General features: G+C 70.5%; 58 protein-coding genes and 1 tRNA gene (2 of these 59 cut by a window edge). 26 read left to right on the forward strand and 33 right to left on the reverse strand.

The genetic code is table 11. The annotated features are described in order from the left end of the window. Nucleotides 1–1490 carry the 5' portion of an MDR family MFS transporter gene (locus tag BGM09_RS31205; protein ID WP_188285076.1) on the reverse strand. 577 nt of this gene lie to the left of the window's left edge, so the window shows 1490 of its 2067 coding nt (coding positions 1–1490); the start codon lies at nucleotides 1488–1490; the stop codon falls past the left edge of the window. Between the two features lie 183 nt (nucleotides 1491–1673). On the opposite strand from BGM09_RS31205, the gene BGM09_RS39030 reads away from it, so the two are divergent. Further along, entirely contained in the window at nucleotides 1674–2858 is a 1185-nt protein-coding gene (locus tag BGM09_RS39030; RefSeq protein ID WP_188285077.1) for a peptidoglycan-binding protein, read from the forward strand. A gap of 517 nt (nucleotides 2859–3375) precedes the next feature. Here the strand turns inward: BGM09_RS39030 and BGM09_RS39035 are convergent. Continuing rightward, entirely contained in the window at nucleotides 3376–3690 is a 315-nt protein-coding gene (locus BGM09_RS39035; protein WP_317452967.1) for a GNAT family N-acetyltransferase, read from the reverse strand. Between the two features lie 739 nt (nucleotides 3691–4429). Between BGM09_RS39035 and BGM09_RS31220 the strand changes: the two genes are divergently transcribed. Then, entirely contained in the window at nucleotides 4430–5536 is a 1107-nt protein-coding gene (locus BGM09_RS31220) for a site-specific DNA-methyltransferase (protein WP_317452968.1), read from the forward strand. After that, nucleotides 5537–6691, forward strand: coding sequence for a NotI family restriction endonuclease (locus tag BGM09_RS31225; protein ID WP_188285078.1), 1155 nt, complete (start codon nucleotides 5537–5539; stop codon nucleotides 6689–6691). A gap of 22 nt (nucleotides 6692–6713) precedes the next feature. Here BGM09_RS31225 and BGM09_RS31230 read toward each other — a convergent pair whose 3' ends face one another. Continuing rightward, on the reverse strand, nucleotides 6714–7478 hold the full coding sequence (locus BGM09_RS31230; RefSeq protein ID WP_188285079.1) for a GntR family transcriptional regulator: 765 nt from the start codon (nucleotides 7476–7478) through the stop codon (nucleotides 6714–6716). Between the two features lie 588 nt (nucleotides 7479–8066). On the opposite strand from BGM09_RS31230, the gene BGM09_RS31235 reads away from it, so the two are divergent. The 4 genes from BGM09_RS31235 (at nucleotide 8067) to BGM09_RS31250 (ending at nucleotide 10130) form a co-directional block, all read left to right on the forward strand. After that, on the forward strand, nucleotides 8067–8276 hold the full coding sequence (locus BGM09_RS31235) for a hypothetical protein (RefSeq protein ID WP_188285080.1): 210 nt from the start codon (nucleotides 8067–8069) through the stop codon (nucleotides 8274–8276). Between the two features lie 69 nt (nucleotides 8277–8345). Beyond that, nucleotides 8346–8483: a hypothetical protein gene (locus BGM09_RS31240; protein ID WP_188285081.1), complete on the forward strand. Its 138-nt coding sequence runs from the start codon at nucleotides 8346–8348 to the stop codon at nucleotides 8481–8483. Beyond that, entirely contained in the window at nucleotides 8483–8911 is a 429-nt protein-coding gene (locus tag BGM09_RS31245) for a hypothetical protein (RefSeq protein ID WP_188285082.1), read from the forward strand. Before BGM09_RS31240 ends, BGM09_RS31245 begins: the two co-directional genes overlap by 1 nt. 289 nt (nucleotides 8912–9200) lie before the next feature. After that, nucleotides 9201–10130, forward strand: a complete 930-nt coding sequence (locus BGM09_RS31250; RefSeq protein ID WP_188285083.1) for a replication initiator — start codon at nucleotides 9201–9203, stop codon at nucleotides 10128–10130. A 74-nt stretch (nucleotides 10131–10204) separates the two neighbouring features. On the opposite strand, the gene BGM09_RS31255 is transcribed toward BGM09_RS31250, so the two are convergent. The 3 genes from BGM09_RS31255 to BGM09_RS31265 all read right to left on the reverse strand — a co-directional run bounded on the left by BGM09_RS31255 (nucleotide 10205) and on the right by BGM09_RS31265 (nucleotide 11742). After that, the gene (locus BGM09_RS31255) at nucleotides 10205–10408 is read right to left on the reverse strand and encodes a hypothetical protein (protein WP_188285084.1); all 204 of its coding nucleotides are present in this window, start codon (nucleotides 10406–10408) and stop codon (nucleotides 10205–10207) included. Nucleotides 10409–10456: 48 nt separating this feature from the next. Continuing rightward, on the reverse strand, nucleotides 10457–10885 hold the full coding sequence (locus BGM09_RS31260; RefSeq protein WP_188285085.1) for a hypothetical protein: 429 nt from the start codon (nucleotides 10883–10885) through the stop codon (nucleotides 10457–10459). Nucleotides 10886–11031: 146 nt separating this feature from the next. After that, nucleotides 11032–11742, reverse strand: a complete 711-nt coding sequence (locus tag BGM09_RS31265; RefSeq protein ID WP_188285086.1) for a recombinase family protein — start codon at nucleotides 11740–11742, stop codon at nucleotides 11032–11034. A 301-nt stretch (nucleotides 11743–12043) separates the two neighbouring features. Here BGM09_RS31265 and BGM09_RS31270 point away from each other — a divergent pair, with 301 nt between their 5' ends. Then, nucleotides 12044–12622 carry a hypothetical protein gene (locus BGM09_RS31270; protein ID WP_188285087.1) on the forward strand — a complete coding sequence of 193 codons (579 nt, stop codon included), beginning with the start codon at nucleotides 12044–12046 and terminating at the stop codon, nucleotides 12620–12622. Nucleotides 12623–12785: 163 nt separating this feature from the next. Continuing rightward, a complete protein-coding gene (locus tag BGM09_RS31275; protein WP_188285088.1) occupies nucleotides 12786–13436 on the forward strand; it encodes an HAD-IA family hydrolase in 651 nt (216 codons plus the stop codon). Between the two features lie 108 nt (nucleotides 13437–13544). Here BGM09_RS31275 and BGM09_RS31280 read toward each other — a convergent pair whose 3' ends face one another. Both BGM09_RS31280 and BGM09_RS31285 read right to left on the reverse strand, forming a co-directional pair. Then, the gene (locus tag BGM09_RS31280; protein WP_188285089.1) at nucleotides 13545–14126 is read right to left on the reverse strand and encodes a TMEM165/GDT1 family protein; all 582 of its coding nucleotides are present in this window, start codon (nucleotides 14124–14126) and stop codon (nucleotides 13545–13547) included. Nucleotides 14127–14445: 319 nt separating this feature from the next. After that, nucleotides 14446–15219: an ABC transporter permease gene (locus BGM09_RS31285; protein ID WP_223187860.1), complete on the reverse strand. Its 774-nt coding sequence runs from the start codon at nucleotides 15217–15219 to the stop codon at nucleotides 14446–14448. 401 nt (nucleotides 15220–15620) lie between these two features. On the opposite strand from BGM09_RS31285, the gene BGM09_RS31290 reads away from it, so the two are divergent. Next, nucleotides 15621–16301: a DedA family protein gene (locus BGM09_RS31290; RefSeq protein WP_188285090.1), complete on the forward strand. Its 681-nt coding sequence runs from the start codon at nucleotides 15621–15623 to the stop codon at nucleotides 16299–16301. Nucleotides 16302–16386: 85 nt separating this feature from the next. On the opposite strand, the gene BGM09_RS31295 is transcribed toward BGM09_RS31290, so the two are convergent. Then, complete coding sequence (locus BGM09_RS31295; protein ID WP_188285091.1) at nucleotides 16387–16572, reverse strand: hypothetical protein; 186 nt, start codon at nucleotides 16570–16572, stop codon at nucleotides 16387–16389. Nucleotides 16573–16838: 266 nt separating this feature from the next. Here BGM09_RS31295 and BGM09_RS31300 point away from each other — a divergent pair, with 266 nt between their 5' ends. Beyond that, nucleotides 16839–18260 carry a family 2B encapsulin nanocompartment shell protein gene (locus BGM09_RS31300; RefSeq protein WP_188285092.1) on the forward strand — a complete coding sequence of 474 codons (1422 nt, stop codon included), beginning with the start codon at nucleotides 16839–16841 and terminating at the stop codon, nucleotides 18258–18260. Nucleotides 18261–18377: 117 nt separating this feature from the next. On the opposite strand, the gene BGM09_RS31305 is transcribed toward BGM09_RS31300, so the two are convergent. The 5 genes from BGM09_RS31305 to BGM09_RS31325 all read right to left on the reverse strand — a co-directional run bounded on the left by BGM09_RS31305 (nucleotide 18378) and on the right by BGM09_RS31325 (nucleotide 21216). After that, nucleotides 18378–19136, reverse strand: a complete 759-nt coding sequence (locus BGM09_RS31305) for a DUF4239 domain-containing protein (RefSeq protein ID WP_188285093.1) — start codon at nucleotides 19134–19136, stop codon at nucleotides 18378–18380. A gap of 24 nt (nucleotides 19137–19160) precedes the next feature. Next, nucleotides 19161–19463: a hypothetical protein gene (locus BGM09_RS31310; RefSeq protein WP_188285094.1), complete on the reverse strand. Its 303-nt coding sequence runs from the start codon at nucleotides 19461–19463 to the stop codon at nucleotides 19161–19163. Nucleotides 19464–19974: 511 nt separating this feature from the next. Then, nucleotides 19975–20130: a hypothetical protein gene (locus tag BGM09_RS31315; RefSeq protein ID WP_188285095.1), complete on the reverse strand. Its 156-nt coding sequence runs from the start codon at nucleotides 20128–20130 to the stop codon at nucleotides 19975–19977. Nucleotides 20131–20426: 296 nt separating this feature from the next. Beyond that, nucleotides 20427–20978, reverse strand: coding sequence for a flavoprotein (locus BGM09_RS31320; protein WP_188285096.1), 552 nt, complete (start codon nucleotides 20976–20978; stop codon nucleotides 20427–20429). A gap of 166 nt (nucleotides 20979–21144) precedes the next feature. Next, nucleotides 21145–21216, reverse strand: a tRNA-Val gene (locus BGM09_RS31325). 149 nt (nucleotides 21217–21365) lie between these two features. Here BGM09_RS31325 and BGM09_RS31330 point away from each other — a divergent pair. Next, complete coding sequence (locus BGM09_RS31330) at nucleotides 21366–22607, forward strand: hypothetical protein (RefSeq protein WP_317452969.1); 1242 nt, start codon at nucleotides 21366–21368, stop codon at nucleotides 22605–22607. 127 nt (nucleotides 22608–22734) lie between these two features. On the opposite strand, the gene BGM09_RS31335 is transcribed toward BGM09_RS31330, so the two are convergent. Then, nucleotides 22735–22968 carry an FmdB family zinc ribbon protein gene (locus tag BGM09_RS31335; RefSeq protein WP_188285098.1) on the reverse strand — a complete coding sequence of 78 codons (234 nt, stop codon included), beginning with the start codon at nucleotides 22966–22968 and terminating at the stop codon, nucleotides 22735–22737. Nucleotides 22969–23219: 251 nt separating this feature from the next. Here BGM09_RS31335 and BGM09_RS31340 point away from each other — a divergent pair, with 251 nt between their 5' ends. Next, nucleotides 23220–23756, forward strand: coding sequence for a DUF4383 domain-containing protein (locus BGM09_RS31340; RefSeq protein ID WP_188285099.1), 537 nt, complete (start codon nucleotides 23220–23222; stop codon nucleotides 23754–23756). Between the two features lie 80 nt (nucleotides 23757–23836). Here BGM09_RS31340 and BGM09_RS31345 read toward each other — a convergent pair whose 3' ends face one another. Next, nucleotides 23837–24499, reverse strand: a complete 663-nt coding sequence (locus BGM09_RS31345; RefSeq protein WP_188285100.1) for an O-methyltransferase — start codon at nucleotides 24497–24499, stop codon at nucleotides 23837–23839. Between the two features lie 54 nt (nucleotides 24500–24553). On the opposite strand from BGM09_RS31345, the gene BGM09_RS31350 reads away from it, so the two are divergent. Beyond that, nucleotides 24554–25180: a nucleoside/nucleotide kinase family protein gene (locus BGM09_RS31350; RefSeq protein ID WP_188285101.1), complete on the forward strand. Its 627-nt coding sequence runs from the start codon at nucleotides 24554–24556 to the stop codon at nucleotides 25178–25180. 228 nt (nucleotides 25181–25408) lie between these two features. Here the strand turns inward: BGM09_RS31350 and BGM09_RS31355 are convergent, their stop codons facing one another. The 3 genes from BGM09_RS31355 to BGM09_RS31365 all read right to left on the reverse strand — a co-directional run bounded on the left by BGM09_RS31355 (nucleotide 25409) and on the right by BGM09_RS31365 (nucleotide 30018). Then, nucleotides 25409–26227 (reverse strand): HAD family hydrolase, encoded by an 819-nt coding sequence (locus BGM09_RS31355; RefSeq protein ID WP_411158386.1) that lies wholly within the window; start codon nucleotides 26225–26227, stop codon nucleotides 25409–25411. After that, nucleotides 26224–28740, reverse strand: a complete 2517-nt coding sequence (locus BGM09_RS31360; protein ID WP_188285102.1) for a phosphoribosyltransferase — start codon at nucleotides 28738–28740, stop codon at nucleotides 26224–26226. Before BGM09_RS31360 ends, BGM09_RS31355 begins: the two co-directional genes overlap by 4 nt. 111 nt (nucleotides 28741–28851) lie before the next feature. Further along, nucleotides 28852–30018 (reverse strand): HpcH/HpaI aldolase/citrate lyase family protein, encoded by a 1167-nt coding sequence (locus BGM09_RS31365; RefSeq protein ID WP_188285103.1) that lies wholly within the window; start codon nucleotides 30016–30018, stop codon nucleotides 28852–28854. Nucleotides 30019–30181: 163 nt separating this feature from the next. On the opposite strand from BGM09_RS31365, the gene BGM09_RS31370 reads away from it, so the two are divergent. Beyond that, nucleotides 30182–31102: a TerD family protein gene (locus BGM09_RS31370; protein WP_188285104.1), complete on the forward strand. Its 921-nt coding sequence runs from the start codon at nucleotides 30182–30184 to the stop codon at nucleotides 31100–31102. 79 nt (nucleotides 31103–31181) lie between these two features. Here the strand turns inward: BGM09_RS31370 and BGM09_RS31375 are convergent, their stop codons facing one another. From BGM09_RS31375 to BGM09_RS31400, 6 genes are all read right to left on the reverse strand, one after another. Continuing rightward, nucleotides 31182–31913 carry a Tellurium resistance gene (locus BGM09_RS31375; RefSeq protein WP_188285105.1) on the reverse strand — a complete coding sequence of 244 codons (732 nt, stop codon included), beginning with the start codon at nucleotides 31911–31913 and terminating at the stop codon, nucleotides 31182–31184. A 70-nt stretch (nucleotides 31914–31983) separates the two neighbouring features. Continuing rightward, nucleotides 31984–33189 (reverse strand): DUF475 domain-containing protein, encoded by a 1206-nt coding sequence (locus BGM09_RS31380; protein ID WP_188285106.1) that lies wholly within the window; start codon nucleotides 33187–33189, stop codon nucleotides 31984–31986. A gap of 57 nt (nucleotides 33190–33246) precedes the next feature. Continuing rightward, the gene (locus tag BGM09_RS31385) at nucleotides 33247–33822 is read right to left on the reverse strand and encodes a TerD family protein (protein WP_188285107.1); all 576 of its coding nucleotides are present in this window, start codon (nucleotides 33820–33822) and stop codon (nucleotides 33247–33249) included. Between the two features lie 82 nt (nucleotides 33823–33904). Continuing rightward, nucleotides 33905–34480, reverse strand: coding sequence for a TerD family protein (locus BGM09_RS31390; RefSeq protein WP_188285108.1), 576 nt, complete (start codon nucleotides 34478–34480; stop codon nucleotides 33905–33907). A 108-nt stretch (nucleotides 34481–34588) separates the two neighbouring features. Further along, nucleotides 34589–35071, reverse strand: coding sequence for a peroxiredoxin (locus tag BGM09_RS31395; RefSeq protein ID WP_188285109.1), 483 nt, complete (start codon nucleotides 35069–35071; stop codon nucleotides 34589–34591). A 199-nt stretch (nucleotides 35072–35270) separates the two neighbouring features. Further along, nucleotides 35271–35711, reverse strand: a complete 441-nt coding sequence (locus BGM09_RS31400; protein WP_188285110.1) for a DUF3052 domain-containing protein — start codon at nucleotides 35709–35711, stop codon at nucleotides 35271–35273. A 411-nt stretch (nucleotides 35712–36122) separates the two neighbouring features. Here BGM09_RS31400 and aceE point away from each other — a divergent pair, with 411 nt between their 5' ends. Next, a complete protein-coding gene (aceE, locus tag BGM09_RS31405) occupies nucleotides 36123–38870 on the forward strand; it encodes a pyruvate dehydrogenase (acetyl-transferring), homodimeric type (RefSeq protein WP_188285111.1) in 2748 nt (915 codons plus the stop codon). An 81-nt stretch (nucleotides 38871–38951) separates the two neighbouring features. On the opposite strand, the gene BGM09_RS31410 is transcribed toward aceE, so the two are convergent. Beyond that, nucleotides 38952–39221 carry a small hydrophobic protein gene (locus BGM09_RS31410; protein ID WP_188285112.1) on the reverse strand — a complete coding sequence of 90 codons (270 nt, stop codon included), beginning with the start codon at nucleotides 39219–39221 and terminating at the stop codon, nucleotides 38952–38954. Nucleotides 39222–39663: 442 nt separating this feature from the next. Between BGM09_RS31410 and BGM09_RS31415 the strand changes: the two genes are divergently transcribed. The 3 genes from BGM09_RS31415 to BGM09_RS31425 all read left to right on the forward strand — a co-directional run bounded on the left by BGM09_RS31415 (nucleotide 39664) and on the right by BGM09_RS31425 (nucleotide 42077). After that, nucleotides 39664–40830: an alpha/beta hydrolase gene (locus BGM09_RS31415; RefSeq protein ID WP_188285113.1), complete on the forward strand. Its 1167-nt coding sequence runs from the start codon at nucleotides 39664–39666 to the stop codon at nucleotides 40828–40830. A 102-nt stretch (nucleotides 40831–40932) separates the two neighbouring features. Continuing rightward, entirely contained in the window at nucleotides 40933–41286 is a 354-nt protein-coding gene (locus BGM09_RS31420) for an MmcQ/YjbR family DNA-binding protein (protein WP_188285114.1), read from the forward strand. Nucleotides 41287–41324: 38 nt separating this feature from the next. Further along, complete coding sequence (locus BGM09_RS31425; RefSeq protein ID WP_411158387.1) at nucleotides 41325–42077, forward strand: DUF4429 domain-containing protein; 753 nt, start codon at nucleotides 41325–41327, stop codon at nucleotides 42075–42077. Nucleotides 42078–42145: 68 nt separating this feature from the next. Here BGM09_RS31425 and BGM09_RS31430 read toward each other — a convergent pair whose 3' ends face one another. After that, nucleotides 42146–43168 carry an aldo/keto reductase gene (locus tag BGM09_RS31430; RefSeq protein ID WP_188285116.1) on the reverse strand — a complete coding sequence of 341 codons (1023 nt, stop codon included), beginning with the start codon at nucleotides 43166–43168 and terminating at the stop codon, nucleotides 42146–42148. Further along, complete coding sequence (locus BGM09_RS31435; RefSeq protein ID WP_188285117.1) at nucleotides 43168–43677, reverse strand: MerR family transcriptional regulator; 510 nt, start codon at nucleotides 43675–43677, stop codon at nucleotides 43168–43170. The genes BGM09_RS31430 and BGM09_RS31435 overlap by 1 nt, the downstream gene beginning before the upstream one ends. A gap of 171 nt (nucleotides 43678–43848) precedes the next feature. On the opposite strand from BGM09_RS31435, the gene BGM09_RS31440 reads away from it, so the two are divergent. Continuing rightward, nucleotides 43849–44667, forward strand: a complete 819-nt coding sequence (locus BGM09_RS31440; protein ID WP_188285118.1) for a serine hydrolase domain-containing protein — start codon at nucleotides 43849–43851, stop codon at nucleotides 44665–44667. Nucleotides 44668–44694: 27 nt separating this feature from the next. Here BGM09_RS31440 and BGM09_RS31445 read toward each other — a convergent pair whose 3' ends face one another. After that, on the reverse strand, nucleotides 44695–45381 hold the full coding sequence (locus BGM09_RS31445; protein WP_188285154.1) for a pirin family protein: 687 nt from the start codon (nucleotides 45379–45381) through the stop codon (nucleotides 44695–44697). A gap of 318 nt (nucleotides 45382–45699) precedes the next feature. On the opposite strand from BGM09_RS31445, the gene BGM09_RS31450 reads away from it, so the two are divergent. The 5 genes from BGM09_RS31450 to fabF all read left to right on the forward strand — a co-directional run bounded on the left by BGM09_RS31450 (nucleotide 45700) and on the right by fabF (nucleotide 50638). After that, complete coding sequence (locus tag BGM09_RS31450) at nucleotides 45700–46905, forward strand: PucR family transcriptional regulator (RefSeq protein WP_188285119.1); 1206 nt, start codon at nucleotides 45700–45702, stop codon at nucleotides 46903–46905. Nucleotides 46906–46994: 89 nt separating this feature from the next. Then, the gene (locus BGM09_RS31455) at nucleotides 46995–47945 is read left to right on the forward strand and encodes an ACP S-malonyltransferase (RefSeq protein ID WP_188285120.1); all 951 of its coding nucleotides are present in this window, start codon (nucleotides 46995–46997) and stop codon (nucleotides 47943–47945) included. Nucleotides 47946–47958: 13 nt separating this feature from the next. Beyond that, entirely contained in the window at nucleotides 47959–48969 is a 1011-nt protein-coding gene (locus tag BGM09_RS31460) for a ketoacyl-ACP synthase III (protein WP_188285121.1), read from the forward strand. A gap of 70 nt (nucleotides 48970–49039) precedes the next feature. After that, nucleotides 49040–49291: an acyl carrier protein gene (locus BGM09_RS31465; protein WP_188285122.1), complete on the forward strand. Its 252-nt coding sequence runs from the start codon at nucleotides 49040–49042 to the stop codon at nucleotides 49289–49291. A gap of 78 nt (nucleotides 49292–49369) precedes the next feature. Continuing rightward, a complete protein-coding gene (gene fabF / locus BGM09_RS31470; protein ID WP_188285123.1) occupies nucleotides 49370–50638 on the forward strand; it encodes a beta-ketoacyl-ACP synthase II in 1269 nt (422 codons plus the stop codon). A 75-nt stretch (nucleotides 50639–50713) separates the two neighbouring features. Here fabF and BGM09_RS31475 read toward each other — a convergent pair whose 3' ends face one another. Both BGM09_RS31475 and BGM09_RS31480 read right to left on the reverse strand, forming a co-directional pair. Beyond that, nucleotides 50714–51601 carry an NAD(P)-dependent oxidoreductase gene (locus BGM09_RS31475; RefSeq protein ID WP_188285124.1) on the reverse strand — a complete coding sequence of 296 codons (888 nt, stop codon included), beginning with the start codon at nucleotides 51599–51601 and terminating at the stop codon, nucleotides 50714–50716. Between the two features lie 83 nt (nucleotides 51602–51684). After that, entirely contained in the window at nucleotides 51685–52179 is a 495-nt protein-coding gene (locus tag BGM09_RS31480) for a DUF3145 domain-containing protein (protein ID WP_188285125.1), read from the reverse strand. A gap of 453 nt (nucleotides 52180–52632) precedes the next feature. Between BGM09_RS31480 and BGM09_RS31485 the strand changes: the two genes are divergently transcribed. After that, a complete protein-coding gene (locus BGM09_RS31485; RefSeq protein WP_411158388.1) occupies nucleotides 52633–53355 on the forward strand; it encodes an SGNH/GDSL hydrolase family protein in 723 nt (240 codons plus the stop codon). A gap of 75 nt (nucleotides 53356–53430) precedes the next feature. Here BGM09_RS31485 and BGM09_RS31490 read toward each other — a convergent pair whose 3' ends face one another. Next, nucleotides 53431–54222, reverse strand: coding sequence for an EI24 domain-containing protein (locus BGM09_RS31490; protein WP_188285126.1), 792 nt, complete (start codon nucleotides 54220–54222; stop codon nucleotides 53431–53433). A 462-nt stretch (nucleotides 54223–54684) separates the two neighbouring features. Further along, nucleotides 54685–55649: the end of a beta-glucosidase family protein gene (locus BGM09_RS31495; protein WP_188285127.1), read on the reverse strand. Its footprint extends 1594 nt past the window's final position; only the last 965 of its 2559 coding nucleotides appear in the window; the start codon falls outside the window, past its right edge; its stop codon occupies nucleotides 54685–54687.

Raw genomic sequence — 55649 nt, forward strand, 5'->3', positions numbered from 1 at the left:
ACCAGCACGATCGGCACCGCCCACAGGAAGACGGTGGTGATCGAGTTCGAATACGCGTGCAGCACGGGCCCCTTGACGGCCGCGGGCAGCTTGCCGACCGCCGTCGGGTCGGCCTGAAACTGCGCCGGATTGACCCCGGCGGGCAGCGACTTGCCCGCGAAGGCCGAAGTCAGCTCGTCAGAAAGGCGGTTGGCGAAGATCGTGCCGAACAGCGAGACGCCGAAGGACGCGCCGATGGACCGGAAGAAGGTGGCGCCCGACGTGGCCGAGCCCAGGTCCTCGTACCCGACGGCGTTCTGCACGGCCAGCACCAGCACCTGCATCACCAGGCCGAGACCGAGGCCGAAGACCAGGAAGTACAGGCTCATCACCCAGGTGCTGGTCGTCTCGTCCAGGGTGTGCAGCAGGACGAGTCCGACGGAGATGACGCCGGTGCCCGCGATCGGGAAGACCTTGTAGTGGCCGGTGCGGCTGACGATCTGCCCCGACACCGTGGACGACAGCAGCATCCCGATCACCATCGGGATCATGTGCACGCCGGACAGCGTCGGCGAGAAGCCGTGCACGACCTGGAGGAAGGTCGGCAGGAACGTCATCGCGCCGAACATCGCGAAGCCGATGATGAAGGAGATCACCGAGCAGAGCAGGAACGTACGGTTGCGGAACAGCTTCGGCGGCAGCACCGGCTCCTGCGCGCGGCGCTCGATCGCCACGAACAGCGCGATGAGGAGGGCTCCGGCGACCGCGAGGCCGATGATCCCGGCCGAGCCCCACGCCCAGGTGGTGCCGCCGAGCGAGGTCATCAGCACCAGGCAGGTCGCGGCGGCGGCGATCACCGCCATGCCGAGGTAGTCGATCCGGTGGGCCGTACGGCGGACCGGGATGTGCAGCACCGCGGCGATCACGGCGAGCGCGATGATCCCGACGGGGAGGTTGATGTAGAACACCCAGCGCCAGGAGAGCTGTTCGGTGAACACCCCGCCCAGCAGCGGCCCGAGGACGCTCGCCGCGCCGAACACCCCGCCGAACACGCCCTGGTAGCGACCGCGGTCGCGCGGCGGCACGATGTCGCCGACGATGGCCATCGACAGCACGATCAACCCGCCGCCGCCCAGGCCCTGGAGAGCCCGGAAGGCGATCAACTCGCCCATGTTCTGGGCGATTCCGCAGAGCACCGAGCCGATCAGGAAGATCACGATGACGGTCTGGAAGAGCCGCTTCCTGCCGTACATGTCGCCGAGCTTGCCCCACAGCGGGGTGGCCGCGGTCGACGCCAGCAGATAGGCCGTCACCACCCACGACAGGTGGTCGATGCCGCCCAGTTCGCTGACGATCGTGGGGAGCGCGGTGGACACGATGGTCTGGTCGAGGGCGGCCAGCAGCATGCCGAGCGCCAAGGCGCTGATCGCAATCCGTACCGCCCGCTTGTCCTGGTGCTGCCCCGGCTCTGCCGCCGCCGGACCCGCGGCGGTCGTGGTGTCCTGGGCCATGGAACGGCTCCTCGCGTCATCCCCCGACGGTCGGAACCTTATATTCCCACCATTTGTACGACTTTGGCCTCCGATACTCGCCCACTTGTGCGGTCAGCGGGCTGCGCTCGCCGCCGGAGGTCGGCATAATCGGCACGTCTTTGCGAATATGCGAAATGCGAACGACGGCCGGGAGGGGAACCAGTGGCGCCGCAGCCGGACGCTGCCCGCGAGGTGGACGCCGAGGCGTCCTCGGCGGGGATACCGGTCGTGCCCGGGGCGCCGCACGCTTCACCCGAGGTGACCGCCCCGCGGCCACCGGCGCCGGGAACACCGGCGCCGCCGCCGAGCGAGCTGGTGCCGCCGGGGGCCCTGGTCACCTGGGACGACTCGGCCGAGCCGGGCCCGCCCGGTGTCCCCGGCGAGCAGGACGAGGGCGGGGAGACGCGGGCGGCGGAGCGTTCCGCCGCGCGGGCCGCCGCGCTCGCCGCCACCGAGGGCTTCCACCCGCTGCGGATGCGCCCCTACGTCGCCGAGCCGGACGGCGAGGCGGGCGAGACGACCGTACGGCCGCTGCTGGCGCCCGCCGACGGCGGTCCTGAGACCGCCGATGTCGGGCTGTTCGCCGCGCTCTACTCCGGCGTGGAGTACGCGCCGCGGGGGGACGCGGAGGCCGGGACTCCCGCCGTGTCCGCCGGAGCGGCGGCCGGGACCGGGCTGTACCAGGACCGGGGCAGACACCGGCGCCGCAGACGGGGCCTGGTGGTGGCCGCCGCCGCGGTCGCCGCCTCCGCGCTGGCCGCGGGCGCCGTCGCCGTCACCGGTCAGGTCATGGGCGACGAGCCGCGCACCGACCGGGCACTGCCGCCGGACCGGACGTCCTCCATGCCGGACGTCGAGCTGCCGACGGAGTCCACCGCCGTCGTGGGCACCGTGGCCGTCGGCGCCCCGCGCCACACCCCCGCGCCGACCACGACCTCCGCCGCCACGCCTGTGGCGCCCGAGGCAGCCACGCCGTCCCCGTCCCCCTCCACGACGGCCCCCGCCGCCACCGGCTCCTCACCGTCCGCCCCCGCCGCGCCCGCCACCACCGGCTCCTCGCCGTCCGCCCCCGCCACGCCCGCCGGCCCGACGCCCTCCACGCCCCCCGTCACCCAGACCTCCCCCGCCGCCAAGATCCTCCAGCTCGGCGACACCGGCGCCGCCGTCTCCGACCTCCAGCAGCGGCTCCGCGACGTGTGGGTCTACCACGGCCGCGTCAACGGCTCCTACGACCAGGGGGTTCGCGAGGCCGTCGCCATGTTCCAGATCTGGTACGGCGTCCGCGGCGACCCCATCGGCGTCTACGGCCCCCAGACCCGCGCCACCCTCGAACACCAGACCAGCTAGCGCCGCTTTACAAGAGTCGGCACCCCCTCAGCACCCGCACCTCGCCCCCCCGGGGGGGTTCCCTCCGCCGTGGACGGCTCGCCGGTCTTTTCAGGGGCGCGGGACTGCATCTGATCTGCGCCTGCCGCCACGTGAGCGCGCTCAGCCACGACGGGGCTGCGCCCCGCAGGGGCGCGGGGGGACTTCACCTAAAGACAAGGTCCACTTTACAGGGGGAAAGGTGCTCTGACCAGGGAAAATGAGACATTCTCCCTGGTCAGTTGGGGTGCGGCCCCGACGGGGTGCGCGTGCGGGCTGGCGGTTGGGCGGGGCTTTGGGCGGGAGCTGCCATGGGGCGAGAGATCGGGGCCCGTAAGCTCGTGCGACTCGGGCAGGCTGTGGACCTGCCCGCAATAGCCCGAAGTGGGCCCCGATCTTCGAGGCTCGCCCCATGGTGGCTGCCTAAAGCCCCGATCAGCCGCCCATCAGCCATAGCTGCTTGAACCGGTGTGCGGTCTGTCGACGGCAACATCTAGTGCTACAGGCCGAGACGGTAGAAGACCTTCCCCGCCTTCTGCTCGATGCCCAGTGCCTCGTAGAACGCGAGGGCCGGGGGGTTGTCGGTGTCCGCCGTCCATTCGATCCGGGAGCACGCGGATTCGGCGGCGATCCTCTTCAGTTCGGCCAACAGGGCACGGCCTACGCCGCGACGCTGAGCGCTCTGCTGACGGGTCTGGGGGTTCCTGAGGAGGTGTTCCGGGTGGCGGCGGGGACGGCTGTCGAGGGTTCGGGCAGCGTGCGGTTCAAGGGGTCGCCGGAACTGGTCCGTTGGATCACGTGGGTACTGACGCACGTGGATATGGGGACGATCCCGGATTCGCCGTACTGCCCGTTGCGCGGGAAGCGGTCGTTAGATGTCCGTGACTCTGCGGTCCGCGTGGAGGCGCAGTTGACGGCGTCCTTTCCTGGGCACTCCTGAGCGGGGAGACTTGAGCGATGAGGCGGAAGACGGTCGGCGCGGCGTGGCGTACCCAGGGCGGACGCGGCAAGGTCCGGATCGAAGAGGATGAGCGCGGCGGCCATTGGGTGACATGTTCCGGCTGCAAGCTGGACGCGTTCGCTCCTGGGATCACTCCCGCGAAGTTCGCCGCGCGAGATCACGCGAAGACGTGTACGCGGTGACGTGTGCACGTGAAATGGGCCCCCTGGCCGGCGAGGCGCAGGAGGCTTTGTGCTGTTCAGGGGGCTGCGGGCTCGTGCGGGCGGGTGCCGCTCCGGACGGGACCGGCCGTCAGGTCGCATGCTCGGCCGGAGGGCGGCAGAGCCGCCCGGCGCGCCGCAGGCGCGCCCTTGAGGAAGTAAAGAAGATCTAGACCGCCATCCCTAGGCGGCGGTATGCCCCAGGGAGGCAAGCCGCCGCGGTATCGCGAGGCCTGGCAGCCGTGCATCTGCTCGGTCGGCAGGGCCAGTGCCGGGCTCTACAGCACACAGGCTGCGGGCAGGTGACTAGCTGGCGCGACCGGCGGCGACGCGGCGGACTATGACCGCGCCCTACTTCGCGTCTGTCAGATCAACCCTCTAGGCTGCACCCTGTGGTTCCACAGGTAGAAACGGTAGAGATGGCACTAAGTGCAACGCCCGAGCAGAATGAAGCCTCAACCGATAGTGATCGGGTCCAGGTGCACCACGGTGACGCCTATGACCTGATGGCGACGCTTCCACCTGAATCCATCGATCTGCTGATCACTTCGCCACCGTATTGGGGACTGCGCAGCTACGGTCAAGAGCACAACGAAAGCATCCTCAAGGATTGGCTAGCGGAAGACGCTACCAGGGACCAACTCAACGTCCCCTCTTATGAGTGGTACCGCGAGCACGGCGGCGTCCTAGGCCTGGAGCCGATGCCGGAGTGGTATATCAGTCATCTCGTTGAAATCTTGCAACGCGGAGCGCACGCTCTCAAATCGCGCGGCAGCATGTGGATCAACGTGGGAGACACGTACTTCGCGCGTTGGTCGAGCATCCGCCACGACGGGCGCCAAGGGCTAGGTGACAATCCTCGTTCTCGGCGAAGGACGCCCATGGGCGGCTACCGGCAAGAGAAGCAGCTACTGCTCATCCCGACCCGTTTCGCCATCGCCATGCAAGATCGTAGGTGGATCTTGCGCAATGACCTTATCTGGCATAAGCCAAATGTGCCGCCTCGCCCTGAGAAGGATCGACTCAGGCTCGCTCACGAGCACTTCTTTCATTTCGTTAAACGCCCCAAGGAAGGCCGCGCCAAGTATTACTATGATATTGAGCAAGCAGAACCTGGAGCACGCGACGTCGTGTACTACGACTTCGAAATGCTGGGTGACGAAGAGGAAAGCTCGTACTATGACTATCAGGAAGTCGAGGACGACGCATACGATGTGGTGATGACCCGAGTACGCTCGGGCTCAGATGGCCACTCTGCAACGTTCCCGATCGATCTCATCACACCTCGAATTCTCAGTTCATGCCCGCCTGGTGGGACTTTGCTCGATCCTTTTTGTGGTACGGGTCGCTCGCTCACCGTTGCCGCTTCGTCAGGCCGCAAGGCAATCGGTTTTGAACTTCAAAAAGAGTTCCACGCAGCGGCATCCAAGAATGCGGATGAAGCGGTGGGACAGCTCGCATTTGACCTTAACAACGAGACTGAGGGGATGGAGCCTTAAGTGCCAAGAGGCGGCGCAAAGGCAAAGAAGGAGCCGAACAATTTTATTGCAGAGTGGTTTGGTCACAGAGTCTATCCGGTGACAGCGGAGAGTCCCGAAAGCCTTAGTGACCAAGAAGCCGAACGGTGTCCCTTCCTGACCGAAGCAACGGGGAAGCACGCTAAATGCGTCAAGCGCGTTAACTCAAAGGGCGTTTGCACTATCAGCAGCACGAGCAATGGCCAGCGTCAAGATTGGCTCGCGTGCCCGTTTCGCGCTCTCGACGTCCCGATGCTGCACGACGCGGCCCACAGGCTGTTCGGCCTTGAGGTTGGCACTGACGTCAGCATCATTGCAGTGCCGGTCTTGGAGCGGAAGGAAGTAGCCGAGGATCTTCGGGCGCGCGTCGTCTGCGGTAAGCCTACGATCGTCTATTTTCAAAACAAGCTGGGCGGCGAAATCTCAATCAGAGAGACTGATCGGTCGCCGGAATTCTCGTTCGATGCAACTATGATTGAACTGGTCCCGGATGCCAGCGGTGCAGTTTCTATTGGGCGTTACGGAATCTTCGAAATCCAGACCATGGATTTTCACGGAACCTACGCCAAGGCCGTGGCGAACCTGAGGAGCGCAAGACATATGCACAAGGGAGAGTTCGGCGACTCGCTGTCCTCTCACCCGCAGTGGCTGTCAGAAAAGGTTGAAGGCCCGAATATTGCAAACGCCTTCAAACGTACGTTCTATCAGATGATGTTTAAGTTCCAGATCGGGGCGCATGACGCTTCTGCTGGTTGCATTCTTGCTATCCCCAAGGCAGTTTGGGATAGCTGGCAGAAGCATCTCGGACGTCCAGAGCTAGCAGAGTATTCCGACGGCACCTGGCGCCTGCTGCAAGCGGGGCAGGAGCCAGTAGAAAACCCGCCAGCTTGGATCTATGTTTTCGATACTGAACTATCGGCTTCGGAAACACCGAATCGCTTGAAGCTGTGGCGGGTCATTGGAACGGATGCGGCAACTTTGAGTCACTATACTCTCGATGTTGCTCCCCAAGCAGCGCTCGAAGCAGGTGGATCCGTCGATAGGCTTAGGACCTCAATAACTGTCCGGCTTTCGAAGTACCTGCCCGAACTGCGGCCTCCAAAGAAATCCGCGAAGAAGAAGCCAGTCGTTAGCTAGACCTTTCCTTGTAGCAGCGCTTTCAACGCTGAGCCGCTGACACTCTGTTCGCGGTGACGTGGTACGTCAGTTGCGTGCGTTCGGCGCTGGCGGTGAGGGTTTCGAGGAATTGCGCGCCTCCAGTGTCGGAGTGGGTTGCGCGGTGGGTTTCGAGGAGCCATGCGGTGTCGGTGATGCGGAGGGTAGAGCGGTCGTCGGGGGTGGATCGGCGGGCGGTGATGTATTCGTGCCAGGTCAGGGTGTGGCCTGCGGCGGTGAGCAGAGCGTAGATCTCGTTCGGCTCGGTGGCGGGGTTCTCCTGCAACCGAGGCTGCTGGGCGGCGAGTTCGAACGGGATGAGAGTGCGGTGCTGGGCGCGGAGTCCGGTGGTGGGGTCGACCAGTAGGTGGTGGACGGCGAAGGCTGCTTCGTCTTCGTGGCCGATGAGTTCGGCTTCGGCAGCGGTGATGTGGGTGTGGGTGGTGTGGGGGTCTTCGGCGTGGGTGAACTGGGCCTCGTAGGCGAAGAACTGCTCCCCGCGGCGGGTGATCGTCTGGTCGATGTCGGCGCGCGGGGTGGGCTGGCGGACGAGTGAGCCCTTGCCGCGCTGGCTCTCCACCAGTCCCATCGACCGGAGTTCGGCGACGGCGGCGCGGGCGGTGGGCCGACTGATGGTGAAGGCGTTCATCAGGTCGGTTTCGCTGGGGAGCATGCTGCCGGGCGGGTACTGGCCCTGGCTGATCTGCTCGGCGAGTCTGGTGGCTACGGCCTCGTAGAGGTGTACGGCTTTGGCGGTCTCGTCTGGCATGCGAACTGGCCTCCCATTATCCCCGTGTCGTCGGGCTGTCAGTGGGTCGTACTACGTGCATGTCTACCCAATCAGTTGTCAGGATAAGTGCTTGCCTCTGGTCGTAAAGCGGCGCACTCTCGCAACCTATTAGGACAAGTATCTAACCGGACAGGTGTCCGGTGCTTGTCGTGACCGACGGAGAGGGTGCGTACGCCTATGCAATCCATCCCGGTGGATAGGGCGCGGCTGAGGGCGATCTTGTGTGTGGTCCCCCCGGAGCCTCGCGTGAATCCGGAGACGGGTCAGATCCGCGTGGACCGGGACGGCAACACGATCTACGTCGTGGGGCTGGTCATCCGGCAGGCGGAAGGACGGAAAGCGGACACCGTTGAAGTGGCCGTGCCTGGTCAGCCACGCGGGCTGGACGCGGGGGCTGCGCGTGGAAGTCAGGGATCTCACGGCGGTCCAGTGGCAGATGAGCGACCGGTCCGGTATCTCGTTCAGGGCGACGGCGATCACTCCTGCGCCGGAGTCGGGGCCTTCGGTGTCGACTCCGGCCGCGCCTGCTGCGGGCAAGGCCAAGGCTGGTCCTGGGGGTGAGGGGTGATGGCGGGTACGTGGCTGGATCTGATGGACAGGCTGACGCACCTGGGGTCGATCGGTGACGTGTTGACGGTGGCGGAGCTGGACCCGGCCACGCGCCGGTTGTCGCTGCTGCGGGTGGCGCGGGGCTGCGATGAGGCGGCTTCGGCGGCGCGGCTGCTGGTGGAGACCGAAACGACCAACGCTGCGGGGACGATGGGCGGAAGTGAGTGAGGCGGGGGCTGAGTTGGCCGGCTGGGCCGTGATCTGGATGCGCTGGCCGGGGCCGGGATTTTCCTGGAAGTGGCCGGGCATGACGCGCAGTTCGTTGCAGTGATGCTGCGCCTGATCGTGCGGCATGGGGAGTTCACGGCTGAGCGGGCGCGGCTGTTGCTGGCGACGGAATACGCCCCGCCTTCGGGATCGGATGGTGGTTCGTGATGCCGTGGAAACTGATCATCTGGTTGATATCGGCGGCGTTGTGCGTGGTGCTTCTCATGCAGCCGGTGTGGGAGTGTCCGTTGCCGCGCTGGCTGGGCGGGATCACGTGGGGCTGGGCGCTGGGTGGGTTTCCGCTGACGGTCGGGCGGATGGTGACGACGTGGCGGCGGTTGTGCATTGCCACGGATCTGGCGGTGACCAACCGGCCGCGCCATGCGGTGATCGCGGGTGACCTGATGGTCAGCGGGAGTCCGTTGCGTCCTTCGGTTCCGCGTCTGGGGTTGCCACGGTTAACGTGGGCGGGTCTGCGGCTGCGTATCCGGATGCTGCCGGGTCAGACTCCGGCGCTGTATCTGGCGGCGGCCGAAGCGATGGCGCACGACTGGCGGGTCTACAGGGCTGAGGGTCGGTGTCCTGTGCCTGAGTGAGCCTCCGCGCTGCCCGATCTGTGGGCGCCAGCGGGAGTACCGGCGGCGTGGGCGTCTGGTGCGCTGCCGGTACTGCCGCCGCACCTGGCGCCGTCGTCATCCGCGTTCCCGTAAGCCGCCTCGTCGCTGAGCGTGTCGGCCGTACTGGCCGTACTGGCCGTGCTGGCCGTGCTGGCCGTGCTGGCCGGCGGGCGGATTCCGTAATCATCGCAGCTCAACCGCTACGGAAAGGAGGGCTTGTCATGCCGTTCTCGGTCCTGTCCGCACGGCACGAAAGGGCTCCGCCGTCATGGCTGTGAACCTGTACGACCGTGCCGCACGGCGTTCCGCGCTCGACCTGGCGGAGCGCCTGCGGCACTTGAGCGATACCGAAAAGGATCTGATCCGGCTTGCCAATGAGCCCGGCTACGGGCGCTGGCGTGAGCAGATCCGGGCGACAGGGGGCTGTGCCCGCCCGGTGTATCTGTCCGGGCACGCCACTACGGCAGATCCTTCTACGGGTCTGGTAGTGCGGCACTATGACACGGCTGGGGAGCCTGGCGGGCGGCTGGCGGTCCGATGCCGCAACCGCCGTACATCAGTGTGCGCGCCGTGTTCCCGTGAGCACTCCGGGGACACCTTCCACCTGGTGCGCGCCGGACTGCTGGGCGGCAAGAGCGTGCCCACTGCCGTGGTTAACCACCCTCGGCTGTTCGTCACCCTCACCGCCCCGTCGTTCGGTGCGGTGCACCGTGCGGGCCCGGAACGTTGCCGACCCCGACGTGATGGCGGCGAGTGCGAGCACGGTCGGCCGGTCCGCTGCGGGAAAGTCCATGCTGACGACGACCGCTTGATCGGTCAGCCACTGTGCAGTGGGTGCTACGACTACCACGCCCACGCGTTGTGGCACGCGCATGCCGGGGAGCTGTGGAACCGCACCTGCCGTGCCATCCGGCGTCGCCTGGCGACCGCTGCGGGGATTGGTCAGGCGGCGCTGAACGAGCATCTGCGGGTGTCGTTCGCGAAGGTGGTGGAGTACCAGCGGCGTAGCAGGTTCGAATTCTGCTCTTCACCATGGACGCTCGGACAGGTCAAACATGCCCGAGTCCACGACAGTGCCGCTGGGGTGAGTGGGCGGGACACCGGAGGGCGGTTGACCATCGAACGGGCGGAGATCCGGACACGGACGGGCATGTACGCCGTGCACCTCGTCCCGGTGCTTGTGCTGCCTGTTGGCTGAGGGGGCGGTGACCGTATGGCGGAGGACCCAGTATGAGCGCTGGGTGCTGGGATCCTACACGTTGTCTCGGCCTGTCAGGCGGCCAACGCCGCCGCGAACAGATCCACCTCCGTGACCTTGAGCCGTTCCCCCGCGCCGTCGGGATACAGGACGAAACGTACGTCGTAGGAGTCGAGAAGTTCACGCCGTGCGGCGTCGTCCGGGGCTTCGGCCCATGCCTGGGCGACGGTCTTGCCGGTGGGCACCATCCGCATGCCTGCGGGACAGTCGGGAAGCACCTGTAACTCCTTGGTATCCCGCCCGATGCGCGCGTACTGGGTCCGGTATCACTCGGCGCCGTCCTCGTCGTTGTGCAGACCCGCCAGCCTGTCCTCACGCAGACGCTTCCGGTCCGCCTTCAACTCCGCGATCCGCGAAACGTGGCCGCTACCCGCGTCCCACACCTTCTCCATGATCTCGCCCGACCCGTACCGCTCCAGGAACCAACGGGTGATCGTCTCATCAGCGGTCGTGAGCTTGATCGACGGGGCAGGCGCGCATTTCTCCGACCCCGTGAGCTTCTTCGCCCGGCCCGTGGACCGGTACGAAGCGCCCTCCCTTCCCCGGCTGCCGACCGTGATCGCGTTGCCGCAGTTCCCGCACGTGCCCAGCTTCGACCCGAGCCGCTTCCCCTTCGGCGCGCAGGGTGCCGTCGCAGGCTGCGGGTTCGTGGGCCTGCACTTCTCTCGCAGCTGTCCAGGGTCGGCCGGTCCCACGGCCCCTCACACAACCGCACGGGCTGACCGGTCTTCTCGTCCAGCACCGCGCGCCCGTTGTGCGTCAGATACCCCAGTGACGCCTCGTTGGTGAGAATGAAGATCAGCGACTTCGGCGACCACGGAGTTCCCTTCGACTCCTTGCCCTACATCACCGCCATATGATCACTCGGCGAAAGGACACCTGACCTCGTCAGCCGCGCCGCCTCCGTATACGGCGTGATCCTTCCCGTCTCATCGGCCAACAGCCGGTTGGCGACATTGCGCGCGTTCAGTGCCGCCGCCTTGTGCAGACGAACATGATCGACCTTGCCCATGGGCGTCAGACGCACGTACTCAAAACCGTACGACGGCGCGTTGTTGGGCTTCCCCATCGTCCGAGCTGTCACGGCCCCGTCCCGGTTGCGCTTCTGCATGGCGCGCAACTCCATCTGCGCACCGAACGACTCCATGCTCAACCGCATCTCGTCGACCGGATCATCCAAGTCCCACGGACCGTCGTGCCCGTCCGTCACCAACAGCTTCTTCTGCTCATGGATCGTGTGCGCCGTGTTCAGCACATCCCACTGGTTGCGGCCGATCCGGTCCACACTCGGCCCCACGATCCCCGGATACGGACCCTCCTCACCCCGCAGCCACGGCCCCAGCTCCGGCCGCGTCAACGGGTCCGTGCCCCCCGACACCTCCCAGTCGTCCGCCCCCGCAATCACGTGTCCACCCACGCCCGCCGCCGCCGCAAGGACCTGCGCGCCCTGCTTCTCCGGCGACGACGTCGCCTCTTTCTTCCGACTGAGCCTGCGCACGCCGACCAGGCACTTGCCACAGCCGTCATACTCAGTCGTCACCATGCCGCTCATGGACCGCCGCCCTCCTCCGCACGTCACGTGCGTTTTGAGGAAGTCCCCTCGGGGAATTGCGCGCTCAGCCACAGCGGTGGCGCGCCTTTGAAAACCGGCCCCAGCGGGGCAGATGCTGTTGTTCTCGGGCTAACAACCCGGCGGGGGCTGGCCGCGCAGTTCCTCCCCCAGCCTTCGGCCGTGAGGTGCCCGCAGCGCCCTAAAAGCAAGGTTCTGCGGGGCAGGCCCTGCGCAAGGTGAACGCGCTGGCCGCGCGACCTCCTGGCGGGAGGCCACCCGGTGGAGGTTCTAGGGTCGGGGGATGGTCACCCAGGCGTTCGGGATCGCGGAGTTCCAACTGGTGCTGCTGCGAAGGATGGCGGACCACCAACCGGAACTGGTGGACGAGGCGCTCCGGACGCTGGGAGCGACGCACGCGCAGGCGCGGGAGGCGCACAAGAGGTGGCAGGCGAGAGTCCACTCGCGCACCTTCCCGGCCGGGGAGCGGCGGTACAGGACGGCGCTGGGCCCTCCGGAGGCGGAGGAGGAACGGCGGATCGGCGACCTGACGTGCAGAGCCCTGCGGTGGCCGACCCCACTGTGGCCGGACCTGAGATTCGAGGTGCTGTGCGCGCCGGGCGGCGGCTCGGCGGTGTGGAACGAGTGGCTGGTACGGGCCCCGGGAGCGCCGACGCCCAGGCTGCGGGAGGTGGCCGACCTGAGGCCGTGGTCGTGCACGGTGGACGACGCGGCCAGGTCGTTCCCGCCCGCGGAACCGCTGCCGCCGGACGCGCCGAGCCGTACCCGCGTGGCGCTGACACCGCCCGGCGGCGGCGCGAGGGTGGTCGCTCACTTCACATGGGGTCTGTTGCAGTACGTGGACCAGGGGGACTGGCGCTGAGCGCCCCACTTTTGTACCGTGAGGGAACAAAGTGGTTCCGCCCGCTTCCCTGACCGGCGGGCGGAACCACGTTGCCGTAGTTGACGCAGTTGACGCAGTCGACGCAGTTGCCGTAGACGCCGTAGACGCCGTAGATCACCGATGTACCGAGGAGCCCCAGAACATGCCCGTCCTCTCCGCGAAAGCCCTGCTGCTGGACATGGACGGAACGCTGGTGAATTCGGACGCCGTCGTGGAGCGCTGCTGGCGCGCCTGGGCCGGCCGGCACGGCCTGGACGCCGACGCGGTGCTGAAGGTCGTGCACGGCCGCCAGGGCCACGCGACGATGGCCGTCCTGCTCCCCGAGCGCCCGATGGCCGAGAACTACGCGGAGAACGCGCTGATGCTCGCCGAGGAGACCGCCGACACCGACGGAGTCGTGCAGGTGCCCGGCGCCACCGCCTTCCTGGCCTCGCTCGACGGCCGCCCGCACGCGCTGGTGACCTCGGCGAGCGAGGAACTGGCGACGACCAGGATGGCCGCCGCGGGCCTTCCCCTGCCGCCCGTCATGGTGACCGCGGAGCGGGTGAGCGCGAGCAAGCCGGACCCCGAGGGCTTTCTGAAGGGCGCGGCCGAACTGGGCTTCGCACCCGAGGACTGCGTGGTGTTCGAGGACGCCGAGGTCGGCATCGCGGCGGCGCGGGCCGCCGGGATGCGGGTGATCGGCGTCGGCCCGCGCGCCGCGGTCCACGCGCCCACCGCCCACGTCGACTCGCTGGAGCGGGTACGGGTCGAGGCCGTCGCGGACGGCGGCCTCCGTATCGTCGTCGACTGAGACGCAGGGCGAGACATACGGACGAGACGTACGGGCGCGACCGACGTAACGAACGGGCCGGACCCACTTCAGGGTCCGGCCCGCCGTGTCGTACGGCCTCGCGGAGGGTCAGCCCGCGGCGGCCTCGTAGAGGCTGAACCCGGCGAGCACCACCATCACGGCTGCCGCGATCTTCGTGATCAGCGCCAGCGGCACCCGCTTCATGAGCAGCCGCCCGCCGAAGATGCCCAGGGCCGCGACCGCCCACAGGCCGAGGACGGCGCCGATGCCGACCGAGACCGGGTCGTCGTAGCGGGCGGCGAGATTGGCGGTCATGATCTGCGTGAGGTCACCGAATTCGGCGACCAGGATGAGCATGAAGCCGGTGCCCGAGACCTTCCAGAAGCTCTGGTTGGCGGGCTCGCGCACCTCCTCGTCGTCGTCGCCCTTGGAGAAGAGCAGCATGGCCGCGCCGCCGAGGAAGAGCAGTCCGACCACGCCCTGGACCCAGCGGTGCGGCAGCAAGGTGAGCAGGCTGCCCGCGGCGATGGCGAGGGCGACGTGGACGACGAAGGCGGCGGCGACGCCCACGAAGACGTACGAGGCGCGGTAGCGGGTGCCGAGCATGAGCCCGGCGAGCGCGGTCTTGTCGGGGAGTTCGGCAAGGAAGATCACGCCGAAGACGACGGCGATGACGGTCAGGCTGAGCACGGGGTCTGGTCCTCAATCGGTCGGGCGCCGTACCGAGAGATCCAGGGGAACGTCAAGCCGTATCTGAGATCGCTTCGGCACGGCAGCGTCGGAACACTGCGGCCGAAGGTCTCGCTGGCGGGCTGTACGCGCATCGCGCGGCACACCCGCCTCCGGGCGCCGGCTCAGAACAGCGAACTGCGGCTGAACTGAGCAGTATGTCGACGGTCCGGCGAAGAGCTACTCCCCTTCTGCTGCGACGAGTCTACTCGACGCCCGAACGGGGTCCCGCACCCGGGACCGGAGCGCCCGGTCCGGACCCCGGTCCGAGACCGCCCGGTCACTGGGCAGGAACGCGCGTGATGCGGCCCCGCGCGACCAGTTCGAGGACGACGGAGACCGCGACGGCCTGTACGGCCATCAGCGCGATGAGCACGAAAAGCTGCACGGCCCCGGCCGACACGGGGCTCGCGCCGCCCAGCAGCATGCCCACGAAGGCGCCGGGCAGGGTCACCAGGCCCACCGTCCTGGTCTGGTCGAGGCCGGGGACCAGCGCCCCGGACGCGGCCGGTCTGGCGATCTCCAGGCGCGCGTCACGGTCGGAGAAGCCCAGCGCCATCGCGGCCTCCACCTCGCCCGCGCGCAGCTTCAGCTCCTCCAGGGCGCGCCGCCCCCCGAGCACGGTGGCGGTGAGCGCGCCGCCGATGAGGATTCCGGCCACCGGGATGAGCGCGATCCCGTCGATCGGCACCAGGCCGGTCAGCACGAGCACGACGACCACCGGCAGCGCGCCCGCCGCGACGGGCACCGCAGCCCACCACCAGGTGCGGTTACGGGTGATCCGGCGCCCCGCGGTCCGCGACGCGACCGCGAACATCAGCGCCACGAAGCCCAGCAGCGCCGCCTGGTGCTTGACGACCCAGCCGATGAGGGCGGCGACCACCGCGAGCTGTACGGCCGCCCTGAGGCCCGCCAGGGCGATGCCGCGCGCGTAGTCGTCGTGCTCGTCCGCGAGCCTGGCGTACGCGGCGACCCCGGCGGCCACCACGAGCAGCGCGGCGAGAACGAAGCCGAGGGTCTTGTCGACCGGCAGCAGGGAGGAATTCGAGGCCAGCGACGTGGACAGCGTCTCGTGGGTGGACACTGGAGGAGCGGGTGCGGAAGCCACAGCGTCACTGTAGGCGGGCGCCCGCCCGGCGCCCCCGCCGATTCCCGCGCGGATCGTACGGATTTCCGATCAGTTCTCTGATCAGCGATGAACGGTCCCGGCGGAAAGTATTCTCGTAGTGATGTCTACTACGTCACGTGCCCTCGCCGGTTCCGGCGGCGCCCCTTGGCGTACGCTGTACGGCTGACGGTGGATGAAGATCTTCGACCACCCGGCGGCACCCCTTCAGGACCCGGTTTGACGAGGCGAAACGCCGACGGAGAGCCGGAAAGCACGGCGAGTACGAGGTGCCCGGCATCAGACGGGCGCTCCACGGGTACGAATTCGGCCAAGGACGAGGAGGCGCGGTGCTGCAAGGGCTGGGCTCCCTTTTCGACTGGCCCTGGATCTACGTTCTCGTGGCGAGTTCCGTGATCCTCGACGTCTTCGTGCCGGTCCTGCCGAGCGGTGTGCTGGTGATCAGCGCGGCCACCGCCGGGACCGCCAGCTCACGCGACGACATGCTCGACGTCTTCGCGCTCCTGGTGTGCGCCGCCGTCGCGTCCTGCCTCGGCGACCTGCTGGCGTACCGGCTGGCCTTCCGGGGCGGCGACTGGTTCGACCGGAGAGTGGCGTCCTCGCGGCGCCTGGCGGGCGCGCACGAACGGCTCGGACAGGTACTGCACCAGGGCGGCGGCGCCCTGGTGGTCCTCGCCCGCTTCGCACCGGCCGGCCGCAGTGTGGTCAGCCTGGGCGCGGGCGCCGCCCGCCGCAGCCCACGCGAATTCCTGCCCTGGTCGGCCCTGGCCGGGGTCGCCTGGGCGACGTACAGCGTCGGGCTCGGCTGGATCGGCGGGAAGTGGCTGGGCGCGAGCTGGCTCGGCACCCTGATGTCGTTCGTCGCGCTGCTGGGCGCGGGAGCCTTCGCCGCGTACGTCTTCCGCCGGGAGCGCCGCAGCGCGCTGGCCGCGGCGCTCGCCGCCGTGCCGCTCACCATCCCGCCGCAGGTGACGCCCCCGGACCGCGGCTCGGTCGTCGAGGCGCTGTAGCCGTTCCGGTCGGCGCGAGCGCGAGGGCCGCCCGCGTCGACACGGGTACGGTCCCGTACTGGTCCCGGACCGGTCCCGCACCCGGTCAGCGGCGACGACGCCGTCTGCTGGGGACCGCCCAGCCCGATCCGACGCCCGCCAGGTGCAGTGCGACGAAGACCAGTCCCGCGAGCAGCAGACTGATCGGCGTGAAGCCCGCGTCCGTGCTCGTGCTCGTGGCGTTGATGATGTACGCGATGGCGAAGATGACTGCCCCGATTGCGGCGAACATCCCGGACCTCCTGTAAGCCGGCCCTCGGGCCGGCGGTGCTCGTGCGGTGCGGCGGCGCCGGGTGGCGTCCCCACCCACCGGTTGCCCCCGAACTCCCCCCTGACGCACACGGGTTCGAGCGCGCGCCGGGTCGCGCTCCCTGTGCGCCGCGGCAAAAGCCGCGATCCGGATTTTCGGAAAGTATTCTCACTCGTTTCGGCAATAGGCAGCACTCTGCGTGACGGAAAGAATGGGGCCGTATCACCCGCTTACGGGAAGGACAGCACATGTCGGTTGATGCGGGCCAGGACACCGCACTCGGCAATCCGCACGATGACCAGGCACGTACGAGTCTGGACACGTCGGCCGCCAGGAATCTGGCGACGACCACCAAGTCCGCCCCGCAGATGCAGGGCATTTCCTCCCGGTGGCTGCTGCGCGTACTGCCCTGGGTGCAGGTCAACGCGGGCACGTACCGGGTGAACCGCCGGCTGAGCTACTCGGTCGGTGACGGGCGCGTGACCTTCGTGAAGACGGGGTCAGAGGTCCGGGTGATCCCGCAGGAACTGGGCGAGCTGGCCGCGCTGCGGTCGTTCTCCGACGTCGGCGCGCTGACCGCGCTGGCGGACCGTTTCGTCCAGCGTGAGTACGCGCCGGGCGAGGTCATCGCCGAGGCCGGAAGTCCCGCGGACACCGTCTACCTGCTGGCGCACGGCAAGGTCGAGAAGCTCGGCGAGGGGTCGTACGGCGAGCCGACCCGGCTCGGAGTCCTCGCCGACGGCGACCACTTCGGCGACCAGGCACTGCTCGGCGCGGACACCGAGTGGAACTACACGGCCCGCGCGGCCACCGTCACCACGGTGCTGGCCCTGCCCCGGCAGGCGCTCGAACCGCTGCTCGGACAGTCCGAGACGCTGCGCGCGCACCTGGAGGCGCACCGCGCGATCCCCCAGCAGCGGGTCAACAAGCGCGGTGAGGCCGCGATCGAGCTGGCGTCGGGCCACAAGGGCGAGGAAGCGCTGCCCGGCACCTACGTCGACTACGAGGTCAAGCCGCGCGAGTACGAGCTGAGCGTCGCCCAGACCGTGCTGCGCGTCCACAGCCGGGTCGCGGACCTCTACAACGAACCGATGAACCAGACCGAGCAGCAACTCAAGCTCACCGTCGAGGCGTTGCGCGAGCGCCAGGAACACGAGCTGATCAACAACCCCGAGTTCGGGCTGCTGCACAACGCGGACTACGACCAGCGCATCCAGCCGCACGCGGGGCCGCCGCTCCCCGACGACCTCGACGAACTGCTCAGCAGGCGCCGCGGCACCAAGTTCTTCCTCGCCCACCCGCGGGCCATCGCCGCCTTCGGCCGCGAGTGCACCAGGGCGGGCCTCTACCCCGACCCGGTCGAGGTGCACGGCCACACCGTTCCCGGCTGGCGCGGTGTGCCCATCCTGAGCTGCAACAAGATCCCGGTCAGCGCCGCCCGTACCAGCGCGATCATCGCGGTCCGCAGCGGCGAGGACAACCAGGGCGTCATCGGCCTCAACCAGACCGGGCTGCCCGACGAGTACGAGCCGGGGCTCAACGTCCGCTTCATGGGTATCGACGACAAGGCGATCATCAGCTACCTCGTCAGCACGTACTTCTCCGCGGCCGTCCTGGTGCCCGACGCGCTCGGCATCCTGGAGAACGTGAACGTGTCCAACTGGCGCTGACCGCACCGCGGTTCTCCTGAGAGCGGCTCCCCTGCCCGGCCTGGCAGGGGAGCCGCTTCGTTGTGTCCGCCGGTCGCGTTCCCGGCTGTTCCCGGCTTCCCGGCCGCGCCGCCCTGGTCAGCGGCGCAGTACGAGGTCCCGGAAGACGTCGGCGGAGACCGCGAGTCCGCCGCCGAAGGGATCGTCGAGGTCCCAGATCAAGAACAGCAGGAAGGCGATGAGCGCGCTGAACAGACCGGCGAGCAGCAACTCCTTCGGTGAGCGCCGGATCTGGAGGGTGAAGATCAGTCCGACCGTCACCAACGCGCCGGTGATCAGGCCGAACCACACCATCCCCGGCATCGTCGCGCCCACGCTCTGGCTGCGCGAGTTGCGGGCCTCGTCGACGGCGGCGACCTCGTCCACCAGCGGCTGGTACGCCTGCGCGCCGAGGTCGGACGTGGGCGCGTACTGCGAGACGTCCATGCGGAGCGTGTCGAGCAACGCGTTGCCCCGCGGCTCCAGTTCGCCGTGGTTCTTCATGTACGGCCACTCCTTGTCGGCCACGAACGCCGCGTAGGCGTTCACGTCCGCGCGGATCCGGTCGCGTACGTCAACGGGATACACCTGCGCCCGCGCGCTCACCTCGTGCAACGCCTGGGCCTCGGCGAGGACTTCGGCCTGCGCCCCGCTCCTCCCCTCCCAGACACCGGCGATGGCCAGACCGAGCACGATCGCGTAGACCACGCCGATCATCATGACCATGTACTCGATGACGTCGGGCGTCTCCGACGGATCGTCGTCCGCGTGGACCTTGCGCGTACGCAGGACGACCACGCCGAGGACCACAGCGCAGACCGCGGCCATCGCGATCACCAGCGCCAACCACTGCGACATGCGGAAATCCCCCTTGTTTCACGTTCAGTTGTTCCTGCTGCGACCGGAGTTGGAGCCGGAGGAGCCGGGCCGCAGGACGGCGACGGCCAGCACGGCGGGCACGGTGGTGAGCATCATCGTGATCATCAGCGACCGCCGGTGCTCCTTCGGCGCCGCGACCGGCGTCGGCGCCTTCTCCGGCCAGCGCACCGCCACCGGAGCGGCGGGCGGCGCGGGTTGGGGCCGCGGCACCGGCGCGGGAGCCGGTACGGGCGCGGCGGTGGGTACGGGCTGCGGTACGGGTGCTGGCGCCGGGGGCGTCGGCGCGGGTTGGGGACGTGGCGTCACCACCGCTTTCTGACTCGGCGTAGGAGTCGGGGTCGGCGTCGGGGTGGGCGTGGGGGTCGGAGTAGGGGTCGGTGTGGGAGTCGGCGTAGGCGTAGGCGTAGGCGTAGGCGTCGGGGTGGGTGTGGGAGTTGGCGTCGGTGTGGGAGTCGGTGTGGGGGTCGGGGTCGGGCACGGCTTCGGATGGTGGTGGTGGCGGTGGCAGAGCCACGTCCAGGGCCATTGGTCCGGCCAGTAACCGCACCAGGGGACGTACGGGTCCGGGTGGTGGTAACCGGGCCCGCGATGATCGGGCCGGTGCCGTCCGGGGTCGTGGTGCGCGGGATCGTGGTGACCCGGGTCGTGCCATACGGGCTCGTGGTGCGTCGGCTGGTGCCGTACGGGCTCGTGGCGGTCGGGCACACGGCTGGGCGCGGGCGAGGTCGTCGGCGCGGTCGTGGGTGTGGGATCGGTCCGGTGGGTGGGAACAGACGTGGGCGCGAGCCCGCGCGAGGGCGCGGCCGTCCGCGTCGGTTCAGGCGCGGGCGCGGGTGTGGTCGTGGGCGTGGGTGTTGACGTAAGGGTCGGTTCCGGAGCGGGCGACGCGCGGTACGAAGGCGCGGGCGACGCGGCCTCGGACGGTACGGGCGACGCGTGGTGCGACGGGTGGCGGGACGGCTCGGCGGGGCATGACTGCGCTCTGCCGTGGCCCGCTCCCGCCGGGCACCGCGCGCGCGGCTCGGCCGAGGCCACCGCGCCGAGTCCCCACGATCCTGCCGCCATCGTCACGACAAGCAGCGCCGTCCAGCCGCGGACGCGCCTCCCCCTAGAAGTGGTCACCCTTCATGGTCAGCATGCGCGGGGCACGTGCCGATGCTTCCCGCAGCCGTTCCCCCAAAGGAGTAACGAAGGCGTCAAACCCTCGATTTTCCGCGCGAATCGGCGCCGCCCGCATCGGCCGCCACGCGGGCATGACCAGGCCCGGCGTCAGCGCAGGTGGTCGGGGAGCGCCGCCTTCGCCGCTTCGAAGAGCAGGGGCCAGGGGAAGTCGTCCGGGGCGTCCTGGCCGGGCGGGTGGGGGACGAAGCCGCCCTCGCCGTAGAGGACCTCGACCCCGGCCACGCGCAGTTCGTCGAGCGACCGGTCGAAGGCGGGGTGCCGGGCGGAGGCGCTGTTCACGCACGGCATCGTCACCAGGGGGATGCCCTTGCCGATGGCCTCGGCCGCGACGCCGACGACGAAGTGGCCGGTGATCCCGAGCGCCCACTGGTTGACCGTGTTGAAGGTGGCCGGCGCGACGGCGATCACGTCCGCGGGCGGCCAGACGTCCGGCTCGCCGGGCTTCTTGTACCTGCTGCGCACCGGGTGGCCGGTCAGCTTCGTCAGCTTCTTCGTCTGGGAGAAGAGCCAGTTGGCGGCGGCGGGCGTCAGGCCGAGGCAGACGTCCCACCCGGCTCGTTGCGCGCTCTCGACGACCGAGGCGATGCCGAGTACCGGGGGTGCGGCGGAGCCGAACAGATAGAGCACGGGGCGCGTCATGACCCCACCCAACCCCGACCGTGACGGGCCACGCAACCGTCCCCGGCCGCCGCGGTCGCGGCACCGCGCACGGGACAGGGAAGGGGGCAGCGCACGGGACACGAACAGGACACGGAAGAGGCCCCTGTCCAAGGACGCTGGACAGGGGCCCGGGTTCTTCCGAGGGTGGGCGTGGACGGTTTCGAACCGCCGACATCCGCCTTGTAAGGGCGGCGCTCTACCACTGAGCTACACGCCCTCGGTGAGTTCGACGTCACAGGTTACCCTGCCCTGGGGCGTGATCAGCAACCACGGGGCCGCGGGGACCGGGCGGTGTGTTCGGGGCGGCCTGGTGGGAAGATGGGTCCGACGGTGGTCGGCGGCGATCTGCGGGGAGAGAGTGTCACGGTGACGACGGCACGTTCGTGGTGGCGACGCGGCGACAATCACCGTGCGGAGGCGCAGGCGGCGAAGGACGCCGCGTCACAGGCGTTCTACGAGCTGGACACGGCGCAGCGCGATCTGGAGATCTCGATAGAGACGATCTCGGCGGTGGACGACTCCCCCGAGGCGCGCCGGGCGCTGGCCGGATTCCGGTCCCTAGGCGAGCGCATCGACCAGGTGAGCGCGGCCTACATCGACACCGTGGACGCGCACGACATCGACCGGGACGAGCTGGACGCGGGCGCGGCGGCGCGGGCGCGCACCGAGCTGACGAAGGCCAAGGACGAGCTGGACAAGGCCAAGACCGAGCTGGAGCGTTTCTCCGCGGGTCTGGCGCCACTGCTCGGCAAGGCGGAGACGCAACTCGCCCGGCTGGCGCCCGCCGTGGAACGGGCCAAGCAGTCGCTGCTGGCGGCGACGAACGCGCTGGACGGGGTCCGCGCGGTCGGGCTGAAGGCGGACGGGCTCGCGGCCCGGCTGGCCGCGCTGGCACCCGAGCTGACCAGGCTGAACGAGGGTGCGAGCAAGCACGGCGTGCAGGAGACCGTCCAGCGGGCCGACGACGTACGCCGCAAGGCGGACGCGGTGCGGACCGAGGCGGAGCGGCTGCCCGAGCAGGCCAGGGAGATGGACAAGCGCCTGGTCTCGCTGCGCACGCGGGTGCAGGCGCTGGCGACCCGGGCCGAGGGCGTGGACCCGGTGCTCAGCGAATTGCGGCGGCGGTTCTCGCTGGCGTGCTGGCAGGATCTCCAGCAGGTGCCCGAGCGGGCCGCGCAGGCGGTACGGCAGGCGGAGACGGCACTGGCCGAGGCGCGCAAGGCGCGGGACGAGCAGCGCTGGCCGGACGCCACGTCACGGCTGGCGACGGTCAGGGCGCTGATGGACGACGTGGAGGGCGCGGTGTCCGCGGCCGGTGACCGGCTGCGGCAGCTCAACGAGGTGAGCAAGGATCCGAAGGGCGAGGTCGAGAAGACCCGCTTCGCGATCCGGGACGCGCAGCGCCTCGCCATGCAGGGGCGTTCGACGCCGGAGCCGCGGCACGCCCGCCCGCTGGACGAGGCGGTGGCGCGCCTCGACCGCGCGGTGGCCGCGCTGGAGGGCAGGCACCCGGACTACTGGGCGTTCCTCACCGAGACCGCCGCGGTGCGCGAGACGGCGAACCGCGTCGTGGCCAACATCCGTGAGGACCGCGCGGCCGGACGCTGAGCCCCCGGGCGGTTGCTCTCCGGACGGTCGCTCCCCGGGCGGTTGCTCTCCGGACGGCTGGTCGTACGATCCGACCGCCGCTCGTACCGACGTACCGGCCCCCGTGCCAGCCCGCAGGCCCGTCCGGTCAGCTACAGCAGCCGCCGCCGCAGCATCCGCCGCCGCCGTTGCCGCTCGCCGGGGCGGGACCGGCCGACGACGAGGACGAGGACGAGGAGGAGCCGACCGCGACCGTCGAGAGCAGCTTCACGGTGTCGTCGTGGCCCTTGGGGCAGGCGGTCGGGGCGTCCGACTGGGACATCGGGCGGCGCAGCTCGAAGGTGGAGCCACAGGTCTTGCAGCGGTACTCGTAGCGAGGCATGGGCCCAGGGTAGCGGGGACGCGGCCCGCGGAGGGCGTTCCTCCACAGGCCACCCCGGCGGCGCCGGCGCCGGGAAAGACGTGCCGGATTCCGGCCGCGCCGAACGACCACGGCACGGCGGGCGCCGCTGGAAGCCCTGCGCCACTGGTGCGTGACCCGGGGTGACCCGCGCGGAGCGCCGGATTCCGGACCCCGGCCTATCCTGGAGGAGCAGCGGCCTCGATTCCCCTTCAGCGAAGGAGGCCGGTCCTATGCGACTCGACGATCATCTGCCCGTGGACCACAAGCTGAGCCAGATGTACCGCTTCGGCGCCGGTCTCATGGGCCTGATCCTGGTCGTCTTCGGGATCCTCGGACTCCTCAACGGCGTGTCGTTCCTGTCCAAGGCGGGCAGCCGGATCGCCGGGCTGAACTCCAACGGCGCGCTCAGCACGATCTCCATCGTCATCGGCGTGCTGCTCTTCGCCGGGATGGTGAAGGGCGGCAACTTCGCCTCGACCCTCAACATCGTCGTCGGCGTCGCCTTCCTGCTCAGCGGGTTCGTCAATCTCGCCCTGCTCGACACCGGCAGCAATCTTCTGGCGTTCAAGATGTCGAACGTGCTGTTCAGCTTCGCGGTCGGCGTGATGCTGATGTTCTTCGGCATGTACGGGCGGGTGACCGGCGGGCTGCCGCACGACAATCCGTACTGGCGCAAGCGCCACCCCCAGCAGGCAGCCCGCGAGGAGGAGGCACGGGCGGCGGTGACCACCCGACGGCCGCCTCCCCGCGGACTGCCGCAGCACTGACCCGTGACGGTCCTGCCGGAGTGACTGCTTCTTACGGGTTCTTCGGGGTTCTTAGGGGTTCTTAGGGGTTCTTACGGGTGTTACGAGTTCTTACGGGCCAGCGTCAGGCCGTCCGCGACGGTGAGCAGGACGTCGTCCACCCGGTCGTCCGCGCGTACGTGGTCGTTGAACGCGCGGATGGCCGCGGCGCCACCGGTCGCGTCCTCGTCCACGACCTCGCCGTGGAAGAGGGTGTTGTCGACGACGAGCAGGCCGCCGGGGTTCATGCGCGGCACCAGCTCCTCCCAGTAGTCGGTGTAGGACCCCTTGTCGGCGTCGAGGAACACCAGGTCGATCCACTGGCCCCCGGGCAGCGCCTTGAGCGTGTCGATGGCCGGGGCGATCCGCAGGTCGACGCGGTCGGCGACGCCCGCCTTGGCCCAGGCGTCCCGGCCGACGGCGGTCCACTCCTCGGAGACGTCACAGGCGATGAGCCTGCCGTCGGCGGGCAGGGCCTGGGCCATCGACAGGGTCGAGAAGCCGGTGAAGGTGCCGACCTCCACGATCTGCTTGGCACCGGTCAGGCGGACCAGGAAGGCCAGCAGCGGGCCCTGCTCCTCCGCCGTCTGGAGCCCGGCCACATCGGCGAGGCGGGCGTGCGTGGTCTCGACCAGTTCCCGCTGGACGGCGTCCAGCGGCGGGTTGTGCGCGAGGACGTATCCGTAGAGCTCGGGTGTGAGCTGCGGGTTCTTCGTTTCGGACAAGGGTCTTCTCCCTGGTGCGGCGCTCAGGGCCCGTCCGGGCCCTAGGGTGACGGAATGCTCGTGGATGACGTGGTCGCCTTGGTGCCCAGCATTCCAGGCCGGAGGGCTCTGCTGGGGCTGGCGGGCGCGCCGGCCGCCGGGAAGTCGACTCTGGCGCGGCGGCTGGTGTCCGGGGTGAACGACCGGGTGGGCGCGGGGACGGCCGCGTATGTGCCGATGGACGGGTTCCATCTGTCCAACGCGCAGTTGGACCGGCTGGGGCTGCGGGACCGCAAGGGCGCGCCCGAGACGTTCGACGTGGACGGCTACGTCCACCTGCTGCGGCGGCTGCGCGGTGACCGTCACCACCCGGTCTACGCGCCCGACTTCGACCGGCGTCTGGACGAGCCGGTGGCCGCCGGTCTGGTCGTCGCGCCCGGCGTCCGGCTCGTCGTCACCGAGGGCAATTACCTCGCCGACGACGGTGCCGGTTGGGAGCAGGTCCGTGACCTGCTGGACGAGCTCTGGTACGTCGACGCGCCTCGTCAGCTGCGTGAGCGGCGGCTGCTGCGACGGCACGTGCGCGGGGGCCGCAGCGAGCTTGAGGCCCGAGCCTTTATCGCTGCGAGCGAGCGGCCCAACGCGCGACGCATAGAGCGCTCCCGCGCCTTTTGCACTCGCGTGGTGGCCCCGGGGCACTGACCCCGGCCCCCCGGGGCGGTCCCTCCGCCGGGGCGCCGGCCACGTGCTTTTAGGGGCGCGGGGAACTGCGCGGCTCGCCCCCACCGGGCTGTGAGCCCGAAAACAAACAGCGTCTGCCCCGCCGGGGCCGGTTTTCAAAGGCGCGCCACCGTCGTGGCTGAGCCCGCAGTTCCCCGCGCCCCTAAAAAACCTGGTCCTGCGCCAGCGCAGCCCGCCGCGGGGGCGCCGTCAGAGGGCGTTGCGCATCCGGAGGATGATCTCTTCGCCGGCGGCGACGCCGGCTGTGGTGAGGCCGGTGACGTGGGGGGCGGTCCAGCCGGAGTCGGCCAGCTCGCCGTGGCCGGGGCGCCAGCCCTCATCGGCGGCGAGGAGCAGATCGGCGTCGAGGAGGGAGTCGCCGGCGGCGAGGACGCGGTCGGCGCCGGTGCGGCGGACGACCTCGGCGAGGGCGGCGGACTTGCTGAGCGGCAGCGGCACGGCGTAGATCTTGCGGCCCTGGAGCGAGACGGTCCAGCCGCGGGGTTCGGCCCAGGCGGCGAGTTCCTTGACCCAGCCGGCGGGGAGGCGTTCGCGGTCGACCACGAGGTAGGCGAAGAGCTCTTCCGCGATGCGCTCCTTGCGCAGCCACGCGGGGTCGGCGGTGGCGGCGAGGTGGGCGCGTACCTCGTCCAGCGGCGCGGAGCCGTCGGCGAGACGGCGGCGGATCTCGGCGTTCCAGTCGTGGTCGGTGCGGCCGTCGACCAGCAGGTGGCCGCCGTTGGCGCAGATGGCGTACTGCGGCTGGGGTCCCGGCAGGCTGATCCGGCGGTACTGCTTGCGGGTGCGGGTGGTGGAGGGCACGAACTGCCCGGCCTCCGCGGCGAGTCGGACCAGCATTCCGGCCGCGGTCTCGGTCATGTAGGACAGCGGCTTGGCCTCGTGCACCTCGACGCAGAGCAGGCGGGGCGCGTGTTCGTCGGCCATGGTGAGGGCGAGCGCCGCGGTGGAGTAGATCAGCGTGCGGTCGAGGTCGCTGGCGACCAGCGTGCGGTTCTGACGGATACTCACTTCGCCTCCACCGCCTTGCCGTCGGTCCCGGTGGCCCCTCGGGTGTAGCGGGGGTGGATGAGACCCACGCAGGAGTACGGCAGCCCGTCCACCTCCTCGACCGGTACGCCGCGCTGCGCGGCCAGCAGGCGGACGTGGTCGAGGTCGGCGCCCACACCGCGCTGCGCGAGGATCCTCCAGGGCACCCGGCGCAGCAGCACGCGGGTGGTCTCGCCGACGCCGGGCTTGACGAGATTCACGTCGCCGATGCCGTACTCCTCGCTGATCCGCTCGACCGCGGCCCAGCCCGCCCAGGTGGGTGAACGGTCCGTTGAACGCAGCGACTTGACGTCCTCGGCGACGGCGTCGCCGACCCGGTCGAAGGCGGCGGTGACGGTATCGAGGAAGAGCCCGGAGACGTCGGCGCCCGCCAGCTCGCGGTAGAACTTCGCGCCGTGGAAGTCGTCGGGCCCGGTCAGGTCGGCGCGCAGCACGGTGCGCGAAATGAGCCCGGAGACCGTGGAGTTGAGGCACGCGGAGGGGATCAGGAAGTCGTCACGGGTGCCGTAGGTGGACACGCAGCCGCCGGGGTCGGCGAGCACCGCGATGCCCGGGTCGAAGACGCCTTCGCCGTCGAAGTCCCTGACGGCTTCGGCCAGTTCGCGGGTGATGGCGCCCTTGCCCGTCCAGCCGTCGACGAACACGGCGTTCGCCGCGTCGTGGTGGGCGGCCAGCCAGCTCAGCGCGTTGCGGTCGATGCCGCGGCCTCGGACGATGGAGACGGCGTAGTGCGGCAGGTCCAGGCCGTGCGCGTGCCGGGCCCAGCGGCGCATCAGCACGCCGACCGGGGTGCCCGCGCGGGCCAGCGAGACCAGGACGGCGTCCGGGCCGCGCTCGGCGAGCACGAGTTCGGTGACGGCGCCGACCGCGCGCGCGATGCGTTCGGCGGAGCCGTCGAGGGCCGCCTTGAACAGGTTCTGGTAGTCGGCGCTCGGCTGGTACTCGACGGGCAGCGACTCCGCGTAGTGCGCGCCGCCGCTCTGGATGGCCTCCTCGCGCTCCTCGGTCGGCGCTTCCAGCTCGACCTCCGACAGGTCCTTGAGCAGCCAGCCGACCTCGTCCGCCGCGTACGACGAGAAGGCGGGGCCGCGCAGGGGCTCGGGCAGCGGTCGGGCGGCGGCGCTCACAGGGGCGGGGCTCATCGGGGCGGCGTGTCCGTTCGGTCGGGGACGGGACTCGGTTCCGGCGGCGAGCCGGGACCGCAACCGGGCGTGCAGCCGGGGCCGCGGCCGGTAGGTGGGGACGACGGCGACCAGCACGCCGCCGGTGTGCGCGGCGAGCTGCGCGATCAGGCCGCCGGGCCCGTACAGCTCGGGGGTCTCGCCCGCGGAGTCGATGACGCAGACGACCGCGTCGAAGCCCGCGCCCGCCACGTTGTACGCGTACCGGTCGCCGGGGCCGTCGCTGGGCTCGTCGTGGGCGGGGAAGACGATCCGGCTGCGGATGGCGTAGCCGGGGTCGTCGACGGCCAGCACCGGCGAGCGGGTGGTGGTGGAGTAGCGGACGTCCACGCCGTCGGTGTGCTGCCGCAGCGCCTCCGCCAGCCGCAGCGGGGCGTACATCAGCTCCTCGTTGCCGAGGACCAGGACGCGGCGGGCGCCGGGCGGGAGAGCGGCGGCCAGCCGCCGGCCCATCGCGGGCAGCGCGGCCTCCAGGGCGGCGCGGTGCTCGGGCAGGAAGCCGTGCCTGCCGCCGTCCGGCACCCCGGCCGGCCAGTCCAGCTCGACGTGCGTGAGGTCGTAAAAGTCGGCGGGCGCGGGCGGCGGCGTCTCGTGGGCGGCCACCAGGGCCTGGCCGCGCTCCAGCACGCCCTCGGGGAGGGTGACGGCGCCCGCGACCAGGGCGACGACGTCCACGCGGGCGCCGAGGCCGGCGGCGAAGTCGTCCATCCTGGCCCGGTCGGCGGCGGACCGCATGTCGGTCAGCGCGACCACCACGTACCGCTCGCGCGGGTGCCGTCCGTGCAGGTCACGGATAGTGTTGAGGATGGTCTGGCCGGTGGAGAACTCGTCGTCGACCAGGACCAGCGGGCCGCTGCCCGCCAGCAGCGCCGGGTCCTCGGGGAGCAGCAGGTGTCCGGTGGCGTGGCTGTGCTCCTCCTGGAAGCCGCCGCCCGCCGCGACGCCCGCGACCTCGCGCCGGGTGGAGTGCAGGTACGGCACACCGCCGATGCCGTCGGCGACGCAGTGGCCGAGCCCTGTCGCGGTCTCGGCGTAGCCGAGGACCACGGCGTCGGCGACCGCGTCCGGGCCGAGCAGGCCGCGGACCCGCTCGCCGAGCGCGTACGCGGAGCCGTAGACCGCGCGCGGGTCCTGCGGGACGTGCTTGCCGAGGATGTTGGAGACCAGCAGGTGGGCGCGCTTGGGGTTGCGGCGCAGCGCGAGGCCGAGCACTGCGTGCAGGCCCTCGCCCACCAGGCCGATGCCCAGCCGGTCCGCGACCCACTGACCCGGCCAGGGCGTGTGCGTTGCCATGCGGTGCTTCTCTTCCGTTCGGTGCGAGCGCGGCGCGGGGGCCGTGCTCAGGGCTGGGCGCGGCTCCTGGCCGTGCTCAGGACTGCGCTGAAGGCTGTTCCGGGACCGCGCTCAGGACTGCGGCAGGCTCGCCGCGAGCAGTTCCACGAAGCCGATGTCCTCCTGGGCGACGCCGAAAACCTCGGCGCGGCGCATGGTGCGCTCCGCCCAGGCGCGGTGCGGCTTCACCTCGTTCATCTTGTTGGTGTACGCGGAGCGCATGACGCCGCCGCCGGAGCGGTCCTCGTCGAGTATGTCGGCCGCGTCGCAGAACTCCTCGTGAGTGACGACGCTCAGCGCGTGCACGACGGGCACGTGGGTGGGGTGGATGCAGGTCTTGCCCTGGAGGCCGTTGGCGCGGTCCAGCTCGATCTCGCGGAGCAGTCCGTCCATGTCGCGCTCGATGAGGGTGTCGCGCAGGTCCTCGGCCTCGGGGGTGAAGGGGCTGCGGCGCAGTTGCGGCTTGAACATCCGCTCGTGGTGCCTGAAATATTCCCAGACCGGTCCCGTCACGGTGAAGCCGCTGCCGTCGGCGCGGCCGAGGACGTTGACCACGTCGGCGATCACCGAGGCGACGATCTGTACGTCGTAGGCGGTCATCGCGGGGGCGCGGCGCAGGCCGTAGGAGGAGCAGAAGTCGGTGACGCCCAGGCGCAGGGCGAGCACCCGCTCGCGGTATTTGTCGACCGTCCTGGATATCCCGTAGAGCGTCTCGACCCGGCTCTCCAGGTGCAGGAGCTGCGGGGACTCCAGTACGGGCATGGCGAAAAGCCGCTGTCCGCTGGCGGCCTCCGCGTGGGCCATGGCCTCCAGGAACGGGACGCCGGTCTCCTCGGTGAACTTGGGCAGCACGAATCCGGACAGCAGTTCCACGGTGCCGCCGAGCCGGGTCACCAGGTCGGTGATCTGCGCGGGCGTGCGGACCCGGACGAACAGCAGCGGAAGCGCCGCCTCCGGCCGGGTCGCGAGATCGGCGAACTGCCGGACGAGATTGGCCTCACCTGCGACGACGTCGCGGTCGTCGATGGAGTCCTCCAGGCACAGGACCATCGACACCACACCCCGGGCGGCCTGCTTCACCACGTCGTCCGCGAGCTGCGGGCGGGTGGCGGGGCTGTAGAGGGTGGCGCCGAGGGCGACCGCGAGCATGCGTGCGGGCGAGTCGGCAGTGAACTCCTGCGGCTCGCGGTGAAACAGTTCGCTCCTGGCTTCAGGAGCGAGGTGCCCGAAGTGTCGCATACGCCCCATTTCGAGGTAGTGAGCCCGATGATATCTGGCCGATTATCGTACGTGCGAGCATGGGGTAGAGGTTCCCTCCACACGTGAAAAACAGGTAACCGCGGCGGGTCCGCCGCGTGACCGTCACGCCCGGCGTTGTGGCGCACGCCACGGGGAGGGCAGGATGACCGGTATGACGCACGTGATGGTGAAGGGCTCGAACACCCCACTGGACGCCCCCGGAATCCGGGCGGTACTGCGCTGGACCCCGGCGTCCGGTTCCCCCGACGTTGACGCCTCCGTGCTGCTGCTCGGTTCCCACGGCAAGGTCCGTTCCGACGCCGACTTCGTCTTCTACAACGAACCGCGCCACCCCTCGGGGCTCGCCCGTCACCTGCCCAAGAAGCGCGTCTCCGGCAGCCTGACCGACACCGTCGAGGTCGACCTGGCCGCGCTCGGCCCCGACGTGGACCGCGTCGTGATCGTCGCCTCCTGCGACGGCGGCCCCTTCCGCCAGGTCCAGGACCTGTGCGTGCTCCTCTACGACACCACGGGGCCGCAGCACGCCCCGGTCATCACCTTCGAGGTGCGCCCCGACACCGGCTACGAGACCGCCCTGAACTGCGGCGAGATCTACCGCAAGGACGGCGGCTGGAAATTCCGCGCCCTGGGCCAGGGGTACGACACCGGTCTGGTCGGCGTGGCCACCGAATTCGGCATCGCGGTGGACGACGTCGAGGGCGGCGACTCCGACCGTACCGCCGTACCGGCCACGACCGCGCCGCCCACCGTCTCCCCGGCGGCGCCGCCCACGGCCGGGCCGGTGTCCCAGCAGACCGCGCCGTACGCCCAGGAGCCGGAGCCGGCGCCCACCAGTGCGTACGGATACCCGCTCCAGGCGCCCTCGCCCGGCCACGTGCCCGCACAGCCCGCCTACGGCTACCCGCAGCCCGTGGCGGCCACCACGGCCCCGCCGGTCCACCAGCAGCCCCAGCAGGGCTACCCGGCGTACGGCTACCCGCAGCCGGTGGCCGCCGCTGCCGCCGCCAACGACGGCAGCTTCCAACTGCCGCCGCAGGGACCCCAGTTCCAGTCGGGCGGCTGACCCGGCCCGGCGGCCCGCCGGACGGAGTCCGGCGCAGCCGTCCGAAGCCCGCGAAGCGGCGCGAGGGCGGCAGAGAAGACTAGACCTTGGACTTGTAGCCGCGGCCCCACTGGAGGCCCCAGCCGTAGAGCCGGTCGATCTCGGCCTGGAAGCCGTAGACGTACCTGACCTCGCGGCGCACCACCAGCTCGCCCTTGCGGTTCTCGATCAGCACGACGGCGCACGAACGGGCCTGCGGCTCCCGCTCGTTGAGCGGGATCTCGATGCGCGGGCCCGAGGTCGGGAAGATCTCGACCTTCGCGTGCGTGCGGTCGAAGGCGGGCGTGCCGTCGTAGATGTAGACGAAGACCAGCAGCCGCCGGAATTCGTCCCGCTTGTCGAAGTTGATGTACAGCGTCTCGCCCGAGGTGCCGCCGAACCGGTCGTCGCCGCTCATCTGGATGTACGGCGGCGCGTCCAGGTCGCCCAGCAGATTGCCGAGCGGCTGGACAACTCCCTTGCTCCCGTCGGCCAGTTCGTACATGCAGGCCAGGTCGAGGTCGACATTGACCATGGCGGGTCCGGCCGCCTGCACCACGCGCGGTTTGAAGACATCGATCTGGCGGCGGAAGAACCCGCCGTTGGAGGTGGCCCAGCCACCGGTGTCGGATGTCCGCATCGACCAGGAGAGGTTGACCCGGAGGTTGCCGACGGCCGCTCCCTGCTTGGTCAGCGACACCATCGGGTGCCGCTTGGTGAGTTCCACGGTGTGCGCGTTCGCGACGTCGAACTGCTGCCCGCCGCTCGGCCGCAGAAAACTCCACCAGGCCATCTGCCCTCGCCCTCCCCTGACATGAGGCTGCCCCCGCCGGGCGGCGGGGGCAGCACTGGCGCGACCGGGGTCAGACCCCGCTCGCGACTTCCGCCTTGTCGCCGTCCTTGTCACCGTCCGGTTGCTCGGAGTCTTCCCCGAGTCGGCGGTTGCGTACCACCGAGGACCAGTACGAAGCGGCGATCAGCACCACACCGACCAGACCGGTGATGACCTCACTGACGTCGTACTTGATCGTGACGAGCAGGATGACGGCCAGCGCGCCGATCGCGTAGTGCGCGCCGTGCTCCAGGTAGACGTAGTCGTCCAGGGTGCCCTTGCGGACCAGGAAGACGGTCAGCGACCTGATGTACATCGCGCCGATGCCGAGACCCAGCGCGATCTCGAAGATGTCGTTGCTGACCGCGAAGGCGCCGACGACACCGTCGAAGGAGAAGGAGGCGTCGATGACTTCGAGGTAGAGGAACATGAAGAACGCGGCCTTGCCCGCCAGGCCCACGACCTGTCCGGTGCTGACGCCGTTGCCGTTCTTCGCCGCGACGGGCACCGCTGCGCCCGCTTCCGCGCCGGCGGCGCCCGCAGCGCCTTCGTCGTCCTCGCCGTCCTCGTCATCCTCCAGCCGCTCCTCGAAGAAGCTGGAGACACCGCCGACGACGAGATACGTGAGCAGGCCGCCGACACCCGCCAGCAGCACCGTCTCGCCCTTGTCGATGGTGCCGTGACCGCCGTGCAGCGGGACGCCGGTGGCGACGGTGGTGGCGGCGACGAGCAGCACGACCAGCGCGACCACGACGGAGAGCATGTCCAGCTTGCCGACCTTGGCCAGCGGCTTCTCCAGCCAGCCCAGCCAGGTGATCTCCCGCTCCTCGAAGATGAAGTCGAGGAAAATCATCAGCAGGAACATGCCGCCGAAGGCGGCGATCGCCGGGTGCGCGCCGGTGACCAGCGCCTCGTAGCGGTCGTGGTCGTTGATCGCGACCTTGACCGCTTCCCACGGACTGAGCTTGGCCGTGATCGCGACGATGACGATCGGGAAGACGAGCCTCATACCGAAGACGGCGATCAGCACGCCGATGGTGAGGAACATCTTCTGCCAGAAGGCGTTCATTTTGCGGAGAATGCCCGCGTTGATCACCGCGTTGTCGAACGAGAGTGAGATCTCCAGGACGGACAGGATCGCGACGATCGCCAGGCCCTTCCAGTCCCAGAGGATGAAGGCCAGGACCAGTCCGGCGATGGTGACGCCGAACGACCAGCCGAATGTTCTGAGGAGCACTGGCGCTACCTACCTATTTCCCTGATGATCACGAGGACCCCCGCGAGGTACGCGGCTTTACGAAACGTTGACCCCGAAGTCTAGGGCGATGCCGCGCAGTCCGGAGGCGTACCCCTGACCTACCGCACGGAACTTCCACTCGCCGCTGTAGCGGTAGAGCTCGCCGAAGATCATCGCGGTCTCGGTGGAGGCGTCCTCGGTCAGGTCGTAGCGGGCCAGTTCGGCGCCGTCGGCCTGGTTGAGCACCCGGATGTAGGCGTCGCTGACCTGGCCGAAGGTCTGCGAACGGGCGTCGGCGTCGTAGATCGAGACCGGGAAGACGATCTTGTCGACGCGCTCGGGGACCAGGCTCAGGTCCACCAGGATCGTCTCGTCGTCACCGCCGGTGCCGCCGACCAGTTCGTCGCCGGTGTGCTCGACGGAGCCCTCCGGGCTCTTGAGGTTGTTGTAGAAGACGAAGAACTCGTCTCCCAGGACCCGGCCGTTGCCGCAGAGCAACGCGCTGGCGTCCAGGTCGAAGTCGGCTCCGGTGGTCGAGCGGGAACTCCAGCCGAGACCGATCTGCACCTTGGTGAGATTCGGCGCGGCCTTGGAGAGGGAGACATTGCCCCCCTTGGCGAGCGTGACGCCCATCGTGTTTCGTTCCTCCCCGTTGTCTGGGTGTGCTCCGTGGGTCAGAAAGGTGCGGCGCCCGCGGCCGGGCGCCGCACCGCGGTCAGACGTTGACGCCGAAGTCCTGGGCGATGCCGCGCAGTCCCGAGGCGTAGCCCTGGCCGATGGCGCGGAACTTCCACTCCGCGCCGTGCCGGTACAGCTCGCCGAAGACCATGGCGGTCTCGGTCGAGGCGTCCTCGGTCAGGTCGTAGCGGGCCAGCTCGCGCTGGTCCGCCGCGTTGAGCACCCGGATGTAGGCGTTGCGCACCTGGCCGAAGCTCTGCTGGCGGCTCTCGGCCTCGTAGATGGAGACGGGGAAGACGATCTTCGCGACGTCGGCCGGGACCCCGGCCAGATTCACGTTGATGACCTCGTCGTCGCCCTCGCCCTCACCGGTGAGATTGTCACCGGTGTGCACCACGGAGCCGTCGGGGCTGGTGAGGTTGTTGAAGAAGACGAAGTGCGCGTCGGAGAGCACCTTGCCCTGGTCGCTGGTGAGCAGCGCGCTCGCGTCGAGGTCGAAGTCGTTGCCGGTGGTGGTGCGGGCGTCCCAGCCCAGACCGACGACGACGGCCGTGAGATTCGGCGCCTCCTTGGTCAGCGAGACGTTGCCACCCTTGCTGAGGCTGACTCCCACGAGTCCTCCCAAATCGGTTCGTGCGTGCTGTGTGCGTGGCGTACGCGTGCACAGATCCTGCGCTGGTGCCGGATCAACGTGCCGAGCTTAGTGACGGGTTCCCGAGGTCTACAGCGATTCGAGAGCCTTTGTGTAGTCGTGAAGATCGCGGGCGTCCGGCAGCCCGTTGAGGACGGTCCAGCGCACGGTGCCCTGCTTGTCGATGACGAAGGTGCCGCGCAGGGCGCAGCCCTTGTCCTCGGCGAAGACGCCGTAGGCGCGGGAGGCGGCGCCGTGCGGCCAGAAGTCGGACAGCAGCGGGTAGTCCAGGCCCTCCTGGTCGGCGAAGACCCGCAGCGAGTGCATCGAGTCGCAGGAGACGGCGAGCAGGTGGACGTCCGCGTTCTGGAACGCGGGCAGTTCGTCGCGCAGCGCGCACAGCTCGCCGGTGCAGACGCCGGTGAAGGCGAAGGGGTAGAAGAGCAGCACGACGTTCTTCCGGCCGCGGAAGTCGGCCAGGCGCACGGTACGGCCGTGCTGGTCGGGCAGGGCGAAGTCGGGTGCCGGGGCGCCGACCGCGGGGATCTCGTGATGTGCGCTGATATCGCTCATCGCGCGGGCGTCCCTTCTCGGGGAGGCGCGGGACCCGGCGCGGCCGTCGCGACCGCCGCAGGGCCGCGACACATGGTGGGCCTAGCGCGCGGTTCCCCGCTCCCCCGAGGGGGTGCGGGGAACCGCGCGGCCAGCGTGTGACGGGCGGCGGACGGCCGCGGGGCGCAACCCCTGCGGCGGGCCGCCGGTGCCGGGAAAGCTAGCGCTTCCCCGCGCGGGCCGTCTTGGGTGTCACGAGACGGCTGCCGGTCCAGTCCTTGGCGGCGTTGACGCTGCTGGTCTGGGCGAGGCCCGCGGTCTGCGCGGCCTCTCCGATCTCGCTGGGCTCGACGTGGCCGTCACGGCCGGTCTTCGGGGTCATGAGCCAGATCGGGGCGCCGGGGTCGACCGTCGACGTGGCGTCGACGAGTGCGTCGGTGAGGTCGCCGTCGTCCTCGCGGAACCACAGCAGGACGGCGTCGGGCACGTCGTCGTACTCCTCATCGGCGAGCTCCTCGCCCGTGAGCTCCTCGATACCCTCTCGAAGCTCCTGGTCGCAATCCTCGTCGTACCCGAGCTCCTGGACCACCTGTCCGGGCTCGAAACCAAGCCGGCTCGCCGGGTTGGTCCGCTCCTCCGCGTGGTCCGCGGTCGCGCTCACGCTTTGCCTCCTGTCATGGGGAAAATCTGCCCGCGCCTGTGCGGGTTATTGGCGGTAGTCCACACGGGCTGGGCGGATCGCGCAAGTACCCGGCGTACGAGACCGTCGAAACGGTGACGATTCGACCGTGTCACCGCAACCCGCACACTCAATGGTGACGCACATCACGGCGGTTTGCCGGTGTTGTGCGTGATTGGAGCCGCGAGTCGGTCGTACGAGCGACTGGGCGTAGAGTTCAGGTTTGGCCTCCCCCAACCTCAGGCCGGGAGGCTCCCGGCCGACCACCGGCCCTGGGGCCGCGCGGCTCATGAGCTGCGGTTACCGCTCGGTAGAGATGACGTTTCGAACGACGCGGTACACGATGGAGGCGGCGCGACCCAGCAGAGCTCCACCTAGCAGCGAAGGAACAGCGTGGCTTCCGGATCCGATCGCAACCCGATCATCATTGGCGGCCTTCCCAGCCAGGTCCCGGATTTCGATCCCGAGGAGACGGCGGAATGGCTCGACTCGCTCGATGCGGCCATCGACGAGCGCGGCCGTGAGCGGGCCCGCTATCTGATGCTCCGCCTCATCGAGCGCGCGCGCGAGAAGCGCGTCGCGGTGCCCGAGATGCGCAGCACCGACTACGTGAACACCATCGCCACCAAGGACGAGCCGTTCTTCCCGGGCAACGAGGAGATCGAGCGCAAGATCCTCAACGCCACCCGGTGGAACGCGGCGGTCATGGTCTCCCGCGCCCAGCGTCCCGGGATCGGCGTCGGCGGCCACATCGCCACCTTCGCCTCCTCCGCCTCGCTCTACGACGTGGGCTTCAACCACTTCTTCCGCGGCAAGGACGACGGCCTCGGCGGCGACCAGATCTTCTTCCAGGGCCACGCCTCCCCCGGCATCTACGCCCGCGCCTTCCTGCTCGACCGGTTGAGCGAGGCGCAGCTCGACGCCTTCCGCCAGGAGAAGTCGAAGGCGCCGAACGGCCTTTCCAGCTACCCGCACCCGCGGCTGATGCCGGACTTCTGGGAGTTCCCGACCGTCTCGATGGGCCTCGGCCCGCTGGGCGCGATCTACCAGGCCCGGATGAACCGCTACATGGAGGCGCGCGGCATCGCCGACACCTCCGCCTCGCACGTGTGGGCGTTCCTCGGCGACGGCGAGATGGACGAGCCGGAGTCGCTCGGCCAGCTCTCGATCGCCGCCCGTGAGGGCCTGGACAACCTGACCTTCGTGGTCAACTGCAACCTCCAGCGCCTCGACGGCCCGGTCCGCGGCAACGGCAAGATCATCCAGGAGCTGGAGTCGCAGTTCCGGGGCGCCGGCTGGAACGTCATCAAGCTGGTCTGGGACCGTTCCTGGGACCCGCTGCTGGCCCAGGACCGCGACGGTCTGCTGGTCAACAAGATGAACACCACCCCGGACGGCCAGTTCCAGACGTACGCGACCGAGACCGGTTCGTACATCCGTGAGCACTTCTTCGGTGACGACCAGCGGCTGCGCAAGATGGTCGAAGGCATGTCCGACGAGCAGATCCTGCACCTCGGGCGTGGCGGCCACGACCACCGCAAGGTCTTCGCGGCCTACACGGCGGCCAAGGAGCACAAGGGCCAGCCGACGGTGATCCTCGCGCAGACCATCAAGGGCTGGACGCTGGGTCCGAACTTCGAGGGCCGCAACGCGACGCACCAGATGAAGAAGCTGACGGTCGACGACCTCAAGCGCTTCCGCGACCGGCTGCACCTGCCGATCACCGACCAGCGGCTCGACGAGGGCTACCCGCCGTACTACCACCCCGGCCGGGACTCCGAAGAGATCCAGTACATGCACGACCACCGCAAGGCGTGCGGCGGTTACGTGCCCACGCGTGTGGTGCGGGCCAAGCCGCTGCCGCTGCCGCCGGAGAAGACGTACGCGACCGCGAAGAAGGGCTCGGGCCAGCAGTCGATCGCCACCACCATGGCGTTCGTCCGCGTCCTGAAGGACCTCATGCGGGACAAGGAGATCGGCAAGCGCTTCGTGCTGATCGCGCCCGACGAATACCGCACCTTCGGCATGGACGCGTTCTTCCCGAGCGCGAAGATCTACAACCCGATGGGTCAGCAGTACGAGTCGGTCGACCGCGAGCTGCTGCTGGCGTACAAGGAGTCGCCGACCGGGCAGATGCTGCACGACGGCATCTCCGAGGCGGGCTGTACGGCGTCGCTGATCGCGGCGGGCTCGGCGTACGCCACGCACGGCGAGCCGCTGATCCCGGTGTACGTCTTCTACTCGATGTTCGGTTTCCAGCGCACCGGCGACCAGTTCTGGCAGATGGCCGACCAGCTCTCGCGCGGCTTCGTGCTGGGCGCGACCGCGGGCCGCACCACGCTGACCGGTGAGGGCCTCCAGCACGCGGACGGCCACTCGCAGCTCCTGGCCTCCACCAACCCCGGCTGCGTCGCGTACGACCCCGCCTTCGGCTACGAGATCGCGCACATCGTGCAGGACGGTCTGCGCCGGATGTACGGCGAGACCGCGGACGGCAAGCCGGGCGAGGACGTCTTCTACTACCTCACCGTCTACAACGAGCCGATCCAGCACCCGGCGGAGCCCGCGGACGTCGACGTGGACGGCATCCTCAAGGGCATCCACCGCTTCAAGGCCGGCGAGGCCGGTACGATCCCCGCGCAGATCATGGCGTCGGGTGTCGCGGTGCCGTGGGCGGTCGAGGCGCAGCGCATCCTCGCCGAGGACTGGAACGTACGGGCCGACGTATGGTCCGCGACGTCCTGGAACGAGCTGCGGCGCGAGGCCGTCGCGGTCGAGGAGCACAATCTGCTGCACCCGGAGGAGGAGCAGCGCGTGCCGTACGTGACGCGCAAGCTGTCCGGGGCCGAGGGGCCCTTCGTGGCCGTCTCGGACTGGATGCGGGCGGTGCCCGACCAGATCTCGCGCTGGGTGCCCGGCACGTACTCCTCGCTGGGCGCGGACGGCTTCGGCTTCGCCGACACCCGTGGCGCGGCCCGTCGCTTCTTCCACATCGACGCGCAGTCGGTGGTCCTGGCGGTCCTCACCGAGCTGGCCCGCGACGGCAAGGTCGACCGGTCCCTGCTGAAGCAGGCCGTCGACCGCTACCAGCTCCTGGACGTGGCCTCGGCCGACCCGGGCGCGGCGGGCGGCGACGCCTGACAGGCTCCGCCCGGGGTTCGCACGACAACGGCCTGCGGGGCCAGGAGGTCTCCTCCTGGCCCCGCAGGCCGTTCTACTGGGCTACTGGGCTACGTAGAGCACCGCGATGATGGTGTCGAGGGCGCCGAGGAACAGCGCGATCAGGGCCAGCAGGGGTTTGCGGCCGCTCCAGCGGCGGCCCATCGCGAGCCAGCCGCAGACGACCGCCACGGGGCCGAACACGATGCCCAGGACGAAGAAGCCCACGACCGAGCTGATGACTCCGATGATGCCGAGCCTGCCGCCGGTCCGCTCCACTTCGACTCGGGTGCCGCGCCGGGAGCGTTCGGTCGTGGCGAAACGTCGAGCCATGGTTCCCTCCTCAGGAGCCCGTCCCACGGCGACACGGCCTGGGACCCTGCCGTTTCCCTTGCCCGCTGCGGGCGCCGCTATGCCGCGCGGAGGCCGCGTACCGGCCGCGTACCGCCTTCTGCGGGCCTTCCGGCGGCCTTGCTACAGCCTTCCCGCAGGAGGCGGGCAGCGGCGGGGTGCGTCCGACTGGCGGCAGCCGCGTAACCTCCGGTCAGATCATTCCGTTTCCAAACGTGATCTGACTCACCCTTGACCCGGCCACCCGTCCGGGTCTTCTACGCTGGAGCGCGGAGCCGCGCCCAGGGACGCCGTTGTCCGACACGTACCGCCCACAGCACCTGACGCCCCATCTCCCGCCCCCATATCCCCGCCGCCCGGTTGAACCCGGGACGAATCCGCGAGGCATCTGCGAGTGAGCCTTCTCGAAGCGCGACTGAGCCCCATGTCGATCCGCGCCCTGCTGGCCCTGTCGGTCGTCTTCATCATGCTGGCGACCACCGGCTGGACGGCGCTGCGCCCCGGCGGGGCGGGCGACCCCCGGGCCGCCGCCCTGTCGTCCTGGCGGCACGGCACCATCGCCTCGCACAAGCTGCCGGACCCCGACAGCGGCGCCCGGACGATCGCGCGCTTCTTCGCGTCGCTCACCGGCGGCCAGCGGCTCAAGCTCACCGAGCGGTACCCGCTGATCGTCGGCAATCTCAACGGGGCGCCGCTCACCCTGCGCTACCGGGCCAACCACGCGGCCATCGAGCAGGCCCGCACCGCCGAGACCGCGCGCTCGCACAGCGACCAGTTCACGGTGGCGGGCCGGATCGACGCGGCGCGACGGGCCGCGCGCTACACCTCGCTGCTCAGCGACCACCGGCAGATCCTCTCCTTCGACCCGACGGGCGCCGGCCGGGTCGCGGAGGTCTTCGGCGACCTGAAGGCCGCCGAGCGGGTCTCCGTCGTCGTCCCCGGCGTCGACACCAACCTGCTTACGTTCGAGCGCGCCACGAAGTCGTACGCGGCCCCGGTCGGCATGGCGACGGCGCTGTACGACGCGGAGCGCGCCGCCGACCCCGGCGTACGGACGGCCGTGATCGCGTGGGCGGACTACACCACGCCGACGGGGCTCGGCCTGGACGCCTCGACGGGCAACATGGCCGAGCGCGGCGCCACCCGGCTGAACGCGCTGCTCAGCGCCTTGCCGCAGCACGCCGAGGTGTCGCTCTTCTGCCACTCCTACGGCTCGGTGCTGTGCGGGGTGGCCGCTCCCGACCTGCCGGGCCGCTCGGTCTCCGACATCACGGTCTTCGGCAGTCCCGGCATGCGCGTGCAGCGCGCCTCGCAGCTCCACACGTCGGCGCACGTATGGGCGGCGCGGGACAGCTCCGACTGGATCAGCGATGTGCCGCACCTGGAGATCGCCGGGCTCGGCCACGGCGCCGACCCGGTCAACGACTCCTTCGGCGCCCGGGTGATCAGCGCCGCCGGAGCCAGCGGGCACCCCGGCTACTTCGCGCCCGGCACCACCAGCCTCGCCAACTTCACGCAGATCGCCCTGGGCAACTACGCGGCGGTCGCCTGCCAGGACGCGGACAGAACCTGCACCTCGGGGCTCGCCTGAGGGCTGGGCCGAGCCTCGGTCCCTCCGGGCTGGCTTCGGGGACGGGCTTTCGGGAGTCGGCTTCGGGAGCGGGCTGTCACAGGGCCGTTCTACGCTGGCCGCATGGCCACCTTCGAGGAGTTCGCGGACAGCGCCCTGTCGCTGCCGCGGGCGCACCGGCAGATCACCTGGGGCAGCGAGCACACCTTCCGGGTCGGCGAGAAGATCTTCGCCATGGGCAACCCCGACGGCGCCCATGTGTCGCTGAAGGCGTCCAAGGAGGATCAGGCCGAGCTGATCGCCGCCGACCCCGGCGCCTTCTCGCCCGCCCCCTACGTCGGCCGCTTCGGCTGGGTGCGCGCCGCCCTGGACTCCGTCGACCCGGACGAGCTCGCGGAACTCCTCACCGATGCCTGGCGCCGCACGGCTCCGCGCCGCCTGGTCAAGGAGTTCGACGAGGCCGCGGGACGCGCGTAGTTCCTGACGGGGTACCGCCAAGCGGGAGGCCGCTTACGATGGCCCGTATGGGTGATGTGCTGGCCGGAAACAACGCTGAATGGGAGTTCGAACCAGAAGCGGTGGTGATCCGGTACAGCAGAGGCGTACGGGGCGTGAGGTTTCTCCAGGCACTCGGGGAACGCCGGATTCCGCATGACGCGCTGGACGGGATCGAACTGCTGGACGGGCGGCGCGGCACCGTCGTCCTGCGGGCGCTGCCCCGGCCCGGCGCCGATCCGGTGATCGAGGCGGCCGGCGGCCAGCTCAAGGAGAGCGCGGACCCGTACCGTCTGGTGCTGCCCGCGCAGTCGCGCACGCTCGCGGAGTACTACCGGGACGAGCTGCGCCCCCTGCTCGGCCCCCAGACGCGGCACAGCCTCGACGACGGCCCGGCGGAACGTTTCCTCGTGGCCCCGCCTGCGGCGCCGCGCTCCTTCAAGGCGTACGACGCGAAGGCGCTGTTCGACGGCCGCACCGTCAGTTTCCGCTGGTTCTGGACGGGCGCGTCGTCCGCGAAGTGGAAAGCGGGCGACCAGAGCTTCCCGGTGGAGCAGCTCAGCGGCCTCGACTGGCGCTCGCCCGAACTCCTCCACGGCCATCTGCGGCTGCTGCGCCGCGACGCGGACGGGCAGGAGCAGCCCGGCGAGGCCGACCAGGACCCGGCCGCCGTCGTCTTCGGCCTCGGCTACGGGCCCGTGCACGAGTCGCTGCCCTTCGCGGCGGCGGTGCTCGCCGCGATCAAGTCCGCCCGCGTACGGCCGCAGCCGTAGGGCACGGTCGTACGCGGGCGGGAGGGGCCGGGGGCGTCGTGCGGCGTCGTGCGGCTGAATCCGTGACGCTACTCGCGCGCCGCCGACGTACTGCTCATGTCCGGGTAGCGGTCGCCCGCCACCTGCGCGGCGATGGGTTCGAGCAGCTCCAGTTCGGCCGGGGTGAGCGTGATCCGAGTGGCCGCGGTGTTCTCCAGCACGCGGGCGGACTTGCGGGTGCCGGGGATCGGCACCACCGGCAGGCCGTGCACGGCCGCGCGCTGCTGCACCCAGGCCAGCGCGATCTGGCCGAGGGTCGCGCCGTGCGCCTCGGCGACGGAGCGGACCGGCGCCAGCAGGTCCGCGTTGCGCCGGGCGTTCTCGCCGGTGAAGCGCGGCTGGCTCTGCCGGAAGTCGCCGCTGCCCAGCTCGGTGGCCGCGTCGGTGAACGAGCCGGTCAGGAAGCCGCGGCCGAGCGGTGAGTACGGCACGAAGGCGATGCCCAGTTCGGCCGCCGCGCCGACCGCGGACTGCTCCACGTCCCGGCTGAACAGCGACCACTCCGACTGGATCGCGCTGATCGGGTGCACCGCGTGCGCCTCGCGCAACTCCGCTCCGGTCACCTCGGACAGCCCCAGCCAGCGGACCTTGCCCTCCGTGACCAGCTCGCCCATCGCGCCGACCGACTCGCTCAGCGGGACCCCCGGGTCCCGCCGGTGCATGTAGTACAGGTCGATGACGTCCGTGCCGAGGCGGCGCAGGCTGCCCTCGACGGCCTGCCGGATGTACGGCGGGTCGTTGCGGATCGCCCGGTACGAGGAGTCGTCGCGCTTGCGTTCGTTGGCGAACTTCGTCGCCAGGACGATCTCGTCGCGGTGCGCCTTGACGAAGGGGGCCAGGAACTCCTCGTTGTCGCCGATCCCGTACATGTCGGCGGTGTCGTAGAGGGTGACGCCGACGCCCAGCGCCGTCTCCAGCGTCTCGCGGGCCGCGGCCTCGTCGGTGTCGCCGTAGAACTCGCTCATGCCCATGCAGCCAAGACCCTGGACACCGACCGCGGGTCCCGCGCTGCCGAGGGTCGTGGTGGCGATACGTGAGGTGTCGTCGCTCATCAGGCGCCTGTCCTTTCCTGCACTGCGGGGTGCCGCACGGCGGGGGTCCGCGGTGCGGGGTCCTGCACGGTGGGGCACGCGTACGTGCTGATCTTGAAGTCGAGGACCGTCAGGGTGTCCTGGAGCTCGGCGATCCGCTGGAGCACGTCCAGCCGGGTGGACTCCAGCAACGCCTGCCGGTCGGGGAACGTGTGGTCGCCGCTGCGCACCAGTTCGGCGTACCGGACCATGTCGGCGACCGGCATCCCGGTCAGCCGCAGCTTGCCGACGAAGCCCAGCCAGTCCAGATCGCGGTTGGTGAACCGGCGCTGGCCGGTGTGCGAGCGGTCCACATGCGGCATCAGGCCGATCCGCTCGTACCAGCGCAGGGTGTGCGCGCTGAGGCCGGTGAAGGCGACGACCTCGCTGATCGTGTACTGGTCCTGCCCGGTGGGCCGCGGGTGCCCGCTCTCGTCCGAGCAGCTCGTCGTATTACTGGGTTTGCTCTTCGCCACCTGCACGACCGTCATACCCTCCACGCTAAGACCTTGGAGTGCACTCCAAGCAAGTGGTCCTGCGGACAGCTCCGGTCCAGAGGACCGCCTGGCGGCGCGGCGGCGCTCCCGAAAGGGGTTCGGAGAATGCGCCAGGAGCCGAGGGAGCCGTCCGTGACCCGCCGGGCAGGCTCTAGGCTCGCACGCATGGAGAGCTTGCGCCTGATCGAGCAGTGGCCGGTGACGAACGCGGCGGCGGCCGTGGTGCGGCAGGACGGGACGGTGGCCGGGTCGCACGGGCCCACGGGACAGCGGTTCCGGCTCGCCTCGGTCACCAAGCCGCTGACCGCGTACGCGGCGCTGGTGGCGTACGAGGAGGGCGTCTTCGAACTGGACGACCCGGCGGGCCCCGAGGGCTCCACCGTGCGGCACCTGCTAGCGCACGCGTCCGGGCTCGCCTTCGACGAGGACCGGGTGACGGCGCCGCCCGGCACCCGGCGGCTGTACTCCAACGCGGGCTTCGACGTGCTCGGCGAGCGCCTGGCCAAGGCCACGGGCATCCCCTTCGCGGAGTATCTGCGGCAGGCCGTGCTCGAACCGCTGGGCATGACCGCCACCGGCCTGTCCGGCGCGGGCTCCCCCGCCGCCGACGGCGTCTCCACGGTCGACGACCTCGTCCGTTTCGCCGCCGAGCTCCAGGCCCCGCGGCTCCTGCACCCCTCCACCGTGGCCACCGCCACCTCGGTGGTCTTCCCCGGCCTCAAGGGCGTCCTTCCGGGTTACGGCCACCAGAATCCCAACGACTGGGGCCTGGGCTACGAGATCCGCGCCGCCAAGTCCCCGCACTGGACCGGCGCCCTCTCCTCCCCCGCGACCTTCGGCCACTTCGGCCAGTCCGGCACCTTCCTGTGGGTCGACCCGGTCGCCGGAGCCGCCTGCGTCGCGCTCACCGACCGCGACTTCGGGGAGTGGGCGGTGCCGCTGTGGCCGCGCTTCACCGACGCCGTCCTCACGGAGCTGCGCTAGCGCTTCCGGGTGCGCTTTCGGGGGCCATCAGCCGTACGACGGCTCGGCGTGCATCTCCCACACCAGGTACTCCGCCGGGCCCTCGCACCGCGCCGTGAGCGCGTCCGCGCCGGTGATCCGGGCCGCGTCCCCCGCCGTCAGCAGCTCGTCGCCGAGCCGCACACCGCCGCGGACGACGTGCACATAGCGGTACGGGGCCGGCGGCAACGGTGCGCTGTCCGCCGTCACCGGGCGGCCAACGTACAGCGCGGCGGCGCGCTGCCGCAGCCGCAGCGCCCCCGGCGGCGCGTCCGGGGCGCCCGTGGCCAGCAACGTCAGACCGGGGCCCGGCGGGGCCGGGTCGCTCACGCTCGCGTAGTCCGGGGCATCCCCGAACGTGTCGGGGTGCAGCCACATCTGAAGGAACGTCAGCCGCGTCCCGCCCGCATTGCGCTCGACATGGCGTACGCCGCCGCCCGCGCTCAGCCGCTGGAGCCCGCCGGGGCCGAGGCGGTGGGGCGCGCCTCCCGCGTCCCGGTGCTCCAGTTCGCCTTCCACCACCCAGGTGACGATCTCCGTGTCGCGGTGCGGGTGTTCCCCGAACCCCGCGCCCGGCTCCAGGCTCTCCTCATTGCACGCCAGCAGCAGTCCGAACCGGACGTTCTCGGGGTCGTAGTGACCCCCGAACGAGAACGCGTGCCGCGTCACGATGCCTGCCTCGGGCACCGATCGCATCCTGCTCGCGGCCCGCCGCACGTCGATCACCGGCCCACGATACCGAGAGCTCGCCCCGTCAGGGGCGCGGGGAACTGCGCGGCCAGCCACCGCGCTCCCGCAGGTCACCACCCGCCCCGGCGGGGCAGTTCGGTTGTCTCCGGACCACCGGGCCGGTGGGGGCTTGTCGCGCAGTTCCCCGCGCCCCTAAAAACGAGGCCCTGCGCAAGGTGAACCCCACCGGGGGGCGGGCCCGCGGCGGGGCCGGGGGGAGGACGGTGGGGGTGATCGACGTACCCCTGGAGCGCGCCCCGCAGGGGATAAGGCAGGCTTGTCCTCGTGCCCGAGCCCTCGCAAAGCCCGCAACCTCCCGCAGAGACAGGCCGCGGCAGCCATGCCGCCACGCTCCGGCGGCTGGAGAAATCCGCCGGAAGGCTCGCCGCGAACGCCATCGCGCGGATGGACGCGCAGTTGCCGTGGTACCGGGCGATGCCTCCGGAGAACCGGTCGTGGATCGGCCTGGTCGCGCAGGCAGGCATCGCCGCGTTCACGGAGTGGTTCCGGCACCCGGAGGCGCCGCAGGCGATCAGCACCGACGTGTTCGGCACGGCGCCGCGCGAGCTGACCCGGGCGATCTCGCTGCGGCAGACCGTGGAGATGGTGCGGACCACCATCGAGGTGATGGAGGCGGCGATCGACGAGGTCGCCGCACCGGGCGACGAGGGCGTACTGCGCGAGGCGCTGCTGGTGTACGCGCGGGAGATCGCCTTCGCGACGGCGCAGGTGTACGCGCAGGCCGCGGAGGCGCGCGGCGCGTGGGACGCGCGGCTGGAGTCGCTGGTGGTCAACGCGGTGCTGTCGGGCGAGGCGGACGAGGGCGTGCTGTCCAGGGCCGCCGCGCTGGGCTGGAGTTCGCCGGACAAGATCGTGGTGGTGCTGGGCACCGCGCCCACCGGGGACAGCGAGCTGACGGTCGAGGCGATCCGGCGCGCCTCCCGGCACGCGAAGCTCCAGGTGCTGACCGGTGTGCTCGGCGAGCGCCTGGTCGTGGTCGCCGGCGGCGACGACGACCCGATCCGGGTGGCGAAGGCGCTGATCGGTCCGTTCGCGGCGGGCCCGGTCGTCGCGGGCCCGGTCGTCGGCGACCTGCTGACGGCGACGCGTTCCGCGCAGGCGGCGGCGGCCGGACTCAAGGCGTGCGCGGCGTGGCCGGACGCGCCGCGCCCGGTGCTCTCGGACGATCTGCTGCCGGAGCGGGCGATGGCGGGCGACCGCTACGCTCGTGAACAGTTGGTGGAGGAGATCTACAGACCGCTGGAGGAAGCGGGCTCGGCGCTGCTGGAGACGCTGAGTGTCTATCTGGAGCAGGCGTCGTCCCTCGAAGGTGCGGCCCGCATGCTCTTCGTTCACCCCAATACCGTTCGCTACCGGCTCCGACGTGTGACCGATGTCACCGGCTGGTCACCCTCCGATGTACGCTCCGCGTTCACCCTGCGCATCGCGCTCATCCTGGGGCGACTGTCCGACGCCGACCGGCCGCACTGAGTTTTTGTTGGACACATACAAATCACCTGACAGTTCTTGGTCCCTGTCCCCACGGGCGGTCATCCCCGTCCGCGAGAGAGAGTGTGAAGGTGCTCGTACTCGTCGCTCCCGGCCAGGGCGCGCAGACGCCCGGCTTCCTGGCCCCCTGGCTCGAACTCCCCGGTGCCGCCGACCGCCTGTCCGGCTGGTCCGCGGCGGCGAACCTCGACCTCGCCCACTACGGCACGAAGGCGGACGCGGACGAGATCCGCGACACCAAGGTGGCACAGCCGCTGCTGGTCGCCGCGGGTCTGCTGTCCGCGGGCGAACTGACCGGCGGGGCCTGCCCGCTGACCCCGGACGCGGTGGCGGGTCACAGCGTCGGTGAGATCACCGCGGCCGTACTGGCCGGGGTGCTGTCCGCGCAGGACGCGATGACCTTCGTCGCGGCCCGCGGCCGGGCCATGGCGGACGCCGCCGCGGTCACCGAGACGGGCATGGCCGCGGTGCTCGGCGGCGACCCGGACACGGTCCTCGCCCACCTCGCCGGTCTCGGTCTGACCCCGGCGAACATCAACGGCGCCGGCCAGATCGTGGCGGCCGGCACCATGCCGCAGCTCGCGGCGCTGGCCGCGGACAAGCCGGAGAAGGCCCGCGTCATCGCGCTGAAGGTGGCGGGCGCCTTCCACACCGAGCACATGGCCCCGGCCGTGGCGGCCCTGGAGGCGCTCGCGCCCTCGCTGACCGTCGCGGACCCGACGCTGCCCTATGTGTCGAACGCGGACGGCCAGGTCGTGGCGGCCGGCGCGGACATCGTACGGCGGCTCGTCGCGCAGGTGTCCAACCCGGTTCGGTGGGATCTGTGCATGGAGACCTTCAAGGAACGCGGCGTCACTGCGATGATCGAGGTATCGCCCGGTGGCACGCTCGTCGGCCTCGCCAAGCGGGCGCTGCCCGGGGTGCGGACCCTCGCGCTGAAGACGCCGGACGATCTGGAAGCGGCCCGCGCCCTCGTCGCCGAATACGGCACCCCCGCCGAAGCCGTAGACGCAGCCGAATAGGAGCCGTGCAGAGATGACAGCGAAGATCAGGCCGAGCAAGGGCGCGCCGTACGCGCGGATCCTCGGTGTCGGCGGCTACCGGCCGACCCGGGTGGTGCCCAACGAGGTCATTCTGGAGCACATCGACTCGACGGACGAGTGGATCAGGTCCCGGTCCGGGATCGCCACCCGGCACTGGGCGGGTCCGGACGAGACCGTCGCCGAGATGTCGCTGGCCGCGGGCGGCAAGGCCATCGCGGACGCCGGGATCAGCGCGTCCGACATCGACGGCGTGATCGTCGCCACCGTCTCGCACTTCAAGCAGACCCCCGCCATCGCGACCGAGATCGCCCACCGGATCGGCGCGGGCATGCCGCCCGCCTTCGACATCTCGGCGGGCTGCGCGGGCTTCACGTACGGCCTGACGCTGGCCAAGAGCATGATCACCGACGGCACCGCCAAGCACGTCCTGGTGATCGGCGTGGAGCGGCTCAGCGACCTCACCGACAAGGAGGACCGCGCGACGGCCTTCCTGTTCGGCGACGGCGCGGGCGCGGTCATCGTCGGCCCGTCGGACGTACCCGCCATCGGCCCCACGGTGTGGGGTTCCGACGGCGAGAAGTCCGAGACGATCAAGCAGACCGTCTCCTGGGAGGTCTACCGGGACACGCCCGCCGGGGAAGTCCGTTTCCCGGCGCTCACGCAGGAGGGCCAGTCGGTCTTCCGCTGGGCCGTGTTCGAGATGGCCAAGGTCGCCCAGGAGGCGCTGGACGCCGCCGGGATCACCGCCGACGAGCTCGACGCGTTCATCCCGCACCAGGCGAACATGCGGATCATCGACTCGATGATCAAGGCTCTGAAGCTGCCGGACCACGTCGCGGTCGCCCGTGACGTGGAGACCACGGGCAACACCTCGGCGGCCTCGATCCCGCTCGCGATGGAGCGGCTGCTCGCCACGGGCAAGTCCAAGAGCGGCGACACAGCGCTGGTCATCGGCTTCGGGGCGGGTCTGGTCTACGCGGCAACTGTGGTTACTCTCCCTTAGTCACACACACCCTCGCGGCGCCGCAGTCCCGCACGCCGCTCACCCAGCAACACATCAAGGAGCGCCGTCAATGGCAGCCACCAAGGAAGAGATCGTCAGCGGTCTCGCCGACATCGTCAACGAGATCGCCGGTATCCCGCAGGAGGACGTCCAGCTCGACAAGTCCTTCACCGACGACCTGGACGTCGACTCGCTGTCCATGGTCGAGGTCGTCGTGGCGGCCGAGGAGCAGTTCGGTGTGAAGATCCCGGACGACGACGTCAAGAACCTCAAGACCGTCGGCAACGCCGTCGACTACATCCTGGCCGCCCAGCCCGCCTGACGGGTTCGGCACCGCCTGACGCCCCACCGGGACGACGCGACTGTCGCCCGCCCTTCTAGACGTGGAGAGACAATTCCTGTGAGTCCGACCAATCGCACCGTGGTCGTCACCGGTATCGGAGCAACCACACCGCTGGGTGGCGACAGCGCGTCGACCTGGGAGGCGTTGCTGGCCGGCCGGTCCGGCGTACGCACGCTCGACCAGGACTGGGCGGCGGATCTGCCGGTGCGGATCGCCGCGCAGATCGCCGTCGAACCGGGTGAGGTGCTGCCCCGCCCGCTGGCCCGCAAGCTGGACCGCAGCGCGCAGTTCGCGCTGATCGCGGCCCGTGAGGCGTGGGCGGACGCGGGCTTCACCGCGAAGGCGGGCGAGGACCCGGCGGTCGACCCCGACCGGCTCGGTACGGTCGTCGCCTCCGGCATCGGCGGCGTGACCACGCTGCTCGGCCAGTACGACGTGCTCAAGGAGCAGGGCGTCCGCAAGGTCTCCCCGCACACCGTGCCGATGCTGATGCCGAACAGCCCGTCGGCGAACGTCGGCATCGAGGTCAACGCGCGGGCCGGTGTGCACACCCCGGTCAGCGCCTGCGCCTCGGGCGCGGAGGCCATCGGTTACGCCATCGAGATGATCCGCACCGGCCGCGCCGACGTGGTCGTCGCGGGCGGTACCGAGGCGGCCATCCACCCGCTGCCCATCGTCGCCTTCGGCAACATGATGGCGATGTCCAAGAACAACGACGACCCGCAGGGCGCGTCGCGGCCGTACGACTCCGGGCGGGACGGCTTCGTCCTCGGTGAGGGCGCGGGCGTGGTCATCCTGGAGTCCGAGGAGCACGCCACCGCGCGCGGCGCCCGGGTGTACTGCGAGGCGGTCGGCCAGGGCATCTCGGCCGACGCGCACCACATCACCCAGCCGGAGCCGTCGGGCCGCGGCATCGCCGCCGCGCTGACCAATCTGCTGCACAACTCCGACCTGAAGCCGGCCGAGATCGTGCACGTCAACGCGCACGCGACCTCGACCCCGCAGGGTGACGTCGCGGAGATCAAGGCGCTGCGCCAGGTGTTCGGCGACGACGTCGACCACATGGCGATCTCCGCCACCAAGTCCATGACCGGTCACCTGCTGGGCGGCGCGGGCGGTATCGAGACGGTCGCGACCGTTCTCGCGCTGTACCACCGCATCGCCCCGCCGACGATCAACCTCAACGACCCGGACCCGGAGGCCGACGCCGACATCGTCCGCGCCGAGGCCCGCCGGCTGCCCGAGGGCGCCATCGCCGCCCTCAACGACTCCTTCGGCTTCGGCGGCCACAACGTGGTGCTGGCGCTCCGCTCCTGGACCCGCTGAGGCCCTGCCCGCCGAGCTGTGACGCCTGTGCCCCTGCCGGTCGGTCCGGCAGGGGCACAGGCGTGTCTCCGGGCGCTATTCCTCGGCGGGGTCGGGGAAGCTCGCGAAGTACGAGGCGGCCATGTCCTCGTCGCCGTGGCCCTGGGCGGAGGCGCGGTGGAAGCGGTCGGCGCCGGCGGCGGTGAGGTCGAGGCGGATGCCGTGCCGGTCGGCGGCGCCGAGGATGAGCCCGGCGTCCTTGGCGGCGGCGTCCACGGTGAAGTTGGGGGCGAAGTCGCCGCTGAGGATGGCGGCGGACTTAGCGCGGAGGTAGGGCAGGTCGAGGGGGCCGCCCCCGATGGCTTCGAGGATGTGGTCGCGGTCGACGCCGAGCCCCTTGGCGAGCGCCATGACTTCGGCGGCGCCGTGGGTGACGGCCAGCACCCAGGTGTTGAGGACGAGCTTGAGGCTGCTGGCGGCCCCGGCCGTACCGTCGTCGCCGAGCCAGATGGTGGTGCGGCCGACCGCGTCGAAGACCCGTTCCGCGACCGGACGGGCGGCGGCGGGGCCCGCGGCCAGTACGGTCAGCTCCCCGGCTTCGGCGACCGGCCGGGTGCCCAGGACGGGCGCGTCGAGGAAGTGCGCCCCGGCCCCGGCCGCCAGCGCGCCCAGTTCGGCCAGCGCGTCGGGTCCCACGGTGCTGCTCTGCGCCCATACGACGCCCTCGCGCAGGGCGGGCGCGGCGGCGCGCATCACGTCGAGGACGGAGGGCCCGTCGAAGAGCATGGTGATCACGGCGTCGGCGTCGCGTACGGCGTCGGCCGGGTCGTCGGTGACCAGGACGCCGTCTGCGGCGAGCGGCTGGGCGCGGGAGCGGGTGCGGTTCCAGGCACGGACCTCGTGCCCGGCGGCGGACAGATTGCGGGCCATCCCGGCGCCCATGATTCCGGTGCCGAGGACCGCGACGGTGAGAGTGTCGGACATACCGGCAGGCTATGCCGCGCGGCCCCGCTCGGGGGCGACGGCGTACCGCCGGTGGGATGAGGGCCTGTCCGGCGGACAGGCCCTTAGACCACTTGGTGGAGCCAGCGGACGGGAGCGCCCTCGCCCGCGTAGCGGAAGGGCTCCAACTCGTCGTCCCAGGGCTTGCCGAGCAGCCCGGACAGCTCGCTCTCCAGGTCTGCCTCGCCCATGCGCGCGCGCTGCATCGCGGCGCGCAGCCGGTCCTCGGGGATCAGGATGTCGCCGTGCATGCCGATGACGGCGTGGAAGATGCCCAGTTCGGGGGTGGCGCTGTAGCGCTCGCCCTCGGCGGTCGCGCAGGGCTCCGCCGTGACCTCGAAGCGCAGTTGGTGCCAGCCGCGCAGCGCGGACGCCAGTTTGGACGCGGTGCCGGGCTCTCCCTGCCAGGAGAATTCGGCGCGCCAGGTACCCGGCGAGGCGGGCTGCCGGATCCAGTCCAGGGTGACGCGCACGCCTAGGACGCCCGCGACGGCCCATTCGACGTGTGGGCAGAGCGCGCGCGGTGCGGCGTGCACGTACAGAACTCCACGTGTCGTCACCGGTACCTCCAGTGTGGGACGAGGTTCGCCTTCCCCAGCGGCCTCACACCCGAACTGGCTGCTCTCGGGGCAACATTAGACATTCTGCACTATTCACCACAATCGGGACAACAATGTGCGTGTGACGCCCGGCAGCCGCCGACCTCCCGTCTTTTCGCCCGGGTGTCAGGGAAAAAGCTACCGTGCGGCGTCCTTGAGGGAGTCACGTACCGTCGTGCTGGTACGAGATGTCACCCACTCGTCGGAGGGGAGCACCGGATGCGACCGATGCCGCGCCGTGGCCTCGCACTGGCCGTAGGGGCCGTTCTCCTGGGCGGATGCACCGTCAGCGGGTCTCCGCCCGACGGCGGCCGGGGTGAACCCTCCGCACACACCTCGCATTCCGCTTCCGGGCCGCGCAGCCCGTCCCCGAAGCCCTCGCCGACCCGTCCCTGGAACGTCCGCCCGCCCTCGGTGGCCGCGCTCGGTGACTCCATCACCCGCGGTTTCGACGCCTGTTCGCCGCTGTCGGACTGCCCCGACGTGTCGTGGTCCACCGGCAGCCGCGACAAGGTCGACAGCGTCGCGCACCGGCTGGCCGCGACCGTGCCCGCCACCAGGAGCTGGAATCTCGCCCAGTCCGGCGCCCTGGTCGCCGACCTGCCCGCCCAGGCCGAGGCCGCGGCGGCCCACCGGCCCGCCATGGTCACCGTGCTGATCGGCGCGAACGACGCGTGCACCGCCACCACCGCCGCGATGACCTCGACAGCCGACTTCCGGGCCGACTTCGCCCGCGCGCTGTCGTATCTGCACCGCGTGCTGCCCGCCACCCAGGTGCTGGTGGCCAGCATCCCCGACCTCAAACGGCTGTGGTCGGTCGGGCGGACCAACGTCCTGGGCAAGCAGGTCTGGAAGCTCGGCCTGTGCCCCTCGATGCTGCACGACGCGGACTCCCGCAGCGCGGCGGCGCAGCAGCGGCGGGACACCGTACGGGACCGCGTGATCGCGTACAACAAGGTGCTCGGGCAGGTCTGCGGACAGTACGAGCGCTGCCGCTACGACGGCGGCGCGGTCTTCGCCTACCCCTTCGGCACGGACGACCTGAGCCGCTGGGACTGGTTCCACCCCAACGAGCGGGGGCAGGCCCAACTGGCCAGGATTCTGGCCCGAGTCGCCTTCGGCGCGAGTCCGCCGTAGGGGCGGAACCGGTCATTTCGCGGCGGGATCCGGCCTTTTGCGGCAGCAGGGCCGGGGACGGTCCGGGGCCGGCCCTCAGTCGCCGTCGTGGCCCTCCTCTGCGGGCTCGCCCGGCGGCAGGGCGGGTTCGCCCGGCGGCAGCACTTCCCTGGCCAGCAGCGTCGCGCCCGCGACGGCGCCGGGCATCAGGAAGACCGCCACCAGCGGCACGAGGAAGGCCAGGACGAGCGGCACACCGAAGCCGAGGACCAGCGGCAGCCGGGCCCGCAGCACACGGATGCGTTCGCGCAGCGGTACGTCGCGGCGCTGCATCGCGACCGCGGCGAGTTCCAGGGTGAGGAAGAAGCCGGAGACGCAGAAGCCGACGGCGGGCACCACGGTCTGCCCGAGGACCGGCACGAAGCCGAGCGCGAACAGCACGATCCCGAAGGCCGCGACGCGCACCAGCACCCGGACGCTGTCCACCGTCGAGATCCACAACTCCCGCCACAGCCCCAGCTCGGGACCCTCGGGCGCCCCGCCCTCGGCCCGGTCCACGCGCGCCGCGACCGTCTCGTAGAACGGCTGCCCGACCAGCAGCGTCACCGCGGTGAACGAGATCACCGCCAGCAGCAGTCCGCCCCCGACCACGACCGCGTCCAACAGCCCCCGGAACGCCCCGGACCACGGCGACGCCCAGTGGTCCGCGAAGGGCGTCGCCCACGCGACCAGGTCGTCCGTCCACACCAGCAGCGCCACGAGCGCCGCCGCGTAACCGACCAATGTGATCAGCGCGGGCACCATCCCCAGCCGCCACTCCCGCCCATGGCCTGCGGCCCACTTCTGCCCCAAATACAGCAGCCGCACTCCACCCCAGATCTCCCGCATGCGCGGAGCTTAGAGGACGAGCACGTCGGCCGCCGCCGAGAGGCGTGCAAGGACGACGCGGCACCCGCCGACGGCACGGCCGGCCCGAGGGCGGGTCCGCGAAGTCGCGTCTGGCTGGCGGCGCCTGGCACGCACTCCCCCAGACTCCGTCCGGGGGTGCCCCCACCGCCATTGCCGATCGCACGCACCGGACACCGCCAGCCCCGGGCACCTCCCGGACGGAGTCCGGGGGAGCGACTTCGCGGACCCGCCGTCAGGCGCGGGCCGCCCGACGGCCATCGCTCGCCGCGCACAGGCCGCGGTCGCCGACGGCGGGATCCGCTGCGGGACGGGCGTCCGCCGTCGCTCGAATCGCACGGCCCGCGGTCGCCGACGGCGGGGACACCCACAGGCGGACCGTCAGCCGAACTCGATCCGCACGGATGGCGCCGGGGAGAGAAACGGGCGCGCCGTAGGCGCGGGTCAGGGGGCGGGGACGGAGAGCGGTGCCGTGAGGCGGGGCGAGGCGATGGAGCGGCCGGCGACCACGGCGTAGGAACCGGGCACGAGCCGCCACGCGGCGGCGTCCTCGTCCCAGATCTCGGCGGCCCGCCGGGGCACCCGGACGGTCACTTCGGCGGCCTCGCCGACCCCGGCGGCGACGGAAGCGAATCCGGCCAGCCACCGTACGGGCCGGGCCCCGTCGAAAGGCGCCTCCTCGGAGGACTCCTCGGGTGCCAGGTAGAGCTGAACGACCTCGCGCCCCGCCCGCGCCCCGGCGTTGCGCACCCGCACCGTCGCGGTGACCAGCACGTCCGGCTCCGAACTCTCGGCGACGACCAGCGACTCGTACTCCCAGTCGGTGTACCCGAGCCCGTGCCCGAAGGGATAGGCGGGTGCGACGGCCTGCCGCTCCCACGCGCGGTACCCGATGAACACCCCCTCGTCGTAGGCGAGTACGCCGTCCTGCGGCGTGACCCGGCTGACGGGCGCGTCGGCGAGCCGTACCGGCCAGGTCGTGGGCAGCCGCCCGCCCGGCTCCTCCACGCCGAGCAGGACGTCGGCGAGCGCGGCCCCGGCCTCCTGCCCCGGGAACCAGCCGAGCAGCACGGCGGCCACGTCGTCACGCCACGGAAGCTCCACCGGTGAGCCGGAGTTGACGACGACCACGGTCCGCGGATTGACGGCGGCGACGCGGACGACGAGCTCGTCCTGGCGGCCGGGCAGCCGCAGATCGCGCCGGTCGAAGCCCTCGGACTCGACGCGTTCGGTGGTGGCGACCACGACGACGGCGGTGTGCGCGGCCCGCGCGGTCTCGACGGCCTCGGCCAGCAACTCCTCCGGATCGCGGGCCGGTTCGCCGTGCAGCAGGGCGAACCCCACGGCCAGGATCGGGAGTTCGACCCCCTTGGGCACGGCGTGCACGAGGCTGACCTCGACCCGCTCCC

The organism is Streptomyces sp. CBMA29 (assembly GCF_014596445.1).
GTDB lineage: Bacteria > Actinomycetota > Actinomycetes > Streptomycetales > Streptomycetaceae > Actinacidiphila.

Bases quoted from the DNA above. Each gene is read 5' to 3' on its own strand.
- BGM09_RS31230 (WP_188285079.1), bottom strand. From the start codon at position 7,478: ATGCCAGACGAGACCGCCAAAGCCGTACACCTCTACGAGGCCGTAGCC.
- BGM09_RS31235 (WP_188285080.1), top strand. From the start codon at position 8,067: ATGGCGGGTACGTGGCTGGATCTGATGGACAGGCTGACGCACCTGGGG.
- BGM09_RS31245 (WP_188285082.1), top strand. From the start codon at position 8,483: ATGCCGTGGAAACTGATCATCTGGTTGATATCGGCGGCGTTGTGCGTG.
- BGM09_RS31250 (WP_188285083.1), top strand. From the start codon at position 9,201: ATGGCTGTGAACCTGTACGACCGTGCCGCACGGCGTTCCGCGCTCGAC.
- BGM09_RS31265 (WP_188285086.1), bottom strand. From the start codon at position 11,742: ATGAGCGGCATGGTGACGACTGAGTATGACGGCTGTGGCAAGTGCCTG.
- BGM09_RS31270 (WP_188285087.1), top strand. From the start codon at position 12,044: ATGGTCACCCAGGCGTTCGGGATCGCGGAGTTCCAACTGGTGCTGCTG.
- BGM09_RS31275 (WP_188285088.1), top strand. From the start codon at position 12,786: ATGCCCGTCCTCTCCGCGAAAGCCCTGCTGCTGGACATGGACGGAACG.
- BGM09_RS31295 (WP_188285091.1), bottom strand. From the start codon at position 16,572: ATGTTCGCCGCAATCGGGGCAGTCATCTTCGCCATCGCGTACATCATC.
- BGM09_RS31300 (WP_188285092.1), top strand. From the start codon at position 16,839: ATGTCGGTTGATGCGGGCCAGGACACCGCACTCGGCAATCCGCACGAT.
- BGM09_RS31305 (WP_188285093.1), bottom strand. From the start codon at position 19,136: ATGTCGCAGTGGTTGGCGCTGGTGATCGCGATGGCCGCGGTCTGCGCT.
- BGM09_RS31315 (WP_188285095.1), bottom strand. From the start codon at position 20,130: ATGCCCCGCCGAGCCGTCCCGCCACCCGTCGCACCACGCGTCGCCCGT.
- BGM09_RS31320 (WP_188285096.1), bottom strand. From the start codon at position 20,978: ATGACGCGCCCCGTGCTCTATCTGTTCGGCTCCGCCGCACCCCCGGTA.
- BGM09_RS31335 (WP_188285098.1), bottom strand. From the start codon at position 22,968: ATGCCTCGCTACGAGTACCGCTGCAAGACCTGTGGCTCCACCTTCGAG.
- BGM09_RS31340 (WP_188285099.1), top strand. From the start codon at position 23,220: ATGCGACTCGACGATCATCTGCCCGTGGACCACAAGCTGAGCCAGATG.
- BGM09_RS31350 (WP_188285101.1), top strand. From the start codon at position 24,554: ATGCTCGTGGATGACGTGGTCGCCTTGGTGCCCAGCATTCCAGGCCGG.
- BGM09_RS31360 (WP_188285102.1), bottom strand. From the start codon at position 28,740: ATGGCAACGCACACGCCCTGGCCGGGTCAGTGGGTCGCGGACCGGCTG.
- BGM09_RS31365 (WP_188285103.1), bottom strand. From the start codon at position 30,018: ATGCGACACTTCGGGCACCTCGCTCCTGAAGCCAGGAGCGAACTGTTT.
- BGM09_RS31370 (WP_188285104.1), top strand. From the start codon at position 30,182: ATGACCGGTATGACGCACGTGATGGTGAAGGGCTCGAACACCCCACTG.
- BGM09_RS31375 (WP_188285105.1), bottom strand. From the start codon at position 31,913: ATGGCCTGGTGGAGTTTTCTGCGGCCGAGCGGCGGGCAGCAGTTCGAC.
- BGM09_RS31385 (WP_188285107.1), bottom strand. From the start codon at position 33,822: ATGGGCGTCACGCTCGCCAAGGGGGGCAATGTCTCCCTCTCCAAGGCC.
- BGM09_RS31395 (WP_188285109.1), bottom strand. From the start codon at position 35,071: ATGAGCGATATCAGCGCACATCACGAGATCCCCGCGGTCGGCGCCCCG.
- BGM09_RS31410 (WP_188285112.1), bottom strand. From the start codon at position 39,221: ATGGCTCGACGTTTCGCCACGACCGAACGCTCCCGGCGCGGCACCCGA.
- BGM09_RS31415 (WP_188285113.1), top strand. From the start codon at position 39,664: ATGTCGATCCGCGCCCTGCTGGCCCTGTCGGTCGTCTTCATCATGCTG.
- BGM09_RS31420 (WP_188285114.1), top strand. From the start codon at position 40,933: ATGGCCACCTTCGAGGAGTTCGCGGACAGCGCCCTGTCGCTGCCGCGG.
- BGM09_RS31425 (WP_411158387.1), top strand. From the start codon at position 41,325: ATGGCCCGTATGGGTGATGTGCTGGCCGGAAACAACGCTGAATGGGAG.
- BGM09_RS31430 (WP_188285116.1), bottom strand. From the start codon at position 43,168: ATGAGCGACGACACCTCACGTATCGCCACCACGACCCTCGGCAGCGCG.
- BGM09_RS31435 (WP_188285117.1), bottom strand. From the start codon at position 43,677: ATGACGGTCGTGCAGGTGGCGAAGAGCAAACCCAGTAATACGACGAGC.
- BGM09_RS31440 (WP_188285118.1), top strand. From the start codon at position 43,849: ATGGAGAGCTTGCGCCTGATCGAGCAGTGGCCGGTGACGAACGCGGCG.
- BGM09_RS31445 (WP_188285154.1), bottom strand. From the start codon at position 45,381: ATGCGATCGGTGCCCGAGGCAGGCATCGTGACGCGGCACGCGTTCTCG.
- BGM09_RS31460 (WP_188285121.1), top strand. From the start codon at position 47,959: ATGACAGCGAAGATCAGGCCGAGCAAGGGCGCGCCGTACGCGCGGATC.
- BGM09_RS31465 (WP_188285122.1), top strand. From the start codon at position 49,040: ATGGCAGCCACCAAGGAAGAGATCGTCAGCGGTCTCGCCGACATCGTC.
- BGM09_RS31475 (WP_188285124.1), bottom strand. From the start codon at position 51,601: ATGTCCGACACTCTCACCGTCGCGGTCCTCGGCACCGGAATCATGGGC.
- BGM09_RS31490 (WP_188285126.1), bottom strand. From the start codon at position 54,222: ATGCGGGAGATCTGGGGTGGAGTGCGGCTGCTGTATTTGGGGCAGAAG.